This is a genomic window from Fictibacillus nanhaiensis (assembly GCF_036213205.1).
Classification (GTDB): domain Bacteria; phylum Bacillota; class Bacilli; order Bacillales; family Fictibacillaceae; genus Fictibacillus; species Fictibacillus nanhaiensis_E.
Genome location: NZ_JARMFC010000008.1, coordinates 56,323 through 113,993, shown reverse-complemented (window position 1 = coordinate 113,993; position 57,671 = coordinate 56,323). Strand labels below are relative to the sequence as shown.

At 36.1% G+C, this 57,671-nt stretch carries 43 protein-coding genes, 1 pseudogene and 1 riboswitch (2 of these 45 only partly in view); of the genes and pseudogenes, 4 read left to right on the top strand and 40 right to left on the bottom strand.

The window, feature by feature from the left end; genetic code table 11:
- Nucleotides 1–696: the 5' portion of a glycerate kinase gene (locus tag P4V41_RS10935; RefSeq protein WP_328084920.1), read on the bottom strand. Its footprint begins 453 nt before the window's first position; the window shows 696 of its 1,149 coding nt (coding positions 1–696); its start codon is at nt 694–696; its stop codon lies off the left edge, out of view.
- Nucleotides 697–809: 113 nt separating this feature from the next.
- On the opposite strand from P4V41_RS10935, the gene P4V41_RS10930 reads away from it, so the two are divergent.
- The gene (locus P4V41_RS10930; RefSeq protein ID WP_328084918.1) at nt 810–1,250 is read left to right on the top strand and encodes a DMT family transporter; all 441 of its coding nucleotides are present in this window, start codon (nt 810–812) and stop codon (nt 1,248–1,250) included.
- A gap of 83 nt (nt 1,251–1,333) precedes the next feature.
- Here P4V41_RS10930 and P4V41_RS10925 read toward each other — a convergent pair whose 3' ends face one another.
- The 8 genes from P4V41_RS10925 to P4V41_RS10890 all read right to left on the bottom strand — a co-directional run bounded on the left by P4V41_RS10925 (nt 1,334) and on the right by P4V41_RS10890 (nt 14,301).
- On the bottom strand, nt 1,334–2,782 hold the full coding sequence (locus P4V41_RS10925; RefSeq protein WP_328084916.1) for an S-layer homology domain-containing protein: 1,449 nt from the start codon (nt 2,780–2,782) through the stop codon (nt 1,334–1,336).
- Between the two features lie 306 nt (nt 2,783–3,088).
- Nucleotides 3,089–3,154: riboswitch (cyclic di-GMP riboswitch) on the top strand.
- 348 nt (nt 3,155–3,502) lie between these two features.
- A complete protein-coding gene (locus P4V41_RS10920) occupies nt 3,503–5,869 on the bottom strand; it encodes a pPIWI_RE module domain-containing protein (protein ID WP_328084915.1) in 2,367 nt (788 codons plus the stop codon).
- A 3-nt stretch (nt 5,870–5,872) separates the two neighbouring features.
- Nucleotides 5,873–9,205, bottom strand: coding sequence for a hypothetical protein (locus P4V41_RS10915; RefSeq protein ID WP_328084914.1), 3,333 nt, complete (start codon nt 9,203–9,205; stop codon nt 5,873–5,875).
- Nucleotides 9,195–10,349 (bottom strand): hypothetical protein, encoded by a 1,155-nt coding sequence (locus P4V41_RS10910; RefSeq protein WP_328084912.1) that lies wholly within the window; start codon nt 10,347–10,349, stop codon nt 9,195–9,197. The genes P4V41_RS10915 and P4V41_RS10910 overlap by 11 nt, the downstream gene beginning before the upstream one ends.
- A gap of 284 nt (nt 10,350–10,633) precedes the next feature.
- Nucleotides 10,634–10,891: a hypothetical protein gene (locus P4V41_RS10905; protein ID WP_328084910.1), complete on the bottom strand. Its 258-nt coding sequence runs from the start codon at nt 10,889–10,891 to the stop codon at nt 10,634–10,636.
- A 1,411-nt stretch (nt 10,892–12,302) separates the two neighbouring features.
- A complete protein-coding gene (locus tag P4V41_RS10900) occupies nt 12,303–13,313 on the bottom strand; it encodes an MBL fold metallo-hydrolase (protein ID WP_328084908.1) in 1,011 nt (336 codons plus the stop codon).
- Nucleotides 13,310–13,483 carry a hypothetical protein gene (locus P4V41_RS10895; RefSeq protein ID WP_328084907.1) on the bottom strand — a complete coding sequence of 58 codons (174 nt, stop codon included), beginning with the start codon at nt 13,481–13,483 and terminating at the stop codon, nt 13,310–13,312. The genes P4V41_RS10900 and P4V41_RS10895 overlap by 4 nt, the downstream gene beginning before the upstream one ends.
- Entirely contained in the window at nt 13,480–14,301 is an 822-nt protein-coding gene (locus tag P4V41_RS10890) for a hypothetical protein (RefSeq protein ID WP_328084905.1), read from the bottom strand. The genes P4V41_RS10895 and P4V41_RS10890 overlap by 4 nt, the downstream gene beginning before the upstream one ends.
- 883 nt (nt 14,302–15,184) lie before the next feature.
- Here P4V41_RS10890 and P4V41_RS10885 point away from each other — a divergent pair.
- Nucleotides 15,185–15,634 carry a hypothetical protein gene (locus P4V41_RS10885; protein ID WP_328084903.1) on the top strand — a complete coding sequence of 150 codons (450 nt, stop codon included), beginning with the start codon at nt 15,185–15,187 and terminating at the stop codon, nt 15,632–15,634.
- 418 nt (nt 15,635–16,052) lie between these two features.
- Here P4V41_RS10885 and P4V41_RS10880 read toward each other — a convergent pair whose 3' ends face one another.
- The 17 genes and pseudogenes from P4V41_RS10880 to P4V41_RS10800 all read right to left on the bottom strand — a co-directional run bounded on the left by P4V41_RS10880 (nt 16,053) and on the right by P4V41_RS10800 (nt 34,337).
- Nucleotides 16,053–16,589 (bottom strand): hypothetical protein, encoded by a 537-nt coding sequence (locus P4V41_RS10880; protein WP_328084902.1) that lies wholly within the window; start codon nt 16,587–16,589, stop codon nt 16,053–16,055.
- Between the two features lie 372 nt (nt 16,590–16,961).
- Nucleotides 16,962–17,933, bottom strand: a pseudogene (locus P4V41_RS10875) (type I restriction enzyme HsdR N-terminal domain-containing protein); the annotation flags it as partial.
- A 744-nt stretch (nt 17,934–18,677) separates the two neighbouring features.
- A complete protein-coding gene (gene rfbB, locus P4V41_RS10870) occupies nt 18,678–19,706 on the bottom strand; it encodes a dTDP-glucose 4,6-dehydratase (protein ID WP_328084900.1) in 1,029 nt (342 codons plus the stop codon).
- A complete protein-coding gene (gene rfbD, locus P4V41_RS10865; RefSeq protein ID WP_328084898.1) occupies nt 19,706–20,560 on the bottom strand; it encodes a dTDP-4-dehydrorhamnose reductase in 855 nt (284 codons plus the stop codon). The genes rfbB and rfbD overlap by 1 nt, the downstream gene beginning before the upstream one ends.
- Nucleotides 20,561–20,563: 3 nt before the next feature.
- Complete coding sequence (gene rfbC, locus P4V41_RS10860) at nt 20,564–21,124, bottom strand: dTDP-4-dehydrorhamnose 3,5-epimerase (RefSeq protein ID WP_328084897.1); 561 nt, start codon at nt 21,122–21,124, stop codon at nt 20,564–20,566.
- Nucleotides 21,125–21,127: 3 nt separating this feature from the next.
- Nucleotides 21,128–22,024, bottom strand: coding sequence for a glucose-1-phosphate thymidylyltransferase RfbA (gene rfbA, locus P4V41_RS10855; protein WP_328084896.1), 897 nt, complete (start codon nt 22,022–22,024; stop codon nt 21,128–21,130).
- A 120-nt stretch (nt 22,025–22,144) separates the two neighbouring features.
- Nucleotides 22,145–23,458, bottom strand: a complete 1,314-nt coding sequence (locus tag P4V41_RS10850) for a nucleotide sugar dehydrogenase (protein ID WP_328084895.1) — start codon at nt 23,456–23,458, stop codon at nt 22,145–22,147.
- Nucleotides 23,459–23,511: 53 nt separating this feature from the next.
- Nucleotides 23,512–24,930 carry an oligosaccharide flippase family protein gene (locus P4V41_RS10845; RefSeq protein ID WP_328084894.1) on the bottom strand — a complete coding sequence of 473 codons (1,419 nt, stop codon included), beginning with the start codon at nt 24,928–24,930 and terminating at the stop codon, nt 23,512–23,514.
- 88 nt (nt 24,931–25,018) lie between these two features.
- Complete coding sequence (locus P4V41_RS10840) at nt 25,019–25,882, bottom strand: glycosyltransferase family 2 protein (RefSeq protein WP_328084893.1); 864 nt, start codon at nt 25,880–25,882, stop codon at nt 25,019–25,021.
- Between the two features lie 176 nt (nt 25,883–26,058).
- Complete coding sequence (locus P4V41_RS10835; RefSeq protein WP_328084892.1) at nt 26,059–27,327, bottom strand: O-antigen ligase family protein; 1,269 nt, start codon at nt 27,325–27,327, stop codon at nt 26,059–26,061.
- Between the two features lie 150 nt (nt 27,328–27,477).
- Nucleotides 27,478–28,647 carry a hypothetical protein gene (locus tag P4V41_RS10830; protein WP_328084891.1) on the bottom strand — a complete coding sequence of 390 codons (1,170 nt, stop codon included), beginning with the start codon at nt 28,645–28,647 and terminating at the stop codon, nt 27,478–27,480.
- Nucleotides 28,648–28,770: 123 nt separating this feature from the next.
- Complete coding sequence (gene cps2T, locus P4V41_RS10825) at nt 28,771–29,928, bottom strand: beta 1-4 rhamnosyltransferase Cps2T (protein ID WP_328084890.1); 1,158 nt, start codon at nt 29,926–29,928, stop codon at nt 28,771–28,773.
- 253 nt (nt 29,929–30,181) lie between these two features.
- On the bottom strand, nt 30,182–30,850 hold the full coding sequence (locus P4V41_RS10820) for a sugar transferase (protein ID WP_328084889.1): 669 nt from the start codon (nt 30,848–30,850) through the stop codon (nt 30,182–30,184).
- Between the two features lie 219 nt (nt 30,851–31,069).
- Nucleotides 31,070–31,954 carry a UTP--glucose-1-phosphate uridylyltransferase GalU gene (galU, locus tag P4V41_RS10815; RefSeq protein WP_328084888.1) on the bottom strand — a complete coding sequence of 295 codons (885 nt, stop codon included), beginning with the start codon at nt 31,952–31,954 and terminating at the stop codon, nt 31,070–31,072.
- 18 nt (nt 31,955–31,972) lie between these two features.
- Nucleotides 31,973–32,740: a tyrosine-protein phosphatase gene (locus P4V41_RS10810; protein WP_328084887.1), complete on the bottom strand. Its 768-nt coding sequence runs from the start codon at nt 32,738–32,740 to the stop codon at nt 31,973–31,975.
- A 159-nt stretch (nt 32,741–32,899) separates the two neighbouring features.
- Nucleotides 32,900–33,601 (bottom strand): CpsD/CapB family tyrosine-protein kinase, encoded by a 702-nt coding sequence (locus tag P4V41_RS10805; RefSeq protein WP_328084886.1) that lies wholly within the window; start codon nt 33,599–33,601, stop codon nt 32,900–32,902.
- On the bottom strand, nt 33,591–34,337 hold the full coding sequence (locus P4V41_RS10800; RefSeq protein WP_328084885.1) for a YveK family protein: 747 nt from the start codon (nt 34,335–34,337) through the stop codon (nt 33,591–33,593). Before P4V41_RS10800 ends, P4V41_RS10805 begins: the two co-directional genes overlap by 11 nt.
- A gap of 237 nt (nt 34,338–34,574) precedes the next feature.
- Between P4V41_RS10800 and P4V41_RS10795 the strand changes: the two genes are divergently transcribed.
- The gene (locus tag P4V41_RS10795; protein ID WP_328084884.1) at nt 34,575–35,471 is read left to right on the top strand and encodes an LCP family protein; all 897 of its coding nucleotides are present in this window, start codon (nt 34,575–34,577) and stop codon (nt 35,469–35,471) included.
- Between the two features lie 254 nt (nt 35,472–35,725).
- Nucleotides 35,726–36,028: a hypothetical protein gene (locus P4V41_RS10790; RefSeq protein ID WP_328084883.1), complete on the top strand. Its 303-nt coding sequence runs from the start codon at nt 35,726–35,728 to the stop codon at nt 36,026–36,028.
- Nucleotides 36,029–36,069: 41 nt separating this feature from the next.
- Here the strand turns inward: P4V41_RS10790 and P4V41_RS10785 are convergent, their stop codons facing one another.
- The 14 genes from P4V41_RS10785 to P4V41_RS10720 form a co-directional block, all read right to left on the bottom strand.
- Complete coding sequence (locus P4V41_RS10785) at nt 36,070–42,396, bottom strand: Ig-like domain-containing protein (protein ID WP_328084881.1); 6,327 nt, start codon at nt 42,394–42,396, stop codon at nt 36,070–36,072.
- Nucleotides 42,397–42,578: 182 nt separating this feature from the next.
- Entirely contained in the window at nt 42,579–43,451 is an 873-nt protein-coding gene (locus P4V41_RS10780) for a hypothetical protein (RefSeq protein ID WP_328084879.1), read from the bottom strand.
- Nucleotides 43,452–43,765: 314 nt separating this feature from the next.
- Nucleotides 43,766–44,485, bottom strand: a complete 720-nt coding sequence (locus tag P4V41_RS10775) for a GntR family transcriptional regulator (protein WP_328084878.1) — start codon at nt 44,483–44,485, stop codon at nt 43,766–43,768.
- A gap of 65 nt (nt 44,486–44,550) precedes the next feature.
- Nucleotides 44,551–45,888, bottom strand: a complete 1,338-nt coding sequence (locus tag P4V41_RS10770; protein WP_328084877.1) for a glycoside hydrolase family 30 protein — start codon at nt 45,886–45,888, stop codon at nt 44,551–44,553.
- Between the two features lie 25 nt (nt 45,889–45,913).
- Nucleotides 45,914–47,257 (bottom strand): glycoside hydrolase family 30 protein, encoded by a 1,344-nt coding sequence (locus P4V41_RS10765; RefSeq protein ID WP_328084875.1) that lies wholly within the window; start codon nt 47,255–47,257, stop codon nt 45,914–45,916.
- Nucleotides 47,254–47,880, bottom strand: coding sequence for a YesL family protein (locus P4V41_RS10760; protein WP_328084874.1), 627 nt, complete (start codon nt 47,878–47,880; stop codon nt 47,254–47,256). The genes P4V41_RS10765 and P4V41_RS10760 overlap by 4 nt, the downstream gene beginning before the upstream one ends.
- Before the next feature lie 260 nt (nt 47,881–48,140).
- A complete protein-coding gene (locus tag P4V41_RS10755) occupies nt 48,141–49,745 on the bottom strand; it encodes a sugar ABC transporter substrate-binding protein (protein ID WP_328084873.1) in 1,605 nt (534 codons plus the stop codon).
- 77 nt (nt 49,746–49,822) lie between these two features.
- Complete coding sequence (locus P4V41_RS10750; RefSeq protein WP_328084871.1) at nt 49,823–50,710, bottom strand: carbohydrate ABC transporter permease; 888 nt, start codon at nt 50,708–50,710, stop codon at nt 49,823–49,825.
- 14 nt (nt 50,711–50,724) lie between these two features.
- Nucleotides 50,725–51,576, bottom strand: coding sequence for an ABC transporter permease subunit (locus P4V41_RS10745; protein WP_328084870.1), 852 nt, complete (start codon nt 51,574–51,576; stop codon nt 50,725–50,727).
- 253 nt (nt 51,577–51,829) lie between these two features.
- Nucleotides 51,830–52,849 carry a LacI family DNA-binding transcriptional regulator gene (locus P4V41_RS10740; RefSeq protein WP_328084869.1) on the bottom strand — a complete coding sequence of 340 codons (1,020 nt, stop codon included), beginning with the start codon at nt 52,847–52,849 and terminating at the stop codon, nt 51,830–51,832.
- Between the two features lie 278 nt (nt 52,850–53,127).
- Nucleotides 53,128–53,901: an endonuclease/exonuclease/phosphatase family protein gene (locus tag P4V41_RS10735; protein WP_328084868.1), complete on the bottom strand. Its 774-nt coding sequence runs from the start codon at nt 53,899–53,901 to the stop codon at nt 53,128–53,130.
- Entirely contained in the window at nt 53,901–56,051 is a 2,151-nt protein-coding gene (locus P4V41_RS10730) for a glycoside hydrolase family 3 N-terminal domain-containing protein (protein WP_328084867.1), read from the bottom strand. The genes P4V41_RS10735 and P4V41_RS10730 overlap by 1 nt, the downstream gene beginning before the upstream one ends.
- Nucleotides 56,048–57,451, bottom strand: a complete 1,404-nt coding sequence (locus P4V41_RS10725) for an alpha-galactosidase (protein ID WP_328084866.1) — start codon at nt 57,449–57,451, stop codon at nt 56,048–56,050. The genes P4V41_RS10730 and P4V41_RS10725 overlap by 4 nt, the downstream gene beginning before the upstream one ends.
- A 5-nt stretch (nt 57,452–57,456) precedes the next feature.
- On the bottom strand, nt 57,457–57,671 hold the 3' end of the coding sequence (locus P4V41_RS10720; RefSeq protein ID WP_328084864.1) for a 6-phosphogluconolactonase. 523 nt of this gene lie beyond the right edge of the window; only the last 215 of its 738 coding nucleotides appear in the window; its start codon lies off the right edge, out of view; its stop codon occupies nt 57,457–57,459.

The window sequence follows — 57,671 nt, the reverse complement described above, 5'->3', positions numbered from 1 at the left end:
AACATCTCCAAGATGATTTAATCCTTGATCTAATTCTGTAACCATCTCAGGTGTTGCTCCCTTTTGGGGTCCAAATATTACTGAGGCACCTTGTGGACCTACAAGTGGATTCGTTACATCACATGCAGCTTCAAACACAATATGTTTTAACCTTTGATCCACTCCAGAAAAATCAATACGAGCAATCTTTGAAAGAACGCCTCCCTGCATGACAAGTTCTACATCGTTTTCATCAAAAAAAGTAATACCTAAAGCAGTTGCCATTCCAGTTCCACCATCATTTGTTGCTGATCCACCTAAACCTAATACTATTCTATCAACTCCATGATCCAGGGCATCAAGAATAAGTTCACCGGTCCCTCTAGTTTTCGTCAATAGTGGATTTCGTTGTTTCCGAGGAATATGATGGAGTCCAGAAGCTGCAGCCATTTCAATTACCGCCGTCTTTCCGTCACCGGTAATTGCATAAAAACCTTCCACTAAAGTTCCAAGCGGGCCAGTAACAGTTTTCTTTATCAGTTTTCCATCTGTTGCATCAATAATGGACTGAACGGTTCCCTCTCCTCCATCAGCAATGGGAATCTTTACGTAATTGGCTTCAGGTAAGACTTTACGAAAACCCTTTTCTATTTGATTACATACTTCCATTGCTGTCATACTCTCTTTAAAAGAATCAGGTGCGATTACAATCTTCATTTGTTGACTAGTCAACTCCTTTTAAACTAATTTAAAGTAAATCTAGAGTAATTCGTCTATTCGACAACTCCTGACGTTCTCCTTCAAAAATTTTATTAGAATGAGGTGTTATCATGATATATCTTTTTATTTTATTTGCCCTTATAGCTGGTATGGCCCTTCCTACACAGTTCAGTATTAATGCACAATTAAGAAGTCTAGTAGGTTCTCCTATAATCGCATCTACCATATCTTTCATTGTTGGATCAATCGCTCTACTCATTCTTTCTCTTTTTCAACAAGAAGTCAGGTTTAACAAAGGATGGTTAGAAGGTCCATGGTGGATATGGACAGGGGGGGTGTTAGGAGCTTTTTATGTAGTGGCAACCATTGTACTCATCCCGCGAATCGGTGCAGCTTCAACAGTAGCTTTTATACTTACAGGTCAAATTATTGCCTCAGTTCTGATCGATCATTTCGGTCTTTTTGGAGTACAAATCCAATCTATTAATCTCTATAAATTCATTGGTGTCTCACTAATTATTATTGGAGTTATATTTGTTCAGAAACATTAAAGTTATAAATTAGATCTATAAACAACATAAAAGAAACAGCCCTCTATATGAATAGAGGACTGAATTTTGATGAAGTAATTTTTTTATTTAAAATCCCACTTCAACGTATCATCTGAAGGTTTTCCGTTAAGTAAAATATCTGCTCCATATTCTAATGCTATTGTTGATTTAGTGAGTGGTGCTTTAAAGACGTGGCTGCCTGTCGCTGTTTCGCCTGGAGCGAGTTCTCTAAAGATACCGAATTGTGGATCTGCTGTACCATCTGTGAAGAACAGCTTGAACGCTCCTTGGTCAACCGTCTCTTTTGTGTTGTTTGTTTCTGTGTAGTTCAGTTGATATTCCATGTAATTGTTTTGAGTTACCTTAGCTAAGCTTGTAACTTGAACGGTCAAACCATTGTCTGAAGAAACGTAAGGCTTATTCACTTCTAGAAAATCGTATCCTACTCCATCTGAGGGAGCTAACATGATTTCCAGTTCAACTACAGTACCTTCTTCTATCATAAGTTCGTTATCGGCAAACGTTTCATAGCCTTCTTTAACAACTGTAAGCGTGTATCTGTCTTCTTGCGCTTTAAAGATGAATGAGCCGTTTGCATTCGTCTTCTCGGTCGTATAGATGTCTTCAGTTGCAAGAACGACGTTAGCACCTTCAATCGGTTTACCGTCTTCATCAACAACCAATCCTTCAATCGTACTCAATTCCGGCTCAGGTTCGATTTCCCCTGCTCTGATTACTCTAGCCAAAAACGCTGCAAACTCTGCACGTGTTAATTGATTTTCTGGTCTAAACGTATGGTCACTAAATCCACTTACAAGACCATATTCAACGAGAGTACTAATTGGTTCATATGCCCAGTGGTTCTTAGGAACATCTTTAAAGTTTTCTGTTGCCGTTCCTTCTAGCTCGTATGCTCTTACTAAGAGCGAAGCAATTTCCGCTCTAGTAATAATCTTAGTAGGCTTGAACGTGTTGCCAACAAATCCATTCATTACGTTTGCTTCTGCAACGGCACCAATCTGATTAGCTGCCCAGAAACTTTTCGGTACATCTTTAAATGTTGGTGTAGCATTTGGAAGTTCCATGTGACGAGCCATAATTGCCGCTACTTCTGCACGGCTAATTTTCTTGTTTACTCCATACGATCCATCTTGAAAACCACTAACTAACCCAAGTTCATTTAGCAGCAAAATATCATCTTGCGCCCAGTGACCCCTGATATCATTAAAAGGTAGCTTTTCAGATGGAAACGCAAAACCTTCCAGATCAACTTCAAAATTCGTGCCACCATTTAATTCTTTAACGCATGTAGCATTGCTGTTATATTCTGTGATTAACGCCTTTAGTTCTTCAATATTTTTTGCAGTTTTAGCTAATGCAGTCGGTTCATGAAGCATGTATACACAATCTGCTGTTCTGAAGTGTCCACCTAACTCATCACGTGCACCGTTGTGAGCGTTAGTTGTAGACGGATTGAAAAATACCGCTGATAAAACAGAGAACACTGCCAACATCTTAATAAAAGATTTCAATACTTTAACCCCTTTTCATTGACTAATAGTTTAATAACATCAAAATTATACTAAAATTGTTACATATTTGAAATGTGTTTCGTTCGACAAATTATTTGTGTTTTTAAATTAAGCAAAAAAGAGAAAAATCTATATTATTCTACTTATTAAAAACCATAGTAAGAAATCAAAATTATTATTCTTATTATATAACACCCAATCTATTATTTATCCACGTGCTCCTAACACAAATTGTTAAATATTGTATATTTTACTGATCGTGATAGGATAAGGGTATGGGTAATATCCAAATTAAGGGAAAAATATCGATATAAAAGTACGAAAAGCTGCAGGTCTAAAGTATTAAGGTACTATGACAGCCGAGTTACCAAACATTGGAATATCGAGAGTAAGTGGATGATGTTGAACAACCGCACAATATGAGCTAAGTTATGTTGTAGGGTTTGAAGATGACGCGCTTAAGTTGTTAGGTGGAGAGTCGCGTTAAAAAGGAAAAGCCACATTCTATTAATTATAGAATGTGACTTTTGAAGCAAGGGGACGGTTCTCTGCTTCCAGGTTTACGCTATAAACATTAAATAGATATACCCTCTAGATTTCTCGTTATCAGTATAGAGAGAGCAAGCGTGAGGATTCCCTGACGCTTGCTCCTGACTAACTTCGTAATTCGTTTAACGCAAATTTGGGAAGCAAGAGAACCGTCTCTTTGCTTTACGACCCTTAAATCAACTTCTCATGATAACGAAGCAAATGGTATGGTAATGGATTATTGATGAAGTAAGCAAAGGTAAGAGGTAAATTCCTCATTAGATGAAGATTTACAGCAATATCATCAATTGGCTCCGATAATGATATACGCAAAGGGTGTCTAGTTTTGAACGGTTTATTGGTGTCTTGTTTAGTATTATAATTTTTCCCAGTATTGTCTTTTAATTTTGGTGGAACCGCGTAATATTCGCCAAGACTTTCCACAATAAATGTACCTGTGGAAGGTACATCATTTATTCGATAATCAATGTAAGGATTGCGGTGGGCGGCATGATCAAATATTGCTGCAGTAAACGGGAACTCTTCTTCACCATCCTTATACTTTAATGGTAATTCATCTTTCTGAAATACGACAATGTCCTTTTCTGTCTCGATTTCATCTTCGATGAAGCGGTGGAAATCAAGATTTCCACTTTGAAATAGAGTACTTCTATTTTCCGTCTTTAAGTACAGCAATGATTCATATAATGACATCCACTTAGTACCCTTGTACTTTACTACCGTTACACCCTCCCTAAATCTTGCCATTACAAAAATGTATCCTTGTTTTTTCTCAACAGAAGTACTCATACACTTAGGAAAGTAGTAAGTGAAGTTTGATAGAGATTCTTTATATGCTGAAATCATGTGATTCGTAAACCCTTTACGAGCCAGAATATCCGCCATACAGCTTTTCATTTTATGGAGTTTATCCGAATCTTTCAGTTCATGTAGAGGATGAAAACACTGTGTAAGTCTTTTCGTTTCTAGAAAACCTTTTTCAATAGCACTTTTTGGATCACTGTTTTGACCAATGCCATATTTGCCAATCTCGATAAGACTAAATGTATTTTCAGCTGCAGCTGGAAGACCAGACTTAATTTCTTTCATACGTTTACGTTCTGAGGAGAGTTTCCCACCAGGAGAATAAGGCAAATCCTGTATTAGGTAACCATATTCAGAACAATCCTTGAAAGTTATGGTCAATTTATGACTAGAGGTATTATCCTTTAACACGTACCTCCATGCATCGTGTTTTTCCAGGCTGAACCGCGTTTCAATTTTGTCCGATTGGATTAGGCTGAATAACACTTCTTCTAAGATCGGCAACAATGCACTCTCTTTGGAATATGTTTCAATCGTTATCTGTTCATGACTTAACTCCCCAGGGTAATCTAGTACAACACTTCCACCTTTTAAGGTCGTTGGTGGTGTAACGAGTTTTCTGGCGTGAGGATGAGCTGACTGCAAAAATGGAAAGGCATTGATAAACATATCAAATATCCTCGTTTTTTCTACTTTACTTATTCCTGCCTCAATAAGATTAGGATAAGACTTATCATCCGTTTTATAGGGAATAAGCGCTGCTATTGGCTTTGAATGGTAATACTGTTCAGGTGAAGATAGAATAACTGGCAAGTTAGGAGTAAACCCCATCTCTTCAAACATTTCAACTGTCTGATTATAGTATGATAAGTACACCTTCTCATTATATTCATTCATCACAACCCTAAACATTTGTTTACCCGTACGACTTGACCGGATCAAGTATAGCGATCGTCTATGATTTCTTGGAAAGAAAACTTTCCCATCTTTTAATAGCGGTTTATATATCCAGCGTCTTAATGATGATTTCAGATGCATAATCATTTGACCATCGTTTTCTTCAAAATGAAGGCTGACAACGTATGATGCATATTGTTTATTACTTTCATTCTTAAAAGAAGTAATATGAACCGGTTCTGAAACTGCCTCATATTCAGAGCCGTTAAAAACGTAAAACCACTCTTCAGGAAATTCAATATCTTTCCGTTCACCGCTTGTATTAGGTATATTCCAAATCAATTGTTTATTTGACATACAAAATTGTTTTAAAAACCAACTGGAGACCAATTTCTTAATGACTGGTAAATGAAAACAATGCGCTATCAAAGTATGTTCAAGCCGTACTTCCTGCTTCTTAATAGTCTCCGGGATATGGACATCCTTTTTCCTTGCAGTAAGTATACGGCTTATCCAGTTAATAAGTCTGCTATGAATTAGCTTTCCAGCTACAGGGCGAGCATCCTCGCTTAGATATAACCAAGGCTTCTTCCCTTCCAATACAGGTGCAGAGAAGTCTGCCCAAATCACTTCCTCATATCGACTCTGCAGAATGGCACGAAATTCAGAAATCCGAAACTCCCATTCAAATGGCTTGTCCGCTTTCAGTTGTTCATTTAGTAAAGTTTGTGTAGCCGGAGGTAAATAAACAAGATGAACCAGTTTATCTTTAAAATCTTTACTTTCCACAAGCAAGCTATGAAAGATTGTTTCTTTTGTCGTTGTTTTAGTTACCATTGCTTATCCTCCTAATGATATGGCCTTTTTCAGCCCTCTTAAAAATTCTCCATACAACTCCTGCTTTGCCCAGTTATCTGAACATTGCTCTTCTAAAATGGAAACCCAGGCACGCAGCATACTACTATGCATGGTTTCTTTCTTGCCTGTTCCATTTGCATTTTCTGCTGCAAACGGGGCATCTACATAAAATACTCTTGCATCAGTTTGGCCTCTTAATAGTCGTCCAATCATCTGCCAGACATTGATAAACATGTACCATGCCATATTCTTTCTTTCCATTGCATCTAAATAGGACCATTCATTATCTTCAAGCAACATATGCTCCATTAAAGCGTTTGAACGGGTTCGGATATATTTAATAGTTTCATAAAATCGTAAATCGTTATGTTTAGCCTGTTCAATGTAATAAGGTACGGACCCGTTGATCACCTGAATGATATTGGTAATGGAGTCACCCGGTATGTAGGGACGAATCAAGAAGAAAACACTTCCGAACAGGGAAGTAGATTCCTGTTGTTTTAATATGTTATATCCACGATTGATAGAAAGCAGAGGGACGACTAAGATATCTGCTTCAGTATCTGCAAAGAATTCAACTTCTGCCCTCAGGACTTTATGTGTTTCTGATTCGTGATCGATCTGTTTTGCCAGTGACCGCACTTTGTTTGGGAAATACCGTTCAAGCGAACTCTGAACAATATTAGCTTGCTCATAGGAATTGACAACCAACAGAATCTTGCGACCATCTTTATGCCAATACGAAAGTTCTTCTTTCAATTTAGGTACGAGTTGTTCCACCATGTCCCTTAAGTTTTGTTTCTTTTGTCTTTCATCTCTTTCTCCAGATATATAAAGGGGTTTTCCATCTCTATAAACAGGATAGAGAAACTGCTTAATCGTGGAGACCTTCTGAGAAGTAGATTCCAGTAAGAAGTCTAATGGAACATCTACATGATAATGGCGTGAACCCTCTGCAAAACTCGTGCCTGACAAATAACACATTGCCGGCCCCTGTTTTCCCGTAAGGTTTTGAAATATGGTACCAAACTCAGTGAGGAAATTTCTTCCGACAGCTAAATAGTCATACGTACTAAAGGTCCCCACGACACCCTCTTTATTAGATTCTTTAAAATAATACTGAAAGTTTCGTCCAGTCGCTGCCTCTGGAAGAAATGGCAAATACCGTTTCACATTCTGGTACTTCCCAGAAAGATCGTCTATGCTCTGATTACATAGTACTTCAACTGCTTTCTTTATACCGATTAAGAACTTAAAATTATAATCGAAATACAGGTGGTACACAAAAAAACGGAATAATTGCAAAACCTTTTCCTCTTCATCCTCAGATAGCTCCTGTTTATGAAGAGATTGTAATGAAGAACTGTTCAGGAACACATTTAGAAGCTTCTTGGTTTCTTCCTTTTCAACCTTTTTCAATGTCAGGAAATTCAAATCATCGTAATTCTTTAGATCGTGCATTAGGTTCACAAATGACCGAATTGCCCGTTCCATGTATGCATTCGGAACCTCTCGACTATCTCTTAACCTCTTTAAATCAATCTCTCTCAAAGTGGTGAAGAAGGGATGTTCGGTTAATGTTTGATCGGACTCTATTTTATATAACAACTTTGTAATCCAGACCATAATCTGATGAATTCCAAAGGTCCGATTCTTTATTCTTTCCCTTACAAATTCACTCTCGTGGATTAGCTCAAACATTAGGTGATGGACATGATTTACATCTGCTGAATGCATTCTCCAGAGGTGTGAATACTTACTATTAGAATAATCATACCTGGTAGCGAGATCATGGCTTACTTTTAAGAAGTTCTTTTCAAAAATAGCTTCATCTTCACCGAAAATTTTGTTAGCAGTCAGAAATGACGTATCGGCCATTTGTTGTACATTATCCGCTTCATCCACAAAGATGACATCCAGTTCATCATGTGCCAGTTCTGCATACGTTTTTTTATAAGGATTGATGATATCCCGGGGCTTAGAACTAATAAATGCACTAAGAGTACCTACCCACACATCCGCTTCTCTTAGCGATCGTTCAATCGTGTATTTTCCGCATATTGTGAACAAAGGACACGCAAATCTGTTTTCATTACCTTCTTTTCTGATTGATGTACACGGATTTATTCCATCATATTGACTATTCTCCGAAAGAACCTGGGCCAAACAACTTCCTTCAAAGAATTGCAAAACATATTCTATTGCAAGTTGAGACAAAGGGTTTACTTCAAAGGAACGATTTGATTCATTTTTTACTTTTCTTAAAAAGTCTTTTAAATGCTTTTTCGCCGAACTTTTTCCGATGATTGGTACCGCTTTGATGCCTACAAGGTGTAAGCGGTAAACTTGCATAAGAGCATCGACCACATTGACAGTGAATATACCTGATTTCACACCTAATTTTGTTAACCGGAACACTTCCAAATTAAGAAATGTCGTTTTTCCTGCCCCCACCAATCCCACAATCCCTGTTTGTTCCTTATATTGTAGGGTTCTGTTCATCCTAGAGGCAGTAGGTTTCAATCGAAAGGCGGCCTGTGCATCAATCCAACTGCGCAGTTGCTTTTTATCATAATTGGAATAGATATTCTGGTTTCGTTTAACAAAGTTGTCCATCTCTTCAGCTGGAATAACCCAAGAATCTGAATGTAGCGACAGGGAAAGTTTCTCCCGTTCAATTTTGGTACGGCCACTCGGAAGAATCCAACGATTTCTTTCTTCATGCAATTTATCTTGACTTTGTATTAAATGGGAGGGAAAGCGTTTTTGGTTTTCTTGGGTATAAGGCATTCTTCTTTCGGTACTTCCCTTATATGTATCTGTAAAATAATAGTTGCTATCCTCTTTTTCTATGAAAACAGGATCTTCAGGTTCTCTGGCACAAATTGCTCCTGCCGTTAATAGCCTCGCATACTCAATATGCCTCTCCGGCATGACCACTGCCAGCTTATGATAGAAATACCCATTTTCGTGAAGTTCGTAGATTCGAAGATGACTTTGAATTGTGAGATAATGGTCCACCAGCCTTCTCCATGTTTGCAGAGTAAAGTCTTGGGAAAAATATAAGCGGAGAACATCCAACATTCCTTCTTGTTTTCCAGGAGGGAGAGATCCCCGATGATTGGGCAATATCGACCAAATATTTTCTGTTGTAGAGAGCTTATCATCATAATTAGACTGAAAACCAGAGATCATGATTTCAACTTGTATTATCACCTCAAGATTATCTTTGTCCACAGGAATAGTACTGTTTTGCACAGCCTTCTCTAAAGATTTTTTCAGGTCTGAGGTTAAAGCTGATAAACTAATGAACATGAATACCCTCCTTCGCATTAAATGACTGGGCACCACTTAAACTCATTTCTTTATACGTTCTGACTACCTGTTTAAAGGAGTACACTTTGCAGGAAGTGATCCCCGTTTCTATGAGATACTCATTAACAAAGCTTAAATACCGTCGGTTAGCTTTGTCATCAGGTACTGCAATGATTGGGGATTTTATTAGCCCGGCAACTTGATCTGCTAATAACTTTTTGACCAATTGCTTTGCATTTCGATAATCCTTTACGTCTATTAAAAGTTTTTCTGAACCTTTTTTTTCCCCTGCATTGCTTACACGGAGATCACCTAATCTTTCTAAATCAGGGTATAGCTCAACTGTAGCTCCGCATTCTTCGAACCTTATTTTCAATTCAATTTCACGCAGGCCGGGAATAACAGTAGAAAATTGAATACTTTCTTTAACACGTAACTGATCTGATTGTGTAATCTTATATTGTTTAAGAGTATTAACATCATAACTACTACGACATTGTTGTTTAATACAGACAAACGCGTTTTTGGTTTTCTCTTCTAGAGTCCAACCGCAAAATTGACACTTGAACATGGATGATTCAGGTATATCTTCATAACAATTTTCTAGAGATCTGGAGAGGAAAGAGTCGAAATCGTTTTCAAAACAGTATAACTCTAGCTCGTCTAAATTAGTAAGAGGATTTTCTATCAAAAATAATCTGAATTTAGTATAGACATGCTGCATATCTATACCCCTGTTAATGCTTTCTTCCCGACAATGAATAAGTACATCACGTACGACTTTTGCACTTGCCTCTTTGTATGATTTATATTCCCGCAAAAGCTCTTCTGCTTCTTCAGACAATCCTATTTCATCATCCAATATGATAAAATTTGGTGAAATACCTTCTTCATCAAGAAAACTAGCAGAGGCAGGCCACCAATCTCTTAACGGCTTTTTAAGCAATTGAAGCCAATGAAACAAATTTACGGGGTATTCCTTCATAGGGTACTGAAGCATGAAAAACAGGAATTGATTAAAGAATATTTCGAAATCTCTGGATATTACTGTATCTTCACCGCCTGAATGCACAGCATCCTCTATATTGCTCTCTAATCTTTTCACCCATTCAACCAATCCTATCAACTCATCCATCCCTTTCATAGTCATCCCTCCCTAATCATATTATCAAGATACACGTTCCTTAATCGGAATGTATCACTTGTTGGTTTTCATATTAAATGCTCATTATTATGCATGTCAACTTTTTTTTTCAAAAAAAAACAACTCTAACTGATGAGTACTTTCGCAAGAACTGCCATCAGATGAAAAGTTGTTTTTGTAATATTTTGTAAAAATATAATATTTAATTAATTATTTGATATTAATTTTAGGTATCTTCCTCTGAATAATAAATCCCATTTAATTCTTTAGAGAATGTAAAATAATTATTTGTTCTTAATATCCAATTCTAAATCAAAGTAGTCTAAAATTTTTAATATCGTCATGATGTTGTAATTTTCAGCATGAAGAACTCTTGAAATTTGAGCAGCCCCCATACCATCAATATTCTTTGCAAGTTTTCTAATTGATATTTCATTTTCCTTCATTTTTTTGTAGATGACTGAGGATAAAATTAATTTTTTCTCATCTAATGAAGTAGATTCTTCTTGAACCTCTATTATTTCCTGTAAAGTTCCACTCATTTTTTATACTCCTTTCATATATTTTTAGTATTTATTACGTAAAGTAAAGAACGATATTTTTAACAATCTTTTATGAAAATATTAATAATTTCTATAAAACCCTATTCTTTTGTGAGTATATACACGAATACGTAATGACTTATATTTAATTCCTAGAATTTTATTATTTATTAAGATATTTACTAATTTTTAAGCATTATACTATTTTAGACAGCACTTTCCATAGAAAAGTATACAATTGAAGACTTAATAAATATTCCCTGTGGAAATTAAATTACTCTTTGTTTTACTAATTTTGTATATATTTTAACATATAAATTTTATGAATAAATCCTTTCTTAATTAACTAATATTTTTTCTTAATTTCGCATTATTACTGTACAGTTTATAATAATACTGCAAAAATTAGTATGGAACCTAGAGTTTATAAAGACTTGGCAATCAATTTGCGTGTTTAATCATGACTTTATCTTAAATAACTTCAAATCTAAAAATCAATAGAGTTTAGGGATTTAAATGATATCTTGGTAATGAAAGTTAGCATGTTTAAGAAAAATTCAATAAATATAATATAGAAGAAACTAGTTATATAGAAAATTAGAATGTGAAATTTTAATATTATGTATCAAAAAGTTTTTTCTTCTCTAGTTATCACTCCAAACAACTCTTCTGAAGTAATTCCTTAATAAATTTCTCGTTGTTCTTCAAATTCTCGAATGTTTTTTACGTTTTCTACCAAAAATAACTTGGAATAAATTCCTGTATCAGGGTTTATTTTTCTACTTATAATAAAAGTAACAAATAAGATATCTATTGAAATTTGTAGTTAAGCAATTCGTCATTGTTACCAAATAGGTTTAAATAAGTAATCATTTTTAAAAAATTATTATTGTCTCAAAAATTTATAAGTTTTGCTATTAAATCTATTTTTGTCAAAAAACCATGCAAAATATCAACCGCCCATTTACTGGCTGATCACAGTGCCTAAATAATTGAAAGTATTCATAGGAAATACTAGTAATTCCATTAAAATTCATTCTATAGATGTATGGGCTATACCATATTTCTTTTTATAGCTTTTCCTTGCTTTGTGTGAATAATCGTATAGGATAGAACAACTTTCAAATATGTTCGTCCCCTTGATCAGAACTCAGCAATATTCTCGCTTCCTGTTTTTCGAAGCAACCACAATTTATCAATTTGAGATAAACATTGATACAGATAGTGAAAAGCAGTGCTTATGTAGATGATGTAAAATAAATAGATGCATAGTACAATTCTTCTAATTCAACCATTAACTGCCCCTCTATTCTTGCTACAGTGGCACTCGTTTAAAAACTTGAGGTCAGTAACCCGTAAAAAACAAAAAGGAAGCGCGAGAATCGTCCCGTGCTTCCCTTGCTTCTAAAATTCATACTAATGATGCATTACCTAGATTACGCACTCTAACTTTTCTTGTTAAATGAGATAGTTTAAGTCTATAAAACACAACACCAAAATCATGATTAACTCGCAATGCTGTGGATGAAAGTTTACCAGCATTCCTTGCTGCTATCTTTTTATATTCGTCAAGTACATACTTATCGGGCAAATTGCTTCTTCCCCTTTTATATCCTGTTGTAACAGCAAAATCAAAATTCTTTATTAGACCCTCTTTAATTAATAAATCTGAATTCTTAGAACAATGGTGTGGTATTTTCAATATTACGTTTTCGCTAAATATACGCGATTTATTTTTATCTTTCATTGATTCTATTGTGTGATTATCAACGTCCCCAGCTAAACATACCGTAAAGGGGGCAAATCCTTGAGATGTAATAGTGAGTTTTAATCCCACGGAGAAAAAGTTTGGATTCTGATGAAGAGACAGATTATCAGAATCGAATAAATGTTTAATGGAGGCAAGTTCGAGATTTCTAACGATTTGAGATAGTGGTGCAAAGGACTCTAAGTAAAAGCTAAATTGCTTATCTCCCTGAATTAACGGAAAACTATATAACAATGTATTTTCATTTGCTGATTCAACATTCAGATTTGAACTATTATTTAACATTTTAAAAACTTTTGTGTATTCTTTTTCACTATCCATCTCTAAATAACTTTTTATTTCTTTTTTTGTAATCCCCTCTGGTAAAAACAAGCGTGTATTTTCTGTGATAAAGTTACTCTCTAATAACTCTGATAATCCTTTAGTATGATCTTCATCAGTATGTGTCCAACATATAAAATCCACGTTTCGTTCTAATTTATCTAGAATTTGCTTTGTAATAAATGAAGATACAGTTTTATAGCTATCTACAATACCTATAAATTGATTGTCGAGGTTAAGTACTATACTCTCCCCCATCGATTTATAACCTATAACATAAAGGTCCAAAAAAGCATTTTTACTTATATGAATTGCTTCATCACGATATATCATATTCGTTTGTTTCTTCTTACGCTTTCAGCCCTATAAATAGAATTTTTATTGGAACCTCCATATAAAAAAGAATCACTAGATCTGAAAGTATTTTCTTCTTTCTTCTTTTCAGCCTTATATTCAGTAATTTTAGAAGAAGTCCTAACTAATTTTTGATAACGTGCTATCATGTTAAATCACCTAGCCTTCCTTCTTCGACTTTTAATTTTTCAACAGCTACATCTGTGAGTGTATATTCAAAAAATAGGTATAGAGTTTCATTTAATTGTTTAAACTTTTCTATCACATTATCCTGAAATTTCACAAAATTAAGATCCACATCATAGACTTCAATTTGAAGATATAAGCGATATAATTTATTGCCATTTAACTTTCCACTATCAAAGATACTTACAAAGTTAATTCGTTGATTATTCCACTCAAAGCTCTGCTTTGACTCTGAGTTACTGTATGGTTTTTTCCAATCTATCGCTCGGTTAAATTGATTAAAATTAATTATCTCCGACTTAAAATCAGAATGGATGTTAGTATAGTCTTTATAATATACTTCATTTGCTTTACGTATAGATACCTTTAATATCTGAAGTGCTTCTTTTTCTTTCAACACTCGTAGAATTCCTTCAACCAGCTCACTTGTAAAAGAATAATTTTCATAATACGCATCTATTTCCTGTGTTATAAGTAAAAAGAATTGATTTATTTCTACATAGAAGCCTTTTTCATCATCATAAATAACATCTGAAAAAACATCTCTTATCTCTTCATATGTCACACTAAATATATTTACAGGGTCATAGGTCTGAAAGTCACTTTCCTCTAAGGGTCTACGTAATTTTTTAGTTATACCTCGTGCCTCACAAATTTTATATATTCCCTTCCTTGTTTCATCTGATAAACCGAATGTGTCTTGATAATCTACTCTAGTTACAATATTTTTAAGAATTTGACCTTTCATATCTTCCCTATTAATTCTAGGCATAAGAGTCATTCTTCTCACCCCATTTGTAAGTAAATAGCCATTGTTTATTTATGAACATTTTACCACCATTCAATTCTTTAAGTAAACCAAACGCATCTATAACTTACCTCAGCTAAAGGATGCATTTTCATCAGTTTTTCTCCACCTATCTTATGCATAATTTTCTCCAGTATTGCATTTATACAAACACAATAGATAGGAAATTAATTATTTTTAATTTTCCGAACTATTTTGGGGGAGTATAAATAAGAAGCGTGGGAACCGTCACCACGCTTCTTCAGTCAAGCATGAGAGTGTGTTGGAGTAACTACAGGAACTTCATGAAAATAACAAACAATTAAGAGATCAATTTAAGGGTTGGAAAACGATATTCCTTTTTAACAGAAGTCGCCTGTCCTAGAGGCGCGAAACAGTGCAAAATTAGCAGAAAGTGTTTAAAGTTAATTGGCAAAAACTTTTCAAAACTACTTGAATGTTACACCTTCTCGTTACTGCACTTCCCGATATCATTATTCTCTTCCTTATTTTACTATTAAGTAAAAAGGAAAAACATCAATATAATAAAGCCTATATGTTGCTTTGAATGCGGAATACAATTACAGGGAAGCATATGGACGTTTCTTGTGCTTCCATAATAATCATTCCTGTTGCCAATTAATAAATAATTTGAGGTTGTTCAGATTAGAGCGACGTATCTTACACCTGCACCAATGGAAAGTAACTTCAGCAAGTGTAGGTCAAATAATTACAGATAACTTTAGCCAATTTAACGCGTCAATAACCCCTTGAAAACAAAAAAGAAGCGCGAATCCCTACCCTTGCTTCTAAATAATCTACAAAAACACTCTACACACTTCCACTAATTGGTATAATGAGGAAAGGGAGGTTTTACATGTTTACTCAAATTGCAGACAAATCCAATGAGTATTATTATAATTTATTCAAGACACCTAGAGCTAAAGAAATCGCAAAAGAAATAAATGACTACCTATATGATCAGTGTTCTTATAAACACGAAGTTGAAGATTATCATGACAGATATAAAAATGGGAAACGAACAGATTGTATCGGTTATATAAGTAAAAAAGGTTCATTTAAATTTGCTACCATAACAAAGGCAAGGAAGGTCTGTTTTGTTTTGCATCTTGGAAAGAAGATTCATACAGAGAGAGCAAAGCAAATGCAAAACGAGATTGATGCTTTATTAGGAAAAAAATATGAAGATACAGATAATATCAGACTTACATCTGGAGAAGTATATATTCGTTTAGAATGGGTACAGGATTTAGGACAAATTAAACCTTTTATAGATGAATCTTATAAACTAAGATTAGAAAAATAAAATCCTAATAGTCTAAAACATCGGGTTTTACTGCTAGAAAAAGAACGTGGTGGTTCGTAGCATTTATTATTTGAATAAGCTGTTTACAGGATTGGGGCTTTCATTTTAAATAAGCTTTTCGTAGGAAATTTAATATTACGTGGCATCAAAACAGAAAAGGATTTGCAAATTGCTTTGCAATATAGCTGGGTGCGTGAAAGGCTAGGCACTAAATAAGACCAATTAATTAAAAAGGAGAGGCCGAAACGGTCCCTCCTTCCTTTTAGATGCGATAATAAGAATATTCCAATTACCCTCGTAGAGTGTGCGTGTATCCAAAAGACATGTGAGAATTTCTTGGAATAATTCAAACGAATAATTACTTAATGCGAAAAAGGAAGCGTGAGAAACGTCCCCGTGCTTCCCTTAAATAACTTGATTAAGTAACAGATATTAAACTTTTATCTTCTTGGAAAAATGAAGTAAGATCACGCGAGACTTTCCTCATGTTGTTTCTTCCGTCTATATCTTTATCTGCTCTTCCTGTCCCATAGGCTCCGAGCCCTTTTTTACCTCGTTCAAACTTAATAGTGATACGATAAGCACAACTTGGATAATCCATACCTAAGCAATCCTTTACATCCTCCAAAGAGAGTAGAGCTAATTCGCTTCCCTTCAATTCACTTCTTCCACATATTAAAGCAAAATAATGCTTCTTTTTTCCATCTTCGTATGTACGTATCTTCTGAAGTTCATCTGTTGAGAAAGAAAAGTGCCATACCTGGATATCTTTTCTTTGGCTAGGTGAGGGCTTGGATGAATACTTAGCGAAAATTTGGTAATCTCCATGATCATTTTCAAAACTATAGATTCGCCTTGTTTCTCCTTGTTCAAAAATAGCCGGACAGAATCCACTACTAATTAATTCTGATAGTAATGCACCATAATAAAAATCAGCTTTGCTTAATGTACCCATAATAATCCATCCTCTTAAAAATTTTTGTATTAAGGAAAATAACTTAACTATTTAATATTACCATTTTTTCAAATTATTTCCTTTAAATATAAAGAGGCCACCTGATTATTATTAGACATGTGGTTTCATGCTAGGTTTTCTTCATTACTTCTTACTTGGGCTTTCAAAAATATGGGCAGGTTCTATTGCTTCAAATATTTCTTAATTCTAGCATTAGTTGGTCAATCCTACATAGCTATATTTATATTTAACCCCTTTGACTCATCAGCATCCTTTAGAACAAAGAAGAAGCGCGAAAATCCGTCCCGTGCTTCCCTAAGTATGAAAGACTCATATAAATTTACTCTATCCTTACAAAGGCTAGGAGTTTTTTTAGAATACTTCCCTATTACTTAGTTTCTCTCTTAGTTCATCGCGAATAATAGCATATCGAATTATATTTCCAACAAAGTTTAAGACATTTTCGTTTGCCCAGGTATATTCCTTCTTCTTCGGTAATGTCCCTAGGTAAATACGACTTTTCTGACCTTCAGGATTTAATATATCCATTCCTGCTGCTTTAGCATGCTCTTTAACTAGATCTGTTTTTACAGCACCTTTTTTCCCTACGGTTAAACGACCATCGTGAAAAAGGAAAAATTCATTTTCGCCTTCCGCATGATACTTTTTTAAATTAAGTTGAAGTGAGTTATGACTCACTTTGTTATTTTCAATTGAAACATTAAGATAACCGCGATGCATTGATAAACTAATAATATGTACTTTTCCTATATGATCTCTAACTACAAAACTTCTATAATAGCCCACCCAATCAAAACCTGAAGCATTTCCAAAGGATGTATAACGTACTCCTAAATCCTTAATAAATTTAATTCCGTGAATTATTTTATTTGGTATTGCATCTCTTTCATCCCAAATAAAAGAAACTAACTGAGATTGAAATAACAAATAGTCCCCTTTACTGTTAGGATATAAACATTCTAACTTTTCATACAGTGGTATAGATGTACTAATGTATGCTAATTGATTGTTTTCATATTTAATTCTGTTTGGAACAAGAGGCAATATTGGTAGAAGGCTTAGATTTTTATTTAATAGAACCTGTTCATAAGTAGGGACATTATCTAATTCCATATAAACTCTTTTATCTTCATCCCACATTCGAATTATTAATTCTACTCCGTTTGTAATCATATATGCTTGGGTTTGTAGAATCTTATCATATCGTTCTGCTTGATTATATACTCTATCTATTAATGCAACCTTTTCAGCTTTACATTCCACAAGGAACAAAGGTTTCTTTTCATTTTTTTCATTTTCAAAAAACACAATAATATCTGCTCGATCACTCGTAGCTTTATTATACTACTGAGAGGGACTTCTACTTCAATCATTGATAAAGGGACTTTCATTTCATATACTAAAAACATTATCATTCGTTGGCGTATTTCTTCCTCTGGTTGTTGCATAATAAACTTATTTCGAACATAATCCAGGAAGTAAGGTCTTTGGTCTAATACATATATGTCTGGCAATGAGTATGAACTAAAATCAATTCTCATTATTTTTCTCCTATTATGAATTACTATATTAGCTTTATTTTGGGTGTGTCCATCTAATTATCTATTATTTATTTAATATACCATAAATTAACAATTATTTCTCGATATAAAGTACATCCTACTAATTTTTGCATTATATAGTTTTTAAATTTACAAACTGAGGGTGATACTAAAGATAATAGTTTTTAATCATAATGTGGACTACGTTTTTTGAAGTTCGATTTTAGTTGTCTAATTTCAGGAATATTGAGGTGATAAAATAATAAAAGGATCAGAAATATTTAGTGACATTTTGATCATCTATACATTTACTTAATATTGATTTTCACTTGTTTTTATGCCATTTCCAAGAACCTTTTTACAATCTCTTCTAATGACCACTCAGCTTTCCAGACTAATTCCTTATTTACTTACCCTGAAGAATTCCAATCCATATAATCACCTTTTCTAAATGTAGGCATAACGAAACAAGGGCAGCCGCTTCACGACTGCCCTTGTTCTACATCATTCACCCTGATGATATCAATTACTGCTTATTTAATGAATACTGCTTCTCAAAGTAATTATGGTATTCCCCACTAATGATTTGCTCCCACCACCATTTGTTATCTAAATACCAGTTGATTGTTTGAGCAATCCCTGTATCAAACGTATAAGTTGGTTTCCAACCTAAGTTTTCCAGTTTAGTAGGATCAATTGCATACCGTTTGTCATGACCTAATCGATCGGTTACAAATTCAAGTAATTCTTCAGATTTACCTAAAGTGTTAATAATTGTTCTAACGACTTCTAAATTCGTTTTCTCATTATGGCCACCTACATTATAAACCTCACCGTTAACACCCTCATGCATGACAAGATCAATTGCAGAACAGTGATCCAAAACATGCAACCAATCACGAATGTTTTTACCGTCACCATAAACAGGTACCTTTTCTTCATTTAAGACACGCGAAATTGTTAATGGAATCAACTTCTCTGGAAAATGGAACGGTCCATAGTTATTTGAACAACGAGTAATATTAACAGGGAGTCCAAATGTTTCGTGGTAAGCTCTAACCAAGAAATCAGATGATGCTTTACTGGCGCTATACGGACTATTTGGTTGTAATGGCGTATCTTCTGTAAAGAATGTGGTTGGGTCAAAATCTAGTTCACCGTATACTTCATCCGTTGAAACATGAACAAATTTCGTTACACCAATCTGTTTGGCAGCATCAAGTAACACTTGTGTTCCTAATACATTGGTACGAACAAAGATTTCTGGTTCAGTAATTGATCGGTCAACATGACTCTCTGCTGCAAAGTGTGCCGCATAGTCAAACTTTTCTTTTTCAAAAAGTTCCATAATTGCCTCTCGGTCGGCAATATCCACCTTCACAAAATGATAGTTTTCTTTTTTTTCAATTTCGCGATGCTTTGTTAAGTCACCAGCATACGTTAAGACATCTAAATTATAAATATCATACTGAGGGTATTTGTTTACCATATATTGAACAAAGTTCCCACCAATAAACCCAGCTCCACCTGTAACAAGAATCTTTTTCTTGGCCATTATTTCACCTCATGTTTTAATGCTTTTAAGTATTGTTTTAATGAATCTTGCCAACTCGGTAATGGCATAAAACCGTTATCAATTAATTTTTGCTTAGACATACGAGAGTTCTTAGGACGTATTGCTCTAGTAGGATACTGTTCTGTTGTGATTGGATTTACTTTTACTTTCTTATCTGCTAGAAGAAAGGTTTCTTCTGCAAACTCAGACCAACTACAAAAGCCTTCATTCGTCGCATGATATATTCCATATTGGTCTGTTTGAATCATATCTAATAATAAGCGTGATAAATCATATGTATTTGTTGGGGAACCCACTTGATCACATACAACATTTAATTCTTCACGAGTTTCAGCTAACCGCAGCATCGTTTTAACAAAATTATTTCCATTTAAACCAAATACCCAGGATATACGAACAATGAACCATTCTGATAAAAGAGACTGTGTTACCTTTTCTCCTTCAAATTTAGTATGACCATAGTATCCTACTGGATTAGGAGTATCTGTTTCAACAAACGGCACTTCACCTAAACCATCAAAAACATAATCTGTACTTATATACATAAATTTTGCATTTGATTCTTTAGCTGCATTGGCTAAATACTTCGTTCCATTAACATTTACATTCCAACAGTTTTCCTTATCATCTTCCGCTCTATCAACGGCAGTATAGGCAGCACAATGAATAATAGCATCAGGATTGATTTCACTTACATACTGATTAACAGATTGTTCATCAGTTACATCCAAATCATTTGATCCTACACCAATCATGTCAAAGCCATGGTCTAATCCTTTACGTACAACATCATACCCAAGTTGACCTGTATAACCCGTCACTAAAATTTTCATACGTTATTCTCCGTAGATAAAATTATTCTCAGTTTCCCTGAGGCTTGGTGCTTTCTCATCTTTTGCTGATAATACGGGTGTAATATTAATTGGCCATTCAATTCCAATTTGGGAATCATTCCATATAATCCCTCGATCACACTCAGGTGCATATAGCTCGTCCACTTTATATTGAACTTCTACATCATCAGTCAATGTCATAAATCCGTGAGCAAATCCTTTGGGAATTAATAACTGTTTCTTGTTATCTGCACTCAACTCAATTCCAAACCAATCACCGAAAGTAGGACTTCCTTTTCGAATATCTACTGCAACATCGTATATAGCACCTCTAGTACATCGGACAAGCTTAGTTTGGGCTTTAGGGTTTAATTGATAATGTAGTCCTCTTAGGGTACCTTTTACTTCTGAAAATGATTGGTTATCTTGAATGAACCTTAACCCTATTCCCGCTTCTTCAAACTTTTCATTACTATAAGTTTCCATAAACCAGCCCCGGTGATCCCCTAATAGTTTGGGTTCCACTACTAAAATTCCTTGTATCTTTGTTTTGCTAATATTCATCTATTACACACCCACTATCATGTTTTCTACTTCTATTTGATTTACGAGACGCAATAAATATTGTCCATACTCATTTTTACTCAAAGGACCAGCTAAGCGAATTAATTTTTCTCTATCTATATATCCTTTACGGAAAGCAATCTCTTCTAGACAAGCTACCTTTAAGCTTTGACGTTTCTCAACTGTTTCAATGAAAGTAGAGGCTTCAAGTAATGAGTTATGTGTTCCAGTATCTAACCACGCAAATCCTCTGCCTAGTAACTCAACGTGGAGTTTACCACGTCGTAAATATTCTTCATTTATAGACGTAATTTCTAATTCACCACGAGCAGACGGCTTTATAGATTTTGCAATTTCAACTACACTATTATCATAAAAATAAAGGCCTGTAACAGCGTATGATGACTTTGGATATTTTGGCTTTTCTTCAATTGAAATAGCCCTACCCTTATCATTAAACTCTACTACACCAAACCGTTCGGGATCTTTCACATTATATCCAAAGACTGTTGCCCCTTCATAACGTGTAACAGCACGGTTTAATATTTTGGTAAAACCATGCCCATAGAAAATGTTATCGCCTAAAATCATGGCAACCGAATCATTACCAATAAACTCTTCGCCAATTAAAAAAGCCTGGGCTAATCCATCCGGGCTTGGTTGCACTTTATATTCAAGATTTAATCCAAATTGAGATCCATCTCCCAACAATTCCTCAAAACGTGGTGTATCTTCTGGAGTTGAAATTATAAGGATTTCACGAATTCCTGCAAGCATTAACGTTGATAATGGATAATAAATCATCGGCTTGTCATATATTGGTAATAATTGTTTGCTAGTTACCATTGTTAATGGATACAAGCGTGTACCACTTCCACCTGCTAAAATTATACCTTTCATCTAATTATTTCCCCTTTTACTTTTATAATTTTTTGCTAAGTCTTATTTATTGGCTATATATTGAATGGAACTCTATTTCTTAAACACCTGTTTAAACCTCAGTTTAATTTATTTTTAAAATTATAGACTCCAGTAATGATAACCTCTAGATTCATAATCTTTTCTATTTATCATACTTTTAACATCAATTAAAACTTTCTTATCATCAACAAATAGGTCTTTAATTTTGTCTAAATCAACCTTGTCCTTAAACAAATCATGAGAAACTGTAAACACTATACAATTTAGATTTTTTAATTCATTTTCATCTACTAGATTAATTCGATACTCATCCCAAACCTCTTCCTTATTAGCTATAGGATCATATACTAGTACATCTACTCCAAATTCCTCTAATTCAGTAATAATATCAATAACCTTTGAATTTCTGACATCTGGACAATTTTCTTTAAAAGTAATACCGAATAATGCGACTCTTGCTCCTTTAATTGGTTGTTCGGCTTTGATTAAACTTTTAATAATATTTTGTGCAACATACTTACCCATGGCGTCATTTATTTTTCTACCTGCAAGTATTATCTGGGAATGATAACCTAATTGCTCAGCTTTATATATGAAATAATATGGATCTACTCCTATACAATGCCCCCCTACAAGACCAGGAGTGAAATTTAGGAAGTTCCACTTTGTTCCTGCTGCTTCCAAGACAGCTTTTGTATCAATACCCATTTTATTAAATACCATTGAGAGTTCATTCATAAATGCAATATTTATATCTCTTTGAGAGTTTTCAATTACTTTTGCTGCCTCAGCAACTTTTATCGATGGTGCTCTATGAACACCAGCTTCTATAATTGATTCATAAACTTTTGAAATAACCGCAAGTGATTCCTCATTCGAACCAGATACTATCTTAATTATTTTTGTCAAAGTATTAACTTTATCACCCGGGTTAATTCTTTCTGGCGAATATCCTACTTCAAAATCTTTACCAAAAGTTAATCCAGATTCTTTCTCAAGTATAGGAATACAAATTTCTTCAGTCGTTCCTGGATAAACGGTGGATTCATAAACAACAATTGAATTTTTTTTCAAGTTTCTTCCAATAATTTCGCTAGCTCCAACTACCGGTGCTAAATCAGGTGTTTTATCACTATTAATAGGTGTTGGCACTGCAATTATATGGAATTTACAATCTCTTAAAGTGGTTTCATCGTTTGTAAAAAGCACATTAGTATTTTGTACAGCTTCATTTCCTACCTCGTTTGTTACATCTACTCCACTTAGATATTTTTCTAATTTTTTTGTATTTACATCAAATCCTACTACATCAAATTTTTTAGCAAGTTCAATTGCTAAAGGTAATCCCACATAACCTAACCCAATTACTGAGATTTTTTCTTCTTTATTTAAGATTTTATCAAACATTTGCATCTACCTCTTTACTGTTTTTTGAAAAAAAAGTTATTACGTTTATAAATTTAAATTCAACCTCTAATATACTGTTTTAGAACAATATATGCTCCTATTATATTTTTTCTATTTATAAACAAGTACAACCCATAGGCACTAAGATATAACGTTATTCCAATTAATGAATTTACATACAAACCTATTAAAATAAATGTTAAAACCAATACTTTTTCATATAAAAGATCTTTATAATATGAAAAGTCTAATATTCTTGATAAATAAACCTCTGCCAAAACACATCGGAAAGCTAAAATAATAACAATGGTTACTATTGTTATATGCAAATTCTTAAATACAATTGTGAATAAGATAGTTAATATACAACTTAGCAACATCGACACAATATTAACAGTGAGAATTAACTTTTCCTTCCTCAAGGTTTTTAAATAGGTATTAATTAACAAAGCCATTCTTCCCTCATAGATACATATTGGAAATAAAATAGCCATATAATAGAAACTTTCTGTATATTGTGGTAGCCAAAATGTTAAAATGTTTTTTAATGGGTAATAAACACCTAATAAACCCAGCAAAAAAACCATTAATAATGTCCTCATTGTTATATAAATTGCTGAGAGTTTATTTTCATCTGTACGTCTTAAAATTGGGAACAGTATTATTCCAATTGCATTTATGAATAACATCATTAAATTTGATACACTTAAAGCTAATGATACCTTCCCAAAGGTTGTTACGTCCCAAGTTCGTTCAATACCAAAACGTACGATCCCGATTATCAACATGCTAGCAATATTTGCAAACATAAGTTTTAAACCTACATTGATATTCTCAGATGTTTCTTTAATACTGAAATAAAACTGAGAAACTCTTTTAAATACTATATCTCTACAACAATATACTGAATATATTAGAGATACTAATTTTCCAACTATATCTGCCAAAATCAATAATTTATAGTCGCTAACACCTACAAATAAGAGCAATATTATTATAAAGCAATAAAGAACTTTTTCCATCAAAGTTATATATGCATACTCTTTTATTCTATTTGTAATTTGCAAAATATAAATCAACATAAGTCTTATATTTACAAAAATCATACACAATGCAGTCATTTTGACTATAAACAACTTATTAGCTTCTATTCCCAGATTAGTTGCAACAACTAAAATTAAAATACTCATTAGTGCTTGAAAAATTACCAACATCCAAAACTGTGAAAAAAATAAATCCTTATTTAACTCCTTGTACTCTTTACCACCATATCTAAGATATACACCATCATTCCATCCAAAGTGTAAAAACCCAACATAAGCAGAATAAAATAGGTATAACTGCCAATAACCATATTTTTCTACACCAATAAATTTAGGGACTACTAATATTACAATTGTTGAAATAGTGATTGCTATTAAATTTGATGATAGAGTGTATGAAAAGTTTTTCAAAAAAGTAATTGCCTTAATGTTCAAAATTCATCCCTCTAACCTTATAATTCTATAATTAATTAATTTATGATTAAAATTAATTTAAAAGCCAATTGGATATTTATCAGTATCATTAAAGGGAATTATTTGATTTCATCAATTTTTTCAAAATTTTCAAAGACCTATTTGAGTTTTTTATAATAAATCTTCTCTTTTTCCCTTGATTAGAAAAGGAAAGATCAGTGGCAGCATCTTCATAGTGTAAGACCTTAATCTTTGGTGAAAAAACAAATTTTTCATATCTCTTTTTACCTAGATAGTAAAGAATATCTTCCTCTGCATACAAAAATGTATCTGGATAAAATGGAAACTCATGATTCTTAATAAAGTTTTCAGAAAATATTAAACAAGCTCCATGCAATGGACAATCTTCAATTTGAACCAACTCTCTACAAGTCTCCGACTCATCCTTTTTTATCCTGTTCTTTTTTATAAGTTCTTTTATACCGAGGGGTAAAAATGAAGCGAAATAACTAATTCTGTTTCTCATAATAGACTTATTTACCAGTTTAATATCGTTATTAATATAATTTACAGGATTCTGATGATCACCATTTTTTGTGATAATATCAGGTCCCAATATATCAAAATTTGTCTGTTTATTTATCTCAACAACAAGTTCAGTAAATTCTTTTTCCTTTATATAAACGTCACTGTTTAACATAAAGATATATTCAGCTTGATACTTATGTTTTGAGATTGTATAGCCCAAATTGTTTCCTTTAGCAAAGCCTAGGTTATATTCTGATTCAACATATAGGAGGTTCTCTTCTTCTATTACCTGTTTTTTTATTTTCTCTATACTTGCATCGTTGGAACCATTATCTACAACTATGATTTGAATATCATGCTGATTTTTTAACTTTTTAAGATGTTGAATACACTCAATTGTCTCATTCAACGTTCGATAATGGAGGATTACAAAGCAAAATTTCATTGTTTTTACTCCTTGTAATAAAATTGCCAATAATAGGATTTGTAGAATAATCATTATGAGTCGCCTATTTTTTACTTGTGTTCGATATCACTGACACTATAAAGTTTTCTGTTGACTCACTCACCTTCTTTTAATAAAAAAGAGCACCACTGAAGGTGCTTTACTTATTAAGTAATTTAATCCTGTTCTGTATTAATTTTTTTAAACTGGAAAGTTAAAACAGATATTAAGAAAGCTAATATAACAAGAACTACAGGCCAAGCTTCAAAGAATAATAGTTCGAAACTAACTACCAATAAGCACAAGAAAGACAAATCAATTGCCCAATGTTTATTTTTATTTTTAAAGTATTTGAAGGTTATGAAAAAAATCACATAAATATAAAAAAATATACCAATTAACCCAAATTCATAGAATAAAGTTACATACTGATTATCAGTCGTAGCAAATCCTTTTAAAAGCAATGGATGTTTCAACATAAATTCAGTCACTGTTCCTGCTCCATATCCAAAGAATAAATTATACCCACCATTATCAAACATATAACTCCAAATAAGGGAGATTGTCATTGTCCTTTGTAAATTAGAACCGTCGGAGGAATTAAAACTTAATGAATCCCCAAATCTTTCAACAATACCTGCATAAATAACCTCAAAGTTAAAGATCATAAAAATAAATAGGGTAGGTGTTATAAGGCAAAAAGTAAACAAGCTTGTATAAGTAATTTTCGGTCTAACAAGTAAAAGGAGAATTTTTTTGTGATTTAAAACTGCGTAAACAATCATAATTACCGCCAAAGCAAGCCAGGCGCTCCTTGCATATGTTGTATAAATATTAAGAATTAGAAGTATTTGGAAGAAATATTTCATTGGCGATTTCAAAACGAAAATATTACAGAGGAACGCGATTACAAAAAACAACCCACATACAATCGGATGGTTGAAAACAGACATTGTTCTGTAGGCGAAAGAACCAAAATGATAATTATATCCGAGGTCAATTAGTTCCATATAATTTATTAATAATGGTTTATGGAAAAACACTTGGTATAAATTTAATACAGAAAAGGTATTTAACAAATAGGTTAATTGTTTATAAAACTTAATCGTGTAATCTAATCCGTATCTTAAAAATGAAAAATAAAGATAAATAATCAAAATATAAACAATCAAATATCGCTTTGCAACAGATTCTAGCTGGTCCATCGAAAAGATAATCATGAACACTAAAGAAGAAACTGCCACAGTTATCGAAAACATATTCCCTTCTGATATCTTTAGATGGTTGTAACGGAAAATATTTACAAATAGCATTAATAATAATACCAACAAAAACAAATAATAAACTTTATCAGTTAAAGGATATCTTCTCATGATTCCTGCAAGAATCCCAAGAATAACTATGTTTATACCCAAAACTTTAAAAAACTTAAGCCTAGATTGCATATAAAGCTCCTTAAAAAATTCATGGATTAATTATACATTAAAATTCAAGCAAAAAGAGGAGCATTCAAATATCTTAATGAATAATAGTCATCAGCAATTTTAAAATTTTCGAAGTTGATAAATGAAAAAAATCTCGTTTTATCTAGTCATTTATAAGAAATTTATTAATTCCTTCGCTCTCTTATCCCAATAAATACCACTTGGTGTTTTATAAATTTGAGATTTATACTCTTCCTCGTTAATAAATTTTATCCAGTCCTTGAGATTGCTAGATATCTTAATTAAGTTTTTGAATTCATCTACCCCAAGTATTGGAGTAGTTATGATTGGTTTTCCTGTATTTAGGTATTGATACAATTTTAACGGATCACCGCCGTTTTCCCGTTCACCAACAGCATGGGGTATAGACAAAATATCAAACCTATCAAGAAAACTATAAATATATACCGAAGATATAGGACCCAAATAAAGTATATTTCTCCTATGTTTTAATAAGTTGATTAACTTATTATTTTTTTGTCCCTCCAAATGGGGTCCAATGAAAACAAAAAGTGTATCAGGACATTGATTGCATATTTCATCAACTAACTTCTCATCTATTCGCATTCCTAATTTGCCAATATAGCCTACTGTTCTTTTATATTTTTTTTGTTCTCTTAAAAGAGTTTCATATTGTGTTAGGTTTAAGGCTTCTGTTATCCTGGGTGAAAACACACCATTTTTTATAAGTATTGGATCAATACTAAAAGCAGACTTACAAAAATCTTTTATAGCTAAAGAATTACATGAAAAAAAATGAGAAAACTTAGCTATTTTAGTATAGCCGTTCAAAGCTACTTCTCGCTCGTTAATATTAAGAGAAGGGTGTTCATAAAAATTATCCATCATATCAAAAATAATCTTCGCGCCTTTTTTATGAAAATACTCTAATAAACTATAAGAAAACGGATTATTTGAATAAACGATTGTATTTTCGAAATTAATTTTTTCTTTTTCAATATTCTTAATTAAATTTTTATAACCTCTAGGCCACCATGCTCTTTTCTTAAAAAAAATATCTGAATTTATATAAGTAAAATAACGAAATTGTTTTGACTTACTAATTTTCTGTTTTAAAGAGTATTCATAAGATGTTTCAGGAAATTTATTTTGCTTACTATAATATTTAGCGTCTAATAGAGTTCTTGGTTTTCCTATACAATATAATTTGTCAATATTTGATTCTAATAAGAGCCAAAGCATTGAATATTCTCTTGTCATTATCCCACTATTATCAAAGTCATATATATCATGGTATGGTATAAATATTAAGTTTTTCACTCTATAACCTTCTTTTAATTTATTTGAACTTTATACTTAACCAAATTTTGAACATTTTGAACGATGTAATAAAATAACTTTTTCCAATTTATTATTGAATTTATTTATTCCTAAACAAAATGTTTAACCACTCTTTTGGTTCCAAAGAGTTTCATACAAATTACAAATATATGGCCATGTATATGATTTCTGTATCCGACTAATTGCAGCTTCACCCATTTTAATTATCATCTTTTGATCAATATAATCTAATTTATCAATTAGTTCTGCTAAATTTCCTGTTTTTTTCGAAAAGTAATAAGCAGCATCTTGCCCTACTTCTCTATTAAAGCTAACATCTAGTAATAAATTTAGTTTCGTACTAGCCATTGCTTCTAACAAAGAAGGGTTTGTACCGCCTACCTCATGACCATGAATATAACCATATGCTTCCTCACGAATCCGTTTAAGAAGACCCCCATCATAGACAGTACCAACAAATTTTATTCTTTTATCTTGTTCGAATCCAGTATGTTCATTTAGATCTTTATAGAACTTATTATTTTCAACATTAGTAATCAGGACTAGATCTTTTTTCGTTTCTGATCTCATAAACTCCTTAATAAATAGTTCATAATTATTTTCGGGTACAAACCTTCCCACCACTAAATGAAACTGACCTTTTTTTACATCATGCTTACAATACCATTCTTCAATTTTTTCATCTGGGCATTTAGATTCAATTAAATTAGCTCCATAGGCAATAAAAGTGGTGTTAGGTTGATACTTGACATATTCATTTTTAATATAATCCTCAATCCTTCTAGAATCACAGATTAATAAATCTGAATACTTAACCATTAGCCTCTCAGAATATTTCCAATATTTTCTGATAGCTATATTCCATTTGGACCTCATCCATTCATGACCGTCTGGATTAACGAAAATAGGAATTCCTAATTTTTCGAACTTCTTTTTATAAAAACCCATAAATGGACCAATTCTGCAAGCTAAAATATAAACAATTGCATCTTTTATATTATTTTTTTTTATATAATTCAAAACCATATCTAGGGATTTAATATCGTAGAGAACAGCTTTCGCAGCTCCAACTTCAGGTATTTTAACTTTAAAGCATCGCGCCTCATTGTATTCAAACTCACCCTCATCATCTGCTAAACATGCTACATGATATTTAATATTTGAAGTTTTTTTATACTCTGTTAACTTATCTACAAATGTTTCAAAACCGCCATATCTAGACGGTATCCCTTTACTTCCAATGATAAATATATTTCTCATACTAAGTTAATTCACTCTTTCTTGATATAGTTTAGAGCTTAACAGCTGCATAAATTGTTATGTTTAAAAGGGAGAAACCCCCTTTTAAACCTCCGATTGATAGCTTTAAAAGTCTTGCAAATATTTTCATATAAAAAAACGAGCATACCAAAGCTCGCTCCTTATAGACTTATTTAAACAAAGAAAGAGTCTTAATATCTTATTAATTTCTACATAATATTTTATTATAGTAGATCTGCGATACAACTCTTTTTTAGTAGGCGTTATCTGATCCAAATAATACTTTAACGGTTTGAAGAATAATCTTTATATCGAAAAATACACTCCGCTCGGAGATATATTGAATGTCCAGATTTACCATTTCTTCAAAGCTCATATGGTTACGCCCACTTACTTGCCAAAGGCCTGTACATCCAGGCGTGACAAGGAGTCGTTGAATATGATAAGAGTTATATTCTTTCACTTCACGTGGAAGTGGTGGCCGTGGCCCTACAAGGCTCATATCACCTTGAAGTACGTTCCATAATTGAGGTAGTTCATCAATGCTTGTCTTTCTAATAAACTTCCCAATTTTTGTAATTCGGGGGTCTTCTTTCATCTTAAACATCGCTCCTTCAATCTCATTAAATTGAAGAAGTTCTGTCAATTTTTCTTCCGCATCACTAACCATGGAACGGAACTTGTACATATAAAATTTTTTACCATTCTTTCCAACACGGATTTGTTTAAAGAATATAGGTCCGTTTGAATCTTCTTTTTTTATTAAAAATGCAACTATTATAAATAAGGGTAATAAAAGAATAATTCCAGCTAAAGCACCTATAATATCCATTAATCTCTTACTCATTTCGTAAAAACGGTCTTCTTTGAGTAAGGTATTACAATTTGAAGTAACAATTGTTTGCACTTGTGGTTCTGCCATGTTGTTCCGTCCCTCCCCTATATTTCAACTTTAAAATATATGTAAAATAGGGCATCTAACCCTTCCTCACACTACGCTATTGACAACCAAGTGCTAAGGTGGCTTGACACCCACAGCATAGCCGAGTATCTCCATTAATATAGGTTAGGAGACATCACCATTTCTTAACTACAATTAAACGATTGTTCTGTTTTCTTTAACAAACTTGCTTAGTTGTAATTAATTCTTTATCTTATATTGTTCAAGTAGGTTTTCTAACTCAGGTAATAGTTGCTTAGTGATTTCTTTATCTTTTAAGGCAAAATCAATCGTTGTCATAATGAATCCAAGCTTTTCTCCAACATCATAACGAGTGCCTTCAAAGTCGTATGCAAACACTCTTTGGTATTGGTTTAGATTTTGAATTGCGTCTGTAAGCTGTATTTCTCCACCAGCTCCAACTTGCTGCTCATCTAAGAAGTTGAAAATCTCTGGAGTAAGAATATAACGTCCCATTATGGCTAAATTTGATGGCGCTGTGCCTTGTTTTGGCTTCTCAACAAAGTTCTTTACGCCATATAAATTGTTAAAGCTACTTGATGGTTCAATGATTCCGTATCGGTGCGTGTCATTTTCTGGTACTTTCTGAACACCAATAATCGAAGCAGTCGTTTCTTCGTACTTTTCTATTAACTGTTTTAAACATGGTGTTTCAGCTTGAACAATGTCATCCCCAAGAAGTACGGCGAAAGGCTCATCTCCAATAAATTTCTTAGCGCAATTTACTGCATGACCCAAACCTTTTGGTTCTTTTTGACGAATATAATGTATATCAGCTAATTTTGAAGACTGTTTGACTTTCTCTAAAAGGTCAAATTTACCCTTCTCAAACAGGTTCTGTTCAAGCTCGAAGGCATGGTCAAAATGATCTTCAATTGCCCGTTTCCCTTTACCTGTTACAATAATGATGTCTTCGATGCCTGATTCAATAGCTTCTTCAACGATATACTGTATTGTTGGTTTGTCCACAATTGGCAGCATCTCTTTTGGCATGGCTTTTGTTGCCGGCAGAAAACGGGTCCCTAATCCTGCTGCCGGTATAATTGCTTTACGCACTTTTTTCATTGTAAAGGTTATCCTCCTTTAAAAAATCCCTAAAAACTTTTTCCTCTTAATATGTGAAGGTTGTTCAATAAGTACACTTTCACCTTTCATGACAAGTTCCGCATTTTCTTGCAAATAATAACGTGCGTCCACTCCGTACTGTTTTTGAATCGTTTCGAAAGCTCTGTTTAAATGAAACCCGCGACTTGATACGTTATGTGCATCAGAAGCAATAAAGTGTGCCATGTTCGCTTTTACTAAATCATGTGAAAAGTTCATGATTTTCTTTCCAAAGCTTCCATTAATGGAGTTGGCTGTGATTTGGGTAAGTGCACCTTCTATAATGAGATCATATAAAAGATCTGGATTCTCCATAATCTCACTATTGCGTTCAGGGTGAACGATAATCGGCGTGTAGTTTCTTAAACTAAGTTCATAGAGTATTTCAGCGGCGTAGGTTGGTACATTACTTGAAGGAAATTCAATTAGTAAATATTTCGACTGATGGTGCAACGGAATAAGTACATCCCGTTCAAGATCATCAACTAACTCTTTGTATAGTCGGATCTCTTGTCCGGGTATGATTTGAAGTGGTATTTTTCGTTGACGTAGTTCTTCATTAAAAGAATTAGTATGTTGAATGATAGAAACTCTCTCGTTCTCAAATCTACCATTTCGGTGATGTGGTGTGGCGTAAAGATGTGTAATTCCTTCCTTTACAGCCGCTTCTGCCATCAATAGTGCATCTTCTAATGTCTGTGCTCCGTCATCGATCCCCGGTAAAATATGACTATGTATATCAATCATGACTTCTCCCCTGCCTAAAATTCCAAACTTTAGAACTAGTTCACTATGAATCTAGTTCTATATGCTTAAATTCGGAAATCTATCGTTATATTACCATAGATACAAGATCTGACAACGGTGTTTTTTTGTCGAATAAACAAGAAACATCTTGGATATTTATTAATTTGTTCCGTAATAGTAGTAATAGTTATCTTTCTTCACTTCTTTGGCGTTCAACACCGTACCTAAAATCTTAGCGTTTGCATTTTCTAACAACTCTTTTGACTTTACTGCAGCTTCGATCTCTGTTTTCCCACTAGAGATCACTAGAATCACGCCATCCACTCGATGAGCAAGCAGTTGACCATCTGTTACCGCCATAATAGGCGGAGTGTCAAATAATACATAGTCATAAAGTGTACTTGCTTCTTCTATTAAATTATCCATAGATTTAGAGTTTATTAATTCTGATGGATTAGGTGGAACCGGTCCACTTGGCAACACATCGACATCAGGAATTTTCGTTGAGACTACTGCTTCTTTTAATGTCGTTTGACGTGTTAATACATTCGTTACGCCATAAATGTTACTTACTTTGAACGTGTAATGCACAGTTGGTTTACGCAGATCTCCATCAATTAATAATACCCGTTTCCCTTGCTGTGCTAGAACGACTGCAAGATTGGCAACCGTAGTAGACTTCCCTTCTCCAGGGCCCGATGAAGTAACCATTAATGTCTTAAACTCTTTGTCAATTGATGCAAACTGAATGTTTGTTCTTATTGTTCTGTATTGTTCAGAAATTGGTGATTTTGGATTAATATGCGTGATTAAGCTACGCTGGGTTAGATCTTGAATAGTCTTTCTAAACTTACGACTCAAGTGTTTCACTTCCCATCCGTTTACTTGCTGCTTTATTGATCACAGGCTTCTTTTCATCTTCAACTGAAATCTTAGGAATTGCGCCTAAAATAGGTAAACCTAGTACATTTTGAATGTCTTCTTCAGTTTTAATTGTGTTATCTAAGTACTCTTGTAAGAATGCAATCCCTACCCCTGCCATTAGCCCAACTACTAATGCAATCGCAATGTTTAGTAGTGGTTTAGGATTAACCGGTTTCGCATCGTCTTTCAGGACTGCTGGGGACAGTACTTTAACATTATCAACATTCATAATATCTAGAATCTCATCACTAAAAGTATCTGAAATGGCATTTGCAATTTTAACTGCTTGAGCTGGATCTTTATCCTGCACAGTTAAGTTAAACACCTGAGCATTTTGTTCACTGTTTACTGTAATTACTTCATTTAACTCTTCAGTTGTTTGCTTAAGATCTAAATCTTTTACTACTTTATCTAAGATTGTAGGACTCTTAATAATTACGCTATATGTGTTGATCATCTCTACGTTTGTACGAACTTGATTGGGGTCTAGGACAGGTTGTTCAGTAGATTTTTGGTTTACTAGGATTTGAGTAGATGCTTCATATACAGGTGTTAGGATGAAATAAGAGATGATACCGCTCGCTGCCACTGCTAACAAAGTGATTAATATGATTAAGCTCAATCGTTTGCGCAAAGTTTGGGCGATGTCTTTCAAAGAAATCGTTTCTTCCATAAATGCCTCCATCTATGTATTCTATTATTTTTAAGTTCGTTGTATTATAGCACAAAAAAATGTCGTTTTAGGAATTTTTTTATAAAACTTTGTAAAACTTGGCACTATTTTTACATTATACTAACATAATAAAATGTTTCTGTAATTAATTTATTTATTAAGATTATTCAAAACTGGAAACGCGTGGTATAATCCTTTTATTAAATGTACTTTATATGGAAAGAAGAGATTACAACAATGAAAAAGTTCTTAAAGATATTAGTGATACTTCTTGTGGTTTTAGCTATTAGCATAGGAGGATATGCCTACTATTTATATGATTCCGCAAAAAATGCTGTATCGGATATGCACGAGAAAGTAGAAACGGACAAGCCTAAACCAATTGTTGCAGGAAAAGAAGAGGATTTAAAACCTATTTCAATCTTGCTTCTAGGCGTAGATGAACGCAGTGGTGACAGTGGACGATCAGATACAATTATCTCCATAACAGTTAACCCAAAAGATAAAAAGATGTTAATGTTCAGTATTCCTCGTGACACCCGAACAGATATAATAGGAAAGAACAAAGTCGACAAAATCAATCATGCCTACGCCTTTGGCGGAACTCAAATGGCGATGGATACAGTAGAAAATTTCCTTGATACATCCATTGATTATTATGTGAAAGTAAATATGGAATCGTTTAAGGACATAGTGAATGCTGTCGGTGGTGTAGAAGTAAATAACCCTCGAGCTTTTGACTATGAAGGGTACTCTTTCCCAGCTGGACCGCAAGAACTTGATGGAAAAAAAGCATTGGCTTACTCTCGTATGAGATACCAAGATCCTAAGGGGGATCTCGGTCGTAATGATCGTCAACGTCAAGTCATTACTTCTATTATTGATAAAGGTGCACGAGTTTCTTCTATTACAAAGTTTGATAACATTCTAGAAATCCTTGGCGATAATGTAAAGACGAACATGACTTTCCAAGAGATGAAGGATATTCAGAAGAACTATAAAGGAGCAAGACATAATATAGAGTCTACTGAAATTAAGAGTTCTGGAGAGATGATCGGTGGAACTTACTATGGAATTGTGGATGAAGCTGAGCAAGAAAGAATACACACACTTTTAAATGAATATTTGAAATAATAGGTAATATGAACCAGACCTTTACAAGGTCTGGTTTTTTGTTATACTTTTTTAATGTAATAATCCCTTGTCGAACTTTGATGAAAATTGGCTAAAAGTTATATTTTTTTATGTTACTATGAAACATAATGTTTTTCTGAAAAAATGATATTTTTTGGAATTTTTCGACATATATCGTTATTTTACACCCATTACCAATTTTACGGGAATATGATACCATGAACATAGTAGGATATACTAAGGAGGAAACGTCTTTGTCTACGATTTCTGTATTAATGGTTGAGCCATCTCAACGCCCATCCATCGTGTCTATTGAAAATAATTTAAAAACATTTGAGGAAATTGTAAACGGCCCGCTCGACATGCAGCCATTTTACCGTTCACCCTTCAAAATCGTGTGTAACGTTGACAACGGTTATGAACTTACATACGGCAAGAAAAAGCCTCGTGACAGCTTTTTCATCGTAAAGCACGAAGGCCAATTTGAAGGCATTGATCGTACGGAGGCTGAAGAAGTACGTGATGTTTTGAAAGAGAAGATGAAGAAGTGGAAATAAAAAATACCAGCACCGTTTCAACGGTAGCTGGTATTTTTTTATTATTTATTTAGATTTATGATTCTTGAGAGGAATGCTGCAAATTCAGCTCTCGATAATTCAGCGTTCGGTCTGAACGTATTGTCACTAAAGCCACTCGTTAGATTGTTATAAACCAGGACACTGATTGGTTTATATGCCCAATGTGTAGCTTTTACATCAGTAAAACTTATTGTCTTTTCACCTTTTAAATCATAAGCTCTTTCAATAATTGATGCGATTTCCGCTCTTGTAATAGGTGCATTTGGTTTAAACGTTCCATTGTTATACCCGCTCATTATGTTATTCGCTTGTATAGCACCTATAGCGTTAGCAGCCCAATAGTTTGATGGAACATCCGAAAAGGTTGAAGGTGTTCCCGCTAGTTTGAGATGCCTAGAAATAATCGATGCCACTTCACCTCTAGTAATCTTATTACCGACACCAAATGATCCATCTGTATATCCTTTGACTAATCCGAGGTCATACAATTTATTGATTTCATTTTCAGCCCAATGGCCTTTGCTGTCCGTAAACTTACCAATTGGTTCAGACGCTTTTTTGACTATGATTTCTTGTACGGTGCTCTGATTACCAGCAGTATCTGTAGCTTGAATCATTAATTTCGTCTCTGCCGTTTGCACAGGAATCGTGATTATAAAGCTGCCATCTTCTGCAGCTGTACTCGATCCTAACTCACCCGTTTCACTTTGAACAGAAACATTAGAACCTGCTTCAGCTGTCCCGCTGATGTTGGTCGACTTGTTCGTTATTTCGTTAACAGTTGGTTTTTCAGGTGATATAGCATCTTTAACCGTGATCTCTAGACGTTCACTTTTGTTTCCTGTTTGGTCAACTGTTATGATGGTTAACTTCGTTCCTGCTTTTTGAAGTGGTATCGTGATGTTGAAATTTCCATCTTCTCCAACAATCGTTTTCGCAAACTCCACTGTACCTGAATAAACAATGATGTTTGATCCAGCTTCTGCTTTTCCAATAATTGTTGTTGATTTGTCTGTTAATTTTTCTAAAACAGGCGTTTCTGGACTCGTCACATCTTTTACAACTACCTCTAACTTTTCGCTTTTGTTACCCACTTTGTCTGTTGCAGTGATAGATAGCTTTGTTCCGGCTTTTTGAACCGGGATCGCAATGCTAAAAGTTCCGTCTTCTTTCGCAGTTGTCGAACCTATTTCGTCTGTTCCTACTTTTACAGAAACAGTTGAGCCTGCTTCTGCTATTCCTTTAACACTAGTAGATTTGTCCGTGACATCATTTACAACAGGCTTTTCTGGGTTAGTTGTATCTTTAACAACTACCTCTTGTGCTTCACTTTTGTTTCCTGCTTTGTCTGTTGCAGTGACAATTAACTTTGTTCCTGCTTTTTGAAGTGGAATTGTGATGCTGAAAGTTCCGTCTTCTTTAGTACTTGTTGAACCTATTTCTTTTGTTCCTACTTTTATTGAAACAATAGAATCAGCTTCTGCTTTTCCTGTAACAATTGTTAATTTGTCCGTGACTTCATCCACAACTGGCTTTTGTGGACTTGTTGCATCTTTAACAACTATCTCTTGTGCTTCACTAATGTTTCCTGCTTTATCTGTTGCAGTGACTGTTAGCTTTGTTCCGGCTTTTTGAAGTGGGATTGTGATGTAAAAAGCTCCATCTTCTTTCCCAGTTGTTAAACCAATTTCATGTGTTCCTACTTTTATTGAAACTGTTGAATCGGCTTCAGCAGTTCCAGTAACAGTTATTGCTTTGTCCGTGATTTCATCTACAACTGGCTTTTCTGGACTCGTCGCATCTTTAACAACTACCTCTTGCACTTCACTTTTGTTTCCTGCTTTGTCTGTTGCTTGGACAATTAACTTTGTTCCGGCTTTTTGAAGTGGAATTGTGATGTTGATAGTTCCGTCTTCTTTCGCAGTTGTTGAACCTATTTCTTTTGTTCCTACTTTTATTGAGACTGTTGAGTCGGCTTCAGCATTTCCAGTAACAGTTGTAGAATTGTCCGGCACTTTATTCACAACTGGCTTTTCTGGACTCGTTGCATCCTTTACAACTACCTCCTGTGCTTCACTTTTGTTGCCTGCTATATCTGTTGCTGTGACTGTTAGCTTTGTTCCGGCTTTTTGAAGTGGGATTGTGATGTTGAAAGATCCATCTTCTTTAGTACTTGTTGAACCTATTTCTTTTGTTCCTAGTTTTATTGAAACTGTTGAGCTTGCTTCTGCTTTACCTGTAATACTTGTTGATTTGTCGGTTACTTCATTCGCAACTGGCTTCTCTGGATTCGTTGCATCTTTAACAACTACCTCTTGTACTTCACTTTTGTTTCCCGCTTTATCTGTTGCAGTAACGGATAGTTTTGTTCCTGCTTTTTGCGCTGGAATTACAATGCTGAAAGTTCCGTCTTCTTTAACAATTGTTGAACCTATTTTAAATGTTCCTTTTTTTACAGAAACGGTTGAATCGACTTCTGCATTTCCTTTAATACTTGTTGATTTGTCGGTAACTTCATTCGCAACTGGTTTCTCTGGATTCGTTGCATCACTGACAACTACCTCTTGTGCTGCGCTTTTGTTTCCTGCTTTGTCTGTTGCTGTGACAGATAGTTTTGTCCCTGCTTTTTGAACTGGAATCTGGATGTTGAAAGATCCGTCTTCTTTCGTACTTGTTGAATCTATTTCTTTTGTTCCTACTTTTATTGAAACTGTTGAGACGACTTCTGCAGTTCCAGTAACAATTATTGTTTTGTCTGTTACTTCATCAACAACAGGTTTTTCTGGACTCGTTGCATCCTTTACAACTACCTCTCGCGCTTCACTTTTGTTTCCTGCTTTGTCTGTTGCTGTGACAATTAACTTTGTTCCGGCTTTTTGATGAGGAATCGTGATGTTGAAAGATTCATCTTCTTTAGTACTTGTTGACCCTATTTCGTCTGTTCCTACTTTTACTGAAACAGTTGAGCCTGCTTCTGCTTTTCCTTTAACACTAGTAGATTTGTCGGTTACTTCATTTACAACAGGCTTTTCCGGATTAGTTGCATCTTTAACAACTACCTCTTGTGCTTCACTAATGTTTCCTGCTTTGTCTGTTGCTGTGACAGATAGCTTAGTACCTGCTTTTTGAACTGGAATCGTGATATCGAAAGTTCCATCCTCTCCAGCAGTTGTTGAACCTATCTCGTCTGTTCCTACTTTTACAGAAACAGTTGAGCCTGCCTCTGCTTTACCTGATACAGCAGCAGATTTGTCATTCACTTCATCCACTTCTGGTGTACTCGGTGCTTGTACATCCTTTTCATTGATCGTGAATGTACCATTGCTTAAATCTGAAGCATCAGCATCAATAATGGTCGAATTTTGATTTGTATCTACTATTTCAATAGAATCTACTAACCAATTTCCAATTTCTGTCGTTTCAGTGGCAATAAAATTACCCAGAAACTTACCGTTTGCAGAATCATAATTTAGAACAATAGATGTTTTTTCCTTACTTTTTGGAGAAGTATAGTGTACAGTGGCTTCCTGCAAATGAGTATCATCAGCAGCTTCTACTGTAATTCCTATTTTGTCTCCTGCTTCAGCCACTTTCTTATCGATAGATAGACTCGTGAATGTAGGAGGGTTTTCTTCTGTATATACTTTGAAATCCCCTGAATGAAAGAGGTCACCATAGTATGAATTATATAGCCCAGCCGTATTAGTGAAAGTATAGTAAATGGTCATCATATATACATTGTAATTTGTTCCTTCTGAGTGCATTTCTATCGGCATACTTCCTTCAAACGCATTTGACTCGCTATTATAATGAAGACCTACAGTAAAGTTTTTTCCATTCTCAGGTGATTCATAATACAGGTTCATATATCTTATATCTGTATGATCTGTTACATTCACTGAAACATTCATTGTGTCCCCGGCAGTTAATTCTTTATTAATGACTTTAATATTTTCGATAACGTCTTTTCCACTCGTTCCACTTACAGTAAAGTCTCCCGTATCGAATAGACTTCCATATTGCCAATTGTATAAAGTATTCGTAACACCTGGTCCATACATACTGAGCATGTCCATTTGATAAACGCCTGAGTCAAAGTTACTTTGAGCTGTAACCACCCCTTCATAAACATCTGTTTCCGGGTTATACGTTAAAGTAATGGTGTGATTTTTATGTGTAACTGGCGTGTCATAATATAAAATCATGGAATGAACATCTAGCTTTTGAGATGTCTTCACCTTGATTGCCAATGTTTCACCGGCAGCAACTTCTTTTTTGTCTAACGTAATACTTTCAATGACATTAATGCCCGCAGTACCGCTAACAACAATGTCGCCTTTTTCAAATTGAAGAGGATCTTCGTATTGGTGAATACTATGAATACCTAACGTGCCATACGTACTTAACATGGTTAACTTATATGTACCTGTTTCAAAGTAACTATTAATAGGAAAAGAACCTTCATAGCTTCCTGTTAAAGGATTGTGATCTAAGCGGACCGTATAATTCTGACTAGTGACAGGCGAACTGTAATAGGCATTAAGATAACTAATACCTGTATGATCTTTCATTCTCACACTGACTTGTACCGTCTCACCTTTGGTTACTTCGTTTTTATTAACCGTTATACTTTCTAACAGAGAATTTTCGTCTTCTATAACCACAATCTTTGTGGCATCACTCACATTCCCTGCTTCATCTTTTACTTCTACTATCAATTCCGTTCCCGTTAACTGATATGGAATAGATATAGTAAAATTCCCATCTTGACCAACAACTGCCGAACCAATTTCTTCGGTTCCTGACTGTACGGAAACCATTGATCGCGCTTCAGCTGTTCCTGTTAAGCTTGTAGACGTATCCGTTACTTCGTTAACGACAGGCGCTTCTGGCTTTGTCACATCTATAACAGTCACACTTTTCGGGGCACTGCTATTACCAGCTTTATCTGTAGCTGCGATTGATAAGTTTGTTCCTGCTTTTTGCAGCGGAATGCTAATCGTGAAAGTTCCATCTTCCGCTGTAATATCTGAACCTAACTCTTCCGTTCCAGACTTTACAGATACCGTTGATCCAGGCTCAGCCGATCCTTTTATAGTTGTAGATTGATCGGTAATATCCTCCACTGTTGGGCTTACTGGTGGTGTAGTGTCTTTGGGTTGAGAATCTACCGTGAAATCTGTATGATTCTTATCCGGTAATGTGGTCCCGCTGTATCCGTTCAACAATATCCTGTTCCCTGCATTGTCACTCAAGTCAATCCACGTGATGCTCCATACACCGTCTTCATCAACAGATTTAATAGTATAGTTACCTTCCCACACTTGTTCAACATCGTTGTAAAACAATTGAATTCCTTGAAGTTTATTTTTAGATTGAGGTTGATATCCTAGATTAATATATTGAATACCTGATTGATTATCATTTATTTTTGCTTTTACAGTAACCTTTTCCCCAGGTTTTGCTGTTTTTGGACTAACTTCCATACTTGTAATTTCAGGTGGAAGTGAATCTCCGTTTTCATTTTCAACAATAAAATTAGTCAGATTTTTATCTGGTAATGTTGTTCCGTTATATCCGTTAATTAAGACCCTGTTTCCCGCATTGTCACTTAAGTCAATCCACGTAATACTCCATACTCCATTTTCATCATCCGGCTTAACGGTATATTCACCTTCCCACACTTGTTCAACATTGTTGTAAAACAATTCAATTCCTTGGAGTTTATTTTTAGATTGAGGTTGATATCCTAGATTAATATATTTCACACCTGATTGATTATCATTTATCTTCGCTTTTACAGTAACCTTTTCCCCAGGTTTTGCTGTTTTTGGACTAACTTCTATACTTGTGATTTCAGGTGGAAATGAATCTCCGTTTTCATTTTCAACAATAAAATTAGTCAGATTTTTATCTGGTAATGTTGTTCCGTTATATCCGTTAATCAAGACCCTGTTACCCGCATTATCGCTTAGGTCAATCCAAGTAATACTCCATACTCCATTCTCATCATCCGGCTTAACGGTATATTCTCCTTCCCAAACTTTTTCGACTTCGTTATAAACCAAATAGATTCCTTGGAGTTTATTTTTAGATTGAGGTTGATATCCTAGATTAATATATTGAACGCCTGATTGATTATCTTTAAGATGCGCCTTAATTTTAACTGTTTCCCCTACACTTAAGTCTTGAGACATTACTTCAATACTTTCTATTTCTGGAGGTACAGAATCAACCATAGAAGCAGCAAAAGCTTCTACACCAGGCACGATAGGTTGAAAGCTTAAAGTACATATAACTACCATAATGATGGTAGTCTTTAATTCTTTTAATTTTTGAATACTCATTAAACGTCTCCCACTTCTAATAAAATCAACTACTAAATTACTTTTATAAGAAAATATAACTCTATTCTAGAATGATATTTTTACCTGTAATGTTTTATCCTCCCTTTTTACCACTTACTAATATTACTATTTATTTTATTATTTTCAAATAAATATTTCCGGTATTTAGTAATTAGTTAGATTTAGACATCAAGCCAATTATAATTAGGTCTCAATCTATTAATGTGCTCTCTTCTTTTTTCCATTGCGAACATACCGTTAAGGGCGCCGTAAAAATACTGTATAAAACTCGTTTTTATCTTTTTTAGTTTGTAGTGTAATACGGTTGTTTTGAAGGCATCAATAACAACAGAAGTTAAGTGTTCAAGAGGTTTTTGAAAGTTGAATTTGTTATACGCAATATGTGCTTTGTGCCAGAACGTGTATATCTCGGTTGCTCTGTCATAGAATGGTTTTACTGTTTGGATAAAGTCATGCGGGACACTATTGGGTACGTAGGTGTAATCGAGGTCTTGAAGTTGATGCTTATTAGATATAGGTGGAGTTGTGATGGTAACGTTCTTTTCCTGACGTATGTTTTGATCTTTGTTTTCTAGATTTGATAGAAGATTTAAAGATTCAAGCTTTGTTTTGGTTGTTTGAACCTTACTCTGAGAAGGAGTTTCTTGTGTGTCGCGATGTATCATTTGTGTTTCAGATGGTGCTTCAATTGGGTAAAAAACAAAAATATTGTGAGCAAGTCCACCGCTTGTTCTGTATGTGTTGTGGACCTTTAAGAAGCCCGTTGATTTCGCCTTTCTAAGCATTCTCATAAAGGTTGCTCGTGAAATGCCACCTTGTTTTTTGGAGCACGCTGAGACGAGTGTAGCAATCTTGGCGTTAGCTACACCTGGCACGACAACACTGTACTGGCTCAAAACTTCGAACGCTATGTATTCAGATCTCGTGAATAGATCGGGATGTTGCTGAAGGAACATGTCCTTATGTTGGTTGAATTCGCCTACGGTTTGAAATTTGCTCATGTTTTTGAATTGATAGATGTTCCCTGCTCTCATTTTTCTCTTCCTCTCTTTAATTGACTCATCATATAGATGTGTAGAGGGAGAGGAAAAGAGCTATATAGTAGAAAAAAATTTTGTAATGCTGTGTTCTTTGTCGAGGGGTGTCGACTCGCGAGTATATTTCATTTTTTGTGAGATTATATCTCTTTTTCGTGAGAATATTACTCAATTTTGTGAGATTACCAAGCAAAGTCGTGAGATTCCGCTGTCAGAGCCTCTCCACTACTCCTTCAAGAGTGGTAAACAAGACAAAAATAGCTGATCTCGTCGATCTCCCTACCAGGAAACCGCTAAGATCAGCTTTATTTTCAAGTCAACTCCACCGTATACGTAAACTTATCTCCTCTCGCAACCGAAACCGTGTATTCTATGATTTCTGATTGTTCGTAGGCGATCCGCTCTAATTGAAGACACGGTGTTCCTTCTTCAATGTTCAATATCTCAGCTTCGTCTTTCATCGCACTAATCGCTTTAAAGCTTTCCGATGCTTTTGAAATATTCATGTCGTACTCATTTCGGAACCATTCATACATAGACGTATTCTCGAGGTCTTTGCTGTTTAAGTTCTTGAAGCGACTGGCCGGAAGATAAGAGGTTTCGATCAACATCGGATCTTGATCGGCGAGCCTTAGTCTTTTAAAGATGTACACTTCGTCCTCAACAGACAGATTCATGATTCGGGCAACTTTACTGCTGCACACCGTCTTCTGAAAGGAAATGATCTGAATGGATGGTGTCTTCCCAACCTTTTTCATCTCTTCTGTAAAACTATAAATTTTTACTAAACTCTGGTTGTGCACTTTCTTGGCTACAAAGGTGCCTTTGCCATGGATCTTATAAATATAGCCCTCTTTTTCAAGTTCTTGTATGGTTTGCCTTACCGTTGTTCGGCTCACTTGATACGTTTCGCACAGCTCTCTTTCGGAAGGCAGCTGATCTTCTTCGGCAAACTCGCCGGATTTAATTTTGCCAATCAATAGATCCATCAGCTGATAATATAAAGGAAGTCGATTATCTTTTAGAATCACGTTAAGCTCCTTACGGGTACGTATGTCATTACCAGTAGTATATAGGAAGCTTTCTGTTGAAACAATTAAGAAATGATGCCTGTCACGATTGAACCAGCTGGTACTTCAAAATCACTCACTTTTCCACCTAATCGAAGTGATACTGGAACGTTTTCTGCCGAACGATTCAACAGAACAACCACAATCGAATCATCCAGATTTTTTAGACTGACTACATCTAGTTTATCTGTATATTTCGTGGATGCGATTCGTTTTGCTCCTGGTTCGATATAACGGCTGAAGTGACCGATATATGTGTACGACAACTTCTCCTGTACGATATCGTTTTCTGTGTCACACATGATTGGCGCATCACAGAAATTGTTCACGTGGTTCGGTCCACCCTCTTTATTCAGCAGGATGTTCCAATCGATAAATGCGTTCATGCCGGCATTGATGTTCCCGATGATGTCATACGCGTACATCTGTGCATTCTGAAGCTGACCCGCTTCACTAAAACGACTATACTCCACGCAGCCTTCTGTAAAGATTAACTTCTTATCTGGAAACTTCTCTCGAACAAGGCTAATCGCATCAAAATGCTCGCCTGTATACCAGTGGAACGCCACACCTTGAACCATCTTATTCGTTTCTTCATCGATAATGTCACACGCACGTTCGTACATTCTTTCTTTGTTGTGATCCCAGATCAATACATCCACATCTAACAAGTCATTTTCCTTTAACGCAGGGTAGAGATAGTCTCTTAAGAATTCTTTTTCTTGTTGTGCTGTATACAAACACGAATCCCACGTTTGTCTAGCATTCGGCTCGTTTTGAATCGTTAGCATATTAACCGAAAAGCCTTTTTTGCGGTATTCCTTGATGTAATGAGCAATATATTTTCCCCAGAACTCTCGATATTCCGGTTTTAGTGAGCCACCTTCCACACGTTGTTCGTTCGTTTTCATAAAAGATGGCGGTGACCATGGCGACAGCATCACACTCAGTGACTTTCCAGCAGTTTCTTCAGCCCCCTCTAACATCGGGATGATGTATTGTTCATCCCGTTCTAGACTAAACGACTTGAACTCCGTATCAGTCGGATCGCTCATCGCTTCATACTGACCTACTGAAAAATCACAGCTATCGATATGCGTGCGGACGAGGTTATAACGATTTCCTTCAGGGCCGAAATAAGCATCTAGAACTTTCTTTTTGTTTTCGTCACTCATCAAAGAGAAAGTATGACCTGACGCTTCTGTAATAGCACCGCCAAATCCGTCAAATGTCTGGTATTCCATATCTGGATAAAGGTTAACCACTTTCATCTCGACTCCTGTATCTTGGGAGAATTCTCGGCTGTCCTCAACGGTTTTCTTCGTGTCTCCTTGGTAGGTAGTTGTGATCCATTTTATCTGCATGTTTGTATTCTCCTTCTGTTGAACATCATTTTCTAAGTAATGTCATCGCGCATTTCGAACCGAGTGTAAAGTGGAGGATCTCATCGTTATCCTGCTTGAGCTCAATGGATTGTTCCTTCTCACTATCATTAAAAAGTACAGTTGCGATCGATTCATCAGTATTTTTAAAAGCAACCGTTCGAATATCTTCTGTACTGGTTGAACCAATTCTTACCGCTTGCGGCTGAACAAACTTGCTAAAGTGAGCGAGCGCGTAATAATCGAGCGTATAGGTTAACTTTTGGGTTTTCTGTTCGACCGTTACAACGCCTCGGCACGTACTCTGTCCAAAGCCTGGAACAGAGGGGCCGTTCTCTTCATCTAATGCCATGTTCCAGAGGACAAAGGACTTTGAATCGTTACGCATGATCTCAATCCCCGTACGCATGACATTTGAGAACGCGGGTTCAAACGCTGGAATCCACTCTCCACCAGATCCTTCTGTAAAATGCACTTCTTTTTCCGGATAGACTTTATGTACTTGATGCTGAGCAACCGGTCGACCGCCATACCAATGCCACGCGACACCATCTACCGCATCTCCTACATCATTGATCACATGCAATGGATAATCCGGACGATCCCAGTTATGGTCATAACAAAGAATCTTGGTATCTATTCCATTCTCAATGAACCGCGGTTTCAGGTGATTTTTGATATAATCGGCTTGTCGCTCTGCGGTCATAAGCATGCCGGGATAATGACCCGGCACAAAAAGAGGTTCGTTTTGCGGCGTAATCGCATAGATTGGAAGGCCTTCTTCACCGTATGCTTTAATATAATTTACAAAGTAATCGGCATACACGCTGTAGCATTCTTCCTTTAACTCCCCGCCGATCATCGAATTGCTCGTTTTCATCCAAGCAGGTGCACTCCATGGGGAGGCCATTAGTTTAATCGACGGATTTAATTGCAGCGCTTTTTGTACCAAGGGAACGATGTCATCTAGATCATGCGCGATTGAAAAGTGTTTCAGTGAAAAGTCTGTCTCTCCGTCTGGAAGGTCGTTGTAGCTATACATCTCTCGAGCATAATCGGAAGACCCCATCGGATTACGCAGCACAGAAAGTCCGATTCCCTTCTCAGGGTGGAACAACTTTTCCATAAGATCTGTTCGGTCGTTTTCATCTAGAATTTGATGAATGAGATAAGCTGCAGAATCGGTGAATGAAGCACCAAATCCGTCGATTTCTTGATAGATTTCTTCTGTGTTCACAGTGACGGTTACCGTGGGATCAGAAGGTGGTGCGCTCACACGAACTTCTTCGATCTCTTTTTGAACAAACAGATCATGTTCTCCAGTAGATTGATAGATGGTTAGGTTTTTCATGCGATCTCCTTTTCTTCCTTTATGGATGCATAGTTGTTAAATAGTCTTTCAAACAGAAACGATTTCACATAAGCCGATAGAGAGAACCCTAAGAACAGCCACAGAACGATTAATTGTGGCAGAAAGATTGGGACCAACCCTACAAACAAAAGCGTAATCGCAAACAGTAGAATGGAATAAGCCATCGAATGAAAGCTTATGAAAATAGCATTCTTTATGATCTGAAAACTACGGTTCTCAAACTTAGCAAGTAGGGGGAATACGTATAAAAACGAAAGCAACGAAACCGTGACTACAAACAGCAGTGGGAAGAGTATCGCTGAGCCTTTTCCCATTAAAAACTGCGCTGCGAATAAAAAAGTTGCCGCTGTTGCGAATATGGTTAGCCAGATTTTCGTGCTTTGTTTGAAGTTGCGTTTGAACCCGTTCCAGAAGTCAATGGCTATGCTAGTTTCTTCGTTTTTGACCATCTTGAAGGTTGTGGTGTACATGGCTGTTAGTGCTGCGCCGATTGTGATGATGGGCAGGCAGCTCATGATGAACAGCACGTTTAGTACGAGTAGGTCGAAGATTCTGGCTAGCGTTGTGAAGATTTTGCCTTCTATATGAAAGATTTTTTGCATGTTTGATTCCCCCTTGTAGAGCTAAGCTTTGCTGCGTGAATGAGGTTGATTTCCGTTTCAGGTGCTCGCTTTCCGCGGGCAGGCGGTGAGCCACTTGCCGCTTTGCGCCTTTAAGTGTCTCACCTGACCGCTTGTCCCGCAGGAGTCTCGCACCTTTCACTACAATCAACTATTTCAATGAAGAGAAAACTTCAACAACCCTTTACACGTTACTTCTGAGTGTAAGTAAAATGAGCACACTTTCCCAATGTCAATGATGATTATTTCATCCCCAGCTTCTCACGGTTTTGTTCCATTTTCTTTGTTTTGAGCTCTGTGATCTTATCCCAGTTGTTTTCGTCTAGGAATTTTTCGTAGCTCTTAAGTTCTTTTTCGAACTGTTTGTCACTCTTTGCTCGAACCATGCTTACGACTGTTTTTTTCCATTCGGTGTCGATGGCACTGAATGAGCGTGCTTCTGGTGTTCCTTGATCAGGGTTTGTTCCTTCTAGTACGAAGTGTGGCACGAGTTTTCCTTTGCCCCATTCTGTCATCTGTTTGGTTGCTTCGATCGTTGAGTCATCGCTCAGCAAGTTGTATTTATCATGTCCGAAGAAGAAGAACTCTCCGAAACGATATTCTTTTTTGTATTGATCAGGATTCTTCGTGCGCATTTCTTTGATCTCTGGTTTGTACTCGTATTTTCCGTCTGCGTTCACTGTGTAGGTTTCGCCTTCAATTCCGTACGTTACGAGCGTTTGCCCTTTCTCGCTCAACAAGTACGTGAACAACTGAGTTGCTTTTGCTGGCTCTTTACTCTTTTTCGTTATATAGTTCATCATCCAGCCTGTGATTCCCGATTGATTTAGAGTTGGTGCATTCCCTACCGTGCTTTCCGGTCCATCTACCGCAATGTATTCACTTCCAGGGTTGTTAGTCTTGAAGCTTTGCAGTGCCCCACCTTTTTGTGGAATTCCACTGATCAGCATGGATGCATATTTACCTGATTTGATCTTTTCTTCCATCGCTGTGTTGTCGTCGGCAAAGCTATCATCACTGATGCCACCTTTTTGATACACACCGTTAAACGTTTCTAACCACGTTAAGTAGTCTTTATCTAGATTACGGTTGTAGAATTTACCATCCTTTGTTTCAAGCGGAACACCGATATAGTCTTGCAACACTTCACCAAATGCTTCACTCGGTCCAAAAGGAATCAATTTCGGGAATTGCTCCTTAATCTTTGTCATCGCACTTTGGAATTGTTCTGGTGTTTTCATCTCCGGTTTTCCAATCGCTTCATACACATCTTTACGAATAACAAATGCTGTTGTTGCTGGGATAACACCTTGGTCATAATCGGCTTGTGTATTGGAGAAGTTGGCATAACCATATGTTTTGCCGTCTTTCAGTTCGTGCCATTTTAACGTATCTTTTACCGCTACTTTATGAAAATAAGGATCATACGTATCTGCTAGTTCGTTCAGTGGCAATGCCCATGTGTTCGCTTTTTTCGCGATCGGTGAATTCGCATCAAAGATAGAGATGATGTCCGGAATGTCTCCACCAGAGAAAAGTGCGTTTAATTTCGTATCATCACCCGTGATGAACTTCACATCGATGTTTAAGTCCTTCTTGATCTGTTTTGTGACGAAGTCGTTGCCAAAATCAGCATTCCACCAATCGGCGTTTACGTACCATGTTAAAGTAGTCGTTTCATCTCGCTTATCTAGCTTCCAAGCAGGTGTCTCTTTATCTACTTTGTAATCTGGTTTTTTCAGTCCAGCACTCTCAGTTTCTGAATCACTTGAACAGCCTGTTAATACCATAAAAACCGCTAACAATAACACTAAGCCTTTGCCAAACATAGATTTGATGGTCCTCATTTCTTTTTCCTCCTTTGGATTAAAAACTGTTAACGCTTTCAAAAATAATTGTGAAGATAGTTCATTTTTGTTTCAGACTATTCTTTCACCGCTCCAAGCATCATTCCAGATATGAAATGTCTCTGTAGGAGTGGATAGATAAGGATGATTGGTAAGGTCGTGATGACAATTGTGGCCAACTGCACACCTCTTGCCGTTGTTTCAATGACGACTGAGCCGCCGATATTTTGCATCGTGTTGGTTTGAGACTGAACGATGATTTCATAGATTTTCATCTGTAACGGATAGAGTGCTTGATCCGTTATGTATAATTTTGTCGTGATAAAATCGTTCCACTGACCCACTCCGTTAAAGAGAGCGATCGTCGCTAGTGCTGGTTTGGACAATGGAAGGTAGATGCTCCAGAAGATTCTCCAATCGCCTGCGCCATCGATTTTAGCTGAGTCCTCTAGAGACTTAGGAACATTTCTAAAAAAGTTCATCAAGATAATAACATCAAAAAAGCTGAATAATGCCGGAATGATATACACCCAAAAGCTGTTTAACAGTCCTAGTGATTTAATAAGTAGGTACGTCGGAATCATACCTCCGCTAAAGAACAGGGTGATGATACCGAGTGCCGAATAAAGCTTGCGTCCTCTTAAGTTCTGTTTGCTGTAGGCATAAGCGACCATCGCACAAAACAGAACATGTGTACTCGCGCCAATGACGGTCTTTGCAACAGAGATGAAGAATGCCTGCCAGATCGTCTCGTCTCTAAACACCGCTCGATAGTTTTCCATCGAGAACTCTTGCGGCCAAAACACAAACCCGCCTTCTGCTAGCGACCTTCCAGAGCTAAATGAAGAAACGAGCACGTTCCATATCGGAATAATGATGATGAACGTGAAGATTAGCAACAAAGACATATTGATGAAGTTAAAAATCCGACTATCTAAATCTCCTTTAACTACTTTTCCTGACATGAATGCCCTCCTCTCTATAGTACGGATTGTCCTTCGTTTAATCGTTTTGTGACTTTATGTGCACTGACTAAAAGGATGAGTGACACGATCGACATACGCTCGTCCTCATGAACACGCAGAATCAGGAAAAAGCAGAAGTACTTAGTACGTACGTGTATCGAATCGGTATGACGCAAGGGGATTTCTCTTATGCGACAGCCGTGGGTCTTGGCTGCTTCATAATAAGTAGGATCGATCTTAGACATAACAGCGAGATACAGGATCGTTCCCCAACCGACTTCTTTCCAAATGTCAGACAGCGTGGCGATCCACCAATACTTCCCTGCGTCGAGCAAGTAGTTTTGCGGATTATCCATAAGTCCGACCGCCATCAACGTTTGATTCAATAATCCAGTCGTTGAAAACCAAGTGATGAGCATTCCACCGAGTACGATCCACGATAGAAAGTGAGGCAGATACGAGATCGTCTGCATAAAGCGTTTGATTGGTCCATCATGCAGTTCATAGATCATGATTGCTAATATAATCGGAGCGATGAATCCAATCGCGAGCTTCATTAAACTGATGGCCACCGTGTTGACCATCGCTTCCCAGAAGAACTTGTCTGTCATGATGATTTGAAAATTCTTTAATCCAACCCATGGAGCGGTGGAAAAGGTGTCGAGCGCTGTGTATTGTTTAAACGCGATCAAGAGACCATACATCGGGATGTAGCTGAAGATAATCATAAATATGAGACCTGGGATAATCATGGATTGCAGTTCCCATTGATTTTTAAAGTCTTTGAAAAACCGTTTGAACCTAGGTCCTAGTGGCTTTTTTTCTTTTATTTCAACGTTGTTGTTCTCCATAACCGTTGACTTCACAATTCATCTCACTCCCTTGCTGTTTTTATAAACTTTTGTTGCTATAAGCTGTGTTGTTATTTATGAGCGGTTGGTTTCCGTTACAGGTACTCGCTTTCCGGGGGGCGTGCGGTGAGCCTCTTAGTGCCTTGCACTATTTAGAGTCTCACCTGTCCCGCTAATCCCCCAGGAGTCTCGCACCTTTCACTCCAACCAACTAGTCTATGGTGTATTGAAAACATCAAAAAAACGTTTTTATTAGTGGGTAAAAAAATTATCTTCCTACTAATTGTTCTACTTTTAGATTGCTTGAGCGTCGGACGATGATTTCGCCTTTTAGCTTTTGGATCATGCCTTTTTCTTTTTGTTGGATCAATTTCACGAGATGATCTACGGCTAAGATGCCTTGTCTAGAAATCTGGTTCTTAACTGTGGTTAGTGGTGGCGAGAAGTATTCGGCTAGATTGATATCATCGAAGCCCATTACGCTAATGTCTTCGGGAATCTGATAGCCTTCTGATTTCAGCGCTTTTATACAACCGATCGCACTCACGTCATTTCCTGCTAAGAAAGCATCTGGTAACTTTTCAGGATGCAATTTGATAAAGGATTTAACTGCGTTATATGTACCTTCTTCTTCAAAGAACCCTTGTAGGATGTAGCTCTCGTCAAACGGAAGATTGTGTTCTTTAAGTGCAGCTAGATAGCCATCTCTACGCTGAACACTGTCATACATCGTGTCCACACCTGAGATGTACGCGATTTTTTTATGTCCTAAGCTGATCAGGTACTTGGTCGCGTCATACCCCGCTACATAAGAATCAAAGATCACGCTTCCCATTGTATCGTTCTCCAAAACGCGGTCCAGAAACACCGCTTTAACCTGCGCCTCTTCCATTACTGATACATCTTTGTCATCGATCAGTAGTTCCTCAAATATGATCACACCATCAAGGCGTTGTCCTAAAATATTGCTTAAGATCACGCGTTTATCTTTTGCGACCACAATGTTTAAGCCGTATCCTAGCTTTTCGCAGTGTCGTGCCATCGCTTCAACCAATACATAAAAGTAAGGACCGCTGACACTTGTTGTAAAGAACCCGAGCATCTTGCTTTCGCCAGCTTTTAAGAGCTTTCCGTTAAGGTTCGGAATATAATTCAATCGTTCCGCAACCTCCAACACGTGTGCTTTTGTAGCTGGAATGAGCACATCAACGTTGTTTAACGCGTTGGAAACAGTCGAAATGGATACGCCCGCTTCCCTTGCCACATCTTTTATCGTTACTTTTCTCATTGCATTCTTCCTTCTTAAAACGTTTTTATTTTGGTGCAATAAAGAGCTTTTTACTTATCGTTTTATTATGTAAGCGTTTTCTAAAGTCTCAAAAATAGTGGGAGGGCTATTATTTCGTCCTCCCTTTCGTATTTCCAGTTCTTTTCTCGGCGTTTAAAGTATAAAACCTCGAATCTGCACAGAAATATAAAAACGTTTTTATTTTATTTTAAATTAACACATCCGTTTCTTAACTACAATCTATTTTTGTTAATTTTCTGAATTTTATATAGATTTACCTATTTCTTTAGCTCTATTTCCACAGTCACCGGATAATGATCAGATGGGTAGCCTTGCTCCATTTTTGTTCTAATAATCTTGGAATCAGAGATGATTACGTCTTGAGAAGTAAAGATAAAATCTATCGGCTCACCTTGCACTTCCCCTTTAAAATCATGGAATGTTAGTTGTTCTTTAACAGGTTCATCTATCGTCATAAACGCATTCTTTAAATGCAGCTCTTTTTCACAATACTGAAGCGTCTTACTGCTAGGAACATCATTAAAATCTCCCATCAATAGAAACGGCAGATGCGAGGTCTGGTTCAACCTATGAATCGTCTCTCCGATGAGTTTGATTCCTTGAATACGTGCTTCCTTACTCATATGATCCAGATGGGTGTTGAACACTCGGAATCTAGTATTGGGCTCTTTAATAAGTGAGAACTCAGCCCACGTACACACGCGCGGGTAGCTCGTATTCCAGCTCATACTGCCTACCTCGTCCGGCGTTTCAGATAGCCAAAATGTATTTGAATCTAGTAATGTGAACAGATCTGTTCGATAAAAGATCGGAGTCCCTTCATCATCTTTTCGGCGTGGCTCTCCTGTCCAGTCATACTTTAAAAGATTCTGCATAACATCGCTAATCATTGACTTATTCGCTTCTTGCATCCCAACAATAACAGGCGACTGGTCGTTGATCACTTGACTTACACCTTTATACCGTTCACGCCAAGCGTTCTCTTGAAGACCTGGAATATCCACTCTTATATTAAACGTCATCACTTTCATCAGCTGTTTCGCACCCCTATCGTTTCAACTTCGTAATTGAACGTCCCTATAGGTTGTTTCAAGTCATTGATATAAAGGTTGAATGTACCAGGTTCAATACTTGGTTGCAAATGATTATTTAAATAGGTTAAGTCCTCTACTGTTAACATCAATTCCACATTTACCGTCTCGTGAGCTGGTACGTGAACCACTTTGTATTTCTTCATTTCTCGTGTTGGACGTACGACTTTTGAGACTAGATCTTCTATATAAAGAATCACGATTTCCGGATACTCGTATGAACTTGAGTTTTCCAGTTGGAACGAGATTGTTAGTTCTTCACCATTCTTCAATACACTGTTAGAAATTTTAATATTGCTATATTTTGTGTTCGTATACGTAAGTCCATCACCAAACGAGAACAGCGGACCCACTTCACAATCCTGATAACGGCTGCTATAGCTTGAATCATTCGCCGGACGTCCAGAGCTGTATTCGTTATAATGAATAGGAACTTGTGATGAATAACGCGGAAACGACATCGTTAATTTTCCTGAAGGTGTATCTATTCCTGTTAAAAGTTCAGCAATCGCTGTCCCCGCTTGTGTTCCAGGGTACCAGCACCATAGGAGAGCAGGAATATCATCAATAATATTTTGCAGCGCTAAAGGTCTTCCCGAGAAACAAACGCATGCATACGGCTTGTTTAAACGCTTAATCTCTCTAATTAATTCCTGCTGCTTATCCTCGAGCTCAATATGAACACTGCTATGTCCCTCTCCGCTTAAATCCCAGCGTTCTCCAATAGCCGCAATGATATAGTCAGATTGAACAAGTTCATCCTGAGGACATTCTTCTAGTGTCTCATACGCTTTGACGTTTAACGGACCATCTAGTGATTGCAGTCCTTCCGTTAGCGAGATAACATTATCAAAGCTCCCTTTGCACGGCCAGTTCCCGAGCAGCTCTTTTGTTTTCGCGAACGGTCCAACGATCAAGACGTTTTTCACATTTTTCGGAATGGGCAGCAACTCTTCATTCTTCAACAACACACAGCTCTTTTTCGCCGCTTCCTTTGAGAATTGTAAGAATTCCTCATTTAAGATAAGCTGTTTCTCTTTCTCTTCATCTACATAAGGGTATTCAAATAAACCAAGCTCATTTTTAAGCTGTAAGATCTTAAGAACCGCAGCATCTATATCCTCTAGAAGTTGTGGATGTTTTGATACAATCTCCTGATAGTTTTCAAGGTAAAGTGTTGATACCATCTCAATATCAATTCCAGCGGTTAGTGCTAACTCTGCCGCCTCTTTCCCATTTGCGGCTACTCTATGATTCTGAAGCTCAGCGACAGCACCCCAGTCTGAGATCACAATGTTTTCAAACTGATAGCGATCTCGCAAAATGTCTTTCATCATTTCTTCACTCGCCGTAACCGGAGTTCCGTTAAAGGTATTGAATGAACTCATTACAAACTTCGGCTTGTCATTGAGTGCGATTTCGTACGGCTTACCGTAGTACTCAAAGAACTCTCGCATCGACATATCGACGGTGTTATAGTCCTTACCACCAACAGCCGCGCCATATGCTGCAAAATGTTTGAGACAGGCTGCTACTCCGTCACCTGAAATCTTTCCATCACAATCTTTTTGGTAGCCTCTAATCATAGCTCCACCCAGGTTACCTGATAACAGATGATCCTCACCAAAAGACTCAATGACTCTTCCCCACCTAGCATCCCGGACAAGGTCGACCATTGGCGAGAAATTCACCGTAATGCCTGCAGCTCGTAATTCTGATGCCGTATGTGCTGCAACTTTTTCTAAAATCCCCTCGTCCCACGTACAAGACAGGGCGAGTGGAATCGGAAAAATCGTCTTATAGCCATGAATCGCATCGTGCATAAAAAGAAGTGGTATTTTCAGTCGCGATTTTTCCAAATACGCTGACTGAATCATGTTCGTCGCTTCCGCACTCGAAACACCGATTACACTTCCGATCGTGTATAACGTATCACCTTCTAAAAGCTGATCCCAATAACCAGGACCCGTTTCTACCATCTCACCCTCAATCTTGCCCACATAATGTTCTCCCGTGATCTGAGTGAGCTGGCCGATTTTCTCTTTTAACGTCATCTCTTGAAGTAACGCTTGTATGTTCTCTTCATTCATTGCAGCTCTTCACCTGACTTCCACTCTAATTTTGGCAGGATTTCTTTTTGCAGCTCACACATCTCATCAATCATCGCACAGGCTTGGTAATACGAAGGTGCTTGCGGATCTAGCAGGACAGCTTGCAGTAACTTTGTCTTTGATTTTTCAAGAAATGCTTCGATCAGTAATTTATGAATCGTCCCTTGAATATGAATGGTACCGATAATCGCGGTTGGCAGTTCTACCGTCATAGGCTTTAACATGATCCCGTTTCCGTTCACAATCGCTTGTGTTTCCACCACCATATCGTCAGGCAGTCCTTTTATCGCACCATGATTCTGCATGTTCACAGCGTTTACTTCAATCTCGTCATTGAAGTAGATCGCTTCGATAATAGGAATGGCATATTCATGACTTCGCTGTACGTTTTCCTTTTTAAAGACATACGCCTGCTCCGTCCACTGCTCATAAGAATCGTCTTTCGGAAACAGCTTCTTATCTAGAACGTGACCACTTGCACTGTATACAAAATCGGGAACCCTAGAATCTTTTTCCCATAACTTCTCTCGGATCGGATCGTACCGATAAAGTAGTGATAGTCCTGCGTAAAAGTCTTCGGCGTAAGACACATATTCACCGATATGATTTGTTCCCGGATACGGATAATACCCATACGTGCGATACATCGTTCTCGACAACCCAAGATGGTCGAATTGTGCTAAGGCGTTTGCTTCTTTTTCTTTTTGGTCAAAAAGTGGATACAGATCTTCGCCTGTCGTCTTATCATAGATTTTTGTAAAAAAGCCAAAGTGGTTTAATCCTCCGCCTTCTACTCCAATTTCGCTCGCGTCCCGCTCCAAAAACTCGGCTAACTGATGAATGCCCATATCTAAGCCATGACACAAACCTACTACCTTAATTGATGTAAGTTTTGAGATAGCCTCAACTAACTTCGCTTCAGGATTCGTATAGTTGATGAACCAAGCTTCAGGACAAACTTTTTCCATCGTTTTTGCGATCTCAAGCATCGGCCCCATGTTTCGGAGCGTATGGAACATCGACCCTGGACCGCCATTTTCTCCATAGATTTGTTTGCTGCCATAACGACGCGGAATATGAAAGTCTTGAGACCAGTAGTGGTAACGTTCTCTCTCAATGGCAACGATTACAAAATGGGAGTTACTTAAAGCTTCTTCGAGATTCGTAGTCTGCCAAATTTTTGCCAGATTCTCAAAAGACTGAAACATTTCTGTCGCATATGTATACGTGCGGTTCACGTTTTCTTCACTTATGTCCATGAGCGCAATCTCTAGTTGAACTTCTGTTTTCAATCGTTCTGACAAAACGAGATCCTGAAGTGCGCCTAAAGCAAACGATATGCTGCCTGCTCCGATTAGTGATACCTTCATCTTATTCATGTACATCATTCTCCTTTGTTAAGTTGTGCTTCTTCAATCCACATTGCCGCTTCTCGATCTAGATAAAAATCAATATGGTCATGTCCTAGCAGAACCTGAGCTGGTAGTTGAGCTTCTCGGTTCATGATGATCTCTTTTGCGATATGAGCTTTTCTTTCGCCCGTCATCACTACAATGACTCGTTTACTTTTGATGATTTGACCTAGTCCAAGAGTTATTC

Coding starts and splice junctions, on each gene's coding strand:
- P4V41_RS10850 (WP_328084895.1), bottom strand. CDS start 23,458: ATGCAAATGTTTGATAAAATCTTAAATAAAGAAGAAAAAATCTCAGTA.
- cps2T (WP_328084890.1), bottom strand. CDS start 29,928: ATGAGAAATATATTTATCATTGGAAGTAAAGGGATACCGTCTAGATAT.
- P4V41_RS10885 (WP_328084903.1), top strand. CDS start 15,185: ATGTTTACTCAAATTGCAGACAAATCCAATGAGTATTATTATAATTTA.
- P4V41_RS10920 (WP_328084915.1), bottom strand. CDS start 5,869: ATGGTAACTAAAACAACGACAAAAGAAACAATCTTTCATAGCTTGCTT.
- P4V41_RS10820 (WP_328084889.1), bottom strand. CDS start 30,850: ATGGCAGAACCACAAGTGCAAACAATTGTTACTTCAAATTGTAATACC.
- P4V41_RS10915 (WP_328084914.1), bottom strand. CDS start 9,205: ATGTTCATTAGTTTATCAGCTTTAACCTCAGACCTGAAAAAATCTTTA.
- P4V41_RS10910 (WP_328084912.1), bottom strand. CDS start 10,349: ATGAAAGGGATGGATGAGTTGATAGGATTGGTTGAATGGGTGAAAAGA.
- P4V41_RS10740 (WP_328084869.1), bottom strand. CDS start 52,849: ATGAGAAAAGTAACGATAAAAGATGTGGCAAGGGAAGCGGGCGTATCC.
- P4V41_RS10800 (WP_328084885.1), bottom strand. CDS start 34,337: ATGGAAGAAACGATTTCTTTGAAAGACATCGCCCAAACTTTGCGCAAA.
- P4V41_RS10760 (WP_328084874.1), bottom strand. CDS start 47,880: ATGCAAAAAATCTTTCATATAGAAGGCAAAATCTTCACAACGCTAGCC.
- rfbC (WP_328084897.1), bottom strand. CDS start 21,124: ATGAATATTAGCAAAACAAAGATACAAGGAATTTTAGTAGTGGAACCC.
- P4V41_RS10735 (WP_328084868.1), bottom strand. CDS start 53,901: ATGAAAGTGATGACGTTTAATATAAGAGTGGATATTCCAGGTCTTCAA.
- P4V41_RS10770 (WP_328084877.1), bottom strand. CDS start 45,888: ATGCAGATAAAATGGATCACAACTACCTACCAAGGAGACACGAAGAAA.
- rfbA (WP_328084896.1), bottom strand. CDS start 22,024: ATGAAAGGTATAATTTTAGCAGGTGGAAGTGGTACACGCTTGTATCCA.
- P4V41_RS10780 (WP_328084879.1), bottom strand. CDS start 43,451: ATGAGAGCAGGGAACATCTATCAATTCAAAAACATGAGCAAATTTCAA.
- P4V41_RS10795 (WP_328084884.1), top strand. CDS start 34,575: ATGAAAAAGTTCTTAAAGATATTAGTGATACTTCTTGTGGTTTTAGCT.
- P4V41_RS10785 (WP_328084881.1), bottom strand. CDS start 42,396: ATGAGTATTCAAAAATTAAAAGAATTAAAGACTACCATCATTATGGTA.
- P4V41_RS10810 (WP_328084887.1), bottom strand. CDS start 32,740: ATGATTGATATACATAGTCATATTTTACCGGGGATCGATGACGGAGCA.
- P4V41_RS10755 (WP_328084873.1), bottom strand. CDS start 49,745: ATGAGGACCATCAAATCTATGTTTGGCAAAGGCTTAGTGTTATTGTTA.
- galU (WP_328084888.1), bottom strand. CDS start 31,954: ATGAAAAAAGTGCGTAAAGCAATTATACCGGCAGCAGGATTAGGGACC.
- P4V41_RS10890 (WP_328084905.1), bottom strand. CDS start 14,301: ATGACTCTTATGCCTAGAATTAATAGGGAAGATATGAAAGGTCAAATT.
- P4V41_RS10905 (WP_328084910.1), bottom strand. CDS start 10,891: ATGAGTGGAACTTTACAGGAAATAATAGAGGTTCAAGAAGAATCTACT.
- P4V41_RS10840 (WP_328084893.1), bottom strand. CDS start 25,882: ATGAAATTTTGCTTTGTAATCCTCCATTATCGAACGTTGAATGAGACA.
- rfbB (WP_328084900.1), bottom strand. CDS start 19,706: ATGGCCAAGAAAAAGATTCTTGTTACAGGTGGAGCTGGGTTTATTGGT.
- P4V41_RS10895 (WP_328084907.1), bottom strand. CDS start 13,483: ATGATAGCACGTTATCAAAAATTAGTTAGGACTTCTTCTAAAATTACT.
- P4V41_RS10900 (WP_328084908.1), bottom strand. CDS start 13,313: ATGATATATCGTGATGAAGCAATTCATATAAGTAAAAATGCTTTTTTG.
- P4V41_RS10750 (WP_328084871.1), bottom strand. CDS start 50,710: ATGTCAGGAAAAGTAGTTAAAGGAGATTTAGATAGTCGGATTTTTAAC.
- rfbD (WP_328084898.1), bottom strand. CDS start 20,560: ATGAAAATTTTAGTGACGGGTTATACAGGTCAACTTGGGTATGATGTT.
- P4V41_RS10835 (WP_328084892.1), bottom strand. CDS start 27,327: ATGCAATCTAGGCTTAAGTTTTTTAAAGTTTTGGGTATAAACATAGTT.
- P4V41_RS10930 (WP_328084918.1), top strand. CDS start 810: ATGATATATCTTTTTATTTTATTTGCCCTTATAGCTGGTATGGCCCTT.
- P4V41_RS10880 (WP_328084902.1), bottom strand. CDS start 16,589: ATGGGTACATTAAGCAAAGCTGATTTTTATTATGGTGCATTACTATCA.
- P4V41_RS10730 (WP_328084867.1), bottom strand. CDS start 56,051: ATGAATGAAGAGAACATACAAGCGTTACTTCAAGAGATGACGTTAAAA.
- P4V41_RS10725 (WP_328084866.1), bottom strand. CDS start 57,451: ATGAATAAGATGAAGGTATCACTAATCGGAGCAGGCAGCATATCGTTT.
- P4V41_RS10765 (WP_328084875.1), bottom strand. CDS start 47,257: ATGAAAAACCTAACCATCTATCAATCTACTGGAGAACATGATCTGTTT.